This is a genomic window from Metallosphaera yellowstonensis MK1, assembly GCF_000243315.1.
Classification (GTDB): Archaea; Thermoproteota; Thermoprotei_A; order Sulfolobales; family Sulfolobaceae; genus Metallosphaera; species Metallosphaera yellowstonensis.
This window is the reverse complement of sequence record NZ_JH597770.1, coordinates 133,530-188,141: the sequence shown is the minus strand read 5'-3', so window position 1 is coordinate 188,141 and position 54,612 is coordinate 133,530. Positions and strand designations below refer to the sequence as shown.

The following is a 54,612-nucleotide window of genomic DNA, read 5'->3' as shown; positions in this document are numbered from 1 at the left end:
TACCACGAGTCCTGGCTATTATCCAGTTAGGGTGACCGTGACCTACGCGGTAAATATAGCCGCTTACACTTGCGTGGAAGGGAAGACCTTCACCCTCCAGGTCCCGGTCTATGGCGTTAACTTCCCCACTCCTGTAGGCGTGCAATGGGGAGTCTCTACGGTTCAGCAGGCCTTCGTTGGCGAGGGGTTAGTTCCACTGACTATCCAGGTAGCTAATCCCTCAGATCACGTTGAGGACAACGTGGTCATAAACGTGTCTTTACCCAAGGGGGTTTACAGCCAGGGAGGACAAAGATACGCTCTCTTCACAGCTTCCTCTATTCCGGCACAAGGAATCCAAGAGGTGACTCAGTTAGTCAACGTGAGCCAGCTTTCTTCACCAGGTAGCTATACCCTCAATTACACTGTCAGTTTCATGAACTACTTGGGATACCACTATTATGCCACTAATTTCAACATAACCTCTGGTAACGCCAATGTGACCTTTAGCTCCAAGGTTCCCCTGGAGATTTCCATCTACCCTAAGTCGCCTCTCCAGGTTTACGCCACTCAAGGTAGGGGAACACCCTCCTCGGTTGTCTCTGTGATACTGAGGTTGAACTCCTCGGTTAACTATTTCGTTGATTCCATCGTCACGCAATCCAGCCTCTCCTTAGCCTTCACCAATTTCACTCCCTCCTCTGGTTATGGTCAGTCCACATATAACTTCACTTTCGATGTCTCACCCACGACTGCCCCAGGGGTCTACCCGATCAATTTCCAGGTGAGCTATCAGGAGTTGGGTCAAACTTTCCAAGCGTCGGTTACCACTTACATTTATGTCAATTACTTTAACGTTAGTCCCACGCTCTCTGATCCCACTTGGGGGAGCCCACAGGATCAACTGATTCCTACCCCAGGGATGACAGGCGTACCACTGAGCTTCATCCTCGCCAACCCCTTCCCATATCCCATAAGCGGGGTCAATGTTAGCCTGAAGTTGCCGTCAGGCATCTCGTCTCCCTACACCAACTTTCTGGTTCCATCCATACAATCATTCGGCTCTTACCAGGTGTCCTTCAACCTCAATTTAGCTAGCAATCTCACTCCAGGTTACGTTACCATACCCTATACGATCTCCTTCTCATCCTATTACGGGACTTCGGTTTATCACTCCAAGGTAGCTATCTATGTGTACCCATCAGAGGAGATCTCTCTCCAATATGGTAATACAACCATCTACCAGGGTTCTCAACAGTCCTTCCCCCTTGTGCTCATTAACCAAGGTTCCACCCCAGTGTCGTCAGTTTCCGTGAGGTTGACCGGACAGGGGATTTCACTGGTGGGCATGAGTAACCAGACCGTTAACTATCTTGCCGCCGGTGAGAACGTAACTCTCCTATACCAGCTCTACGCCCCTCAGGGTCTGGGGGTAGGGACATATCCCCTGAGTTTGATAGTGTCCTATAACTATCAGGGAGTCACTAAGACCTTAGAGTACACAATTCCGTTCAACGTAATACCTTCGCAACAACTCGTATCGGTTTCGGTCTTACCTTCAGTCGTATACTACGGAGTTCCCAATAACATCACTGTTAGAGTACTAGATACGGCAGAAGTTCCCCTCTATAACGTTCAGCTCCGTCTTTTCTCCCAACCATCACTCTATTCGATATCTCAGAACTCGGTGGATCTAGGGACGCTATATCCGGGGAGGGCCGAGAACATCGGTCTAGTGATGCTCCCCACAGTTACCAGCACCTCCTCCCTCCCTCTGGGCCTAACCGTGGAGTACCTCCTCCCAGGAGGTTCATCCCAGGAAGAGGTATACAACTTTTCCTTGATCTCTACGGGGTTGGTGAAGTTGGTTCTACAACAACCCAGTGCCCTAGTAAGTAACGGGACCGTCACCGTGAACGGCATCCTTAATAATTTCGGCACCGCCTCGGCTAACTTCGTTACCGTCTACGTCAATGGAAGTCCTACGTACATAGGTAGCGTCCCACCCAACAGCCCAACCCCCTTCTCCTATACGTTCACTCCCTCCCAAGGAGGAGTTCAACATGTTAACATAGTCGTGTCCTACGAGGACTCGCTGTATCAACCACACAACATCACCTATCAACTCGCGTACACTTTAACTCAAACCAACTTGAATCAGACTCACTTCTTGCATCACTCTAGGCAGAATGTACTTCCTATCCTGATCTATATCGTGGTAGTCTTAGTAATAACATCGGCCATAATCTATGTGTTAAGGAGGGGGAAGAAATGAGGATGGGAGACGTTTTGAGCCTGTCCTTCCAGGCCCTTAGGTCAAAGAAACTTAGGACTAGTCTCACTATTCTCGGGATCCTGATAGGGCCAGCCATAGTGGTAGGTCTCACGGGTTTGACCCTAGGTTTCTCTAACCTTATCTACCACAATCTCTTCTCTAGCACCTCTCCAAACGACGTGTTTGTGAGTCCAGGGAACTCAAACCTGAACGCTTACGTCATCCAAGAGATACAACAACTGAAGGGAGTGAAGGAGGTCGTACCCTATTATCTCATTCCAGCCACCATACAAACACCTAGCGGACCTACGGGAACCGAGATCCTTTCCATAGACATGTCAAAGGCACAGGCGGCGTTCCCAGGTCTCACACTCCAAACTGGACAGTATCCATCTCCTTACTCAGCCTTCGGGGCCGTGGTGGGATATTACATCGCTCATCCCCAATATCCCCTTCAACCAACATATCAGACGGGGCAAACTATCCAGGTAGTGATGAACACCCCAGAGGGAAAGGTGACAAAAACCTTCCTAGTCACGGGCAATTTCAACGAGTTCAGTAGCGCCTTCGCCGACGTAGATCAATCCCTAATAGTGCAATCCATAGTCGGTAGACAATATTATGGGGATCAATATTCTGGGGCAATAGTGGTTGTAGACAGCGTGTCTCAAGTCAACCAAGTGGCCTCAGAGATCCAGAACACATTAGGCAAAGGCGTGAGGGTAGTCTCAGTGGAGCAGTTCGTCACCCTAATAAATCAGACCACTGCCTCTATTGACGGCCTACTATTCGTGGCTGGGGCATCATCATTCATAGTAGCCTTCGTGGGTATATTGAGCACGATGTTCACCACTGTAGTGGAGAGGACTAGAGAGATAGGTGTTCTGAGGGCAATAGGTTTCACAAGGAGAAGTATAATGATACTCTTCATGGCAGAGTCCATAATGATGGGACTCATAGGTGGGATCGCTGGTGTGGGAGCTGGTGTAGGTATGGGGTACCTTCTCACCTCTTTGTCCAACTCGGGAGGAGGGAGGTTTGGTGGAGGAGGACCCGGAGGAGCTAATTCTTTCGGTGGAGGAGGATCTGGAGGAGCTAATCCTTTCGGAGGACACGTTACTCCAGTTTTCGAACCTGTATTTATGCTGGAGGTTATAGGAATAACGGCGGTATTCAGCCTCCTAGCCGGAATTATTCCAGCCTATAGGGCGTCCAGAATAGAACCGGCTGTTGCACTAAGATATGAGGTCTAAAACCTTTCAGTGCAGTGGGATGTACCTTCAGAAACGTCAGAGATTTTTAAATAACAGCAGTCATGGAAATCCTAGGTTCTCGAGTCCGTTCAGGCGGATCTCCGGGACTGATGAAAACTTCAGCAACGTTAAAGTTCCATAACTGCTGTAGAGTATATTATTTTGTCAGGTGTTTAGTGTTTACCCGTGGCGTAACTTACCTTCTTTAATTACTTCTAATTCCACCACGGGCACCCCTCTTAAGGGATCATACAGGGTCACCCTTAACTCATTGGGGCTAGTCGAGGGAAACTTCAATACCCTCCCATCCACACCTTTATCACTCCCCAAACCTCGTGAGCAGTGCCCGTCATCAGTTAGGGGATCATCAATAAAAACTACTTCGGTGATACTATGTAAACACAACTTGTCAAAACGATATTTAGAAGTGATTAAAAATAACCAGTAGTTACGTAGAAGCGTTACAGTCTGTACTATGGATAACAAGCTAGTAGAGATTCCTCCAATTAATGAAACGGATAACCTGGAACTGGACTCTAGAAGCTCAGGAGTATTAGTAGTGGACATGCAGAACGATCTCGTCAGGGAGGTAAGGTAAGCTCTACGCCCAGCGGCGGAGGCGACTATAGAACCCCATATCTAAACTCTTGGATAGAGCCAGAAGGGCAGGAGTGAGGGTGATCTACACCCAGGATTGGCATATGAAGCAAGATCCTGAGTTCAATATTTGGGGTGAGCACGCAGTTGCAGGAACCTGGGGAGCTGAAATTGTGGATGAGCTAAAACCTACCGAGGAGGACTTTGTTGTCAAGAAGTTGAGATACGACGCCTTCTTCGGCACGTCGTTGGATTATTATCTTGACGTAAAAGGCATCAGGACTCTCGTGATCATCGGAACGGTAGCTAACATATGCGTCCTCCACACAGCTGGTAGTGCGGCCTTGAGATGGTATAGCATCGTTGTTCCTAAGGACTCAGTATCCGCACTCAATGAGTTCGACTACTACGCGTTTCTCAGGCAAGTGGATTTCCTCTACAGGGGAGTGGTCACTCCCTCTGACGGAATCATTTTTAAGTAAAGCGGGACTCTAGACATGGAAATGAGTTACTACGCCATAGTCCACAACGACTTCGACGGTACGGCTTCTGCCTCCGTTTATGCCAGGGCAGTGGGCTCTCTCCCAAAATCCATATGGTTCACAGAACCCACGAGGGTTCATGAGCTCCTCTCCAAGTTAGAGTTGAGAGGAGTTAATACCGTAATCTTGGCCGATCTAGGCCTAAACGAGTCCACCTTCTCCTCAGTACTGAAGGCCGTGAGGAGACTCAAGGCTGAGGGGGCTACCATAAAGTGGTTTGACCATCACGTGTGGAAAGAGGAGTGGAAGAGGCAACTTCAAGAGGCCGGCGTAGAGGTACATCATGACGTCACGACGTGTGGAGCAGGAGTGATAAATAAGGTCATGAACCCAGAGGACGAAATCTCTAGGAAGCTAGCCTCAGCTGACTGTTCTGTGGACATTTGGCTTCACAACGACCCGTTAGGGGAGAAACTCAGGAGGGTAGTGGAGAACAACAGGGACTTCCAGTGGAAGAAGAAGTTGATTGAGACTTTCTATCAGGGAACTCTTTGGAACGACGAGTTTCAAAGGATCTTAGAGGAGCAGGTAGACAGGGAGCTGAGAGGATATAAGGAGTTGGAAAAATACGCGAAGGTAGTTGAGGTCAACGGAATAAGGGTAGTTATTGCCATAAGGTGGAAGGGACCCCCAGACATAAGTTATGCCTCACAATATCTCATGACCAGGAACAGAGCAGACGTCTTCGTCTCGGCAAACGGGAAGTCCATATCTTTCAGGAGTAATAATGTGGACATAAGAAGGTTCGCGGTAAGTCTTGGAGGAGGGGGTCATCCACTGGCGGCAGGTGCTGCCTTAAGGATACCCTTCTTCCTCAGAATGTTGAGGAGATTTGGAATAAGGGGCCCGGCCCTTAACTGGGTCACGAACGTTGTGATTGACGTGATTCAAAGAGAAGGAGTAGTGAGGTATGAGAATAAAAGTATGCACTGAAGAATTTATAGTCATCCGATCCAGCCATTGATGCAAACTAATTTTACTTAAGAGCTCTTTTAACTTTCAGGTGATAAAGTTTGGTGAAAACGTATCAGAAGTTCCCCGACGTTCAGGTAATGACCACTGCAGGGCCGATAGATTTTTACAAGGACATCTTCGGAAAGGGCAAATGGTTATTCCTATTCGCTCATCCAGCAGATTTTACTCCAGTTTGTACTACTGAGTTCGTGGAGTTCGCTAAAGCTTATCCTGAGTTTGAGAAACTGGGAGTTCAGCTGGTGGGGCTCAGCGTGGATAGCATATACTCCCACATAGCGTGGTTAACGGACATTGAGCAAAGGTATGGGATAAAGATACCGTTCCCCGTGATAGCGGATCCAGACAAAAAGTTAGCGAGGTTATTGGATCTTGTGGAGGAGAACTCTGGGCTTACTGTGAGAGGAGTCTTCATAGTGGATCCTCAGGGGACCATAAGATTCATGGCTCAATATCCCATAGAGGCAGGGAGAAACATGGCAGAACTCATAAGGATCACCAAGGCCCTAATAGTATCATATAAGGCCAAGGTATCTACACCGGTCAACTGGGAACCAGGTAAGGAAGTAGTTATAGGTGCACCGACCACTCTCATGGAAGCTGAGATGAGGATGAAGCTACCCAACGCTAAGGCATGGTACCTAATGTTCAAGAAATACGAGGAGCTTCCCCCAGAACAGAGGGTGTGAGTGTCAAGAAACTCATTTTCTTTTCTTTTCATTTAAATCTACGTTAATAGAAACTATCTGTTTATTCGCTGGGAGGGCTACGTTGTACACCTTTACGTTCCCGACTACGGCCCTCAAGACTGTAGCCTTGTGAGCGTGACCGTGAACGGCCAAATCCGGTTTACACTCGACGTTTTCGACGAGTGGGTAACCCAGTTCTGGGTAGGCCCATCTCCTCTCTCCTGTGACGGTGACGTACGAGGAGGCATAATGCGTTAATAAGATCAGGTAGTCAGCCTTACTATCACAGAGTAGTTTATTTATCTTTTCAAATCTTTTCATATAAATTTCCTCGCTAATTCCTAATTCCCTTTGCCACTTTGTCGGCCTGGATATTATCCCCTCACTTCCCACCACCTCGATGGTCATATGGTCAAGGGTTACGGTGTGAGATTCATCTTCCAGCCATATCACCTTGGGATACATCCTCCTGAACTCGTCCCTGACTTCCCTGAAGTCCTCGTTTCCGAAAACAGCTATTACGCTCGTCGAACTTAGGGCTCTGTAAATAGGATCAAAGTGTATCACTCTCCCCTTATCTACGAGATCTCCAGCCAGGAGGATCAGATTGGATGGAGGGAGATTTCTCCTAGATGAGAAGAATACGTCCAGATAACGAGGAGAATGGATGTCCGAGGTGGCCCAGAATATCACGTCCTTTATATATTATGGCGAGCTAAATAAACACGTGGAGATAACAGGAGTAGCCGACCTTCCCCTGCATAACGGTAAGGTTCCCAATTGGTTGATCCCAATAATGAAGCGCATGTCTAGGGCCTTATTGGACGTCATGCTCCTGGAGTGGGGTCCAGATAAGGTCGTACAAAGGTTCTCTAATCCGCTTTGGTTTCAGGGATTCAACAACGTTATTGGAATGGATTGGGACTCCTCAGGTTCGACCACTGTAACCCTAGGGATAGTGAAGGAGTCCGTGAACCCTAAGGAGGACGGATTGGCTGTCCTTGGAGGTAAGGGAAGGGCATCGTTACAAGTTCAGGAGGAATTGGAGAAGATCTCGAGTGTCTTAAACGTGGACGCAACAAAGCTGGGGAGAATCAGTAGGCTCGTTGCCAAGGTCGACACCACTCTCCTCCAAGACGGGCACGAACTCTATCATCACTCACTCCTGGTCACTGAGAGCGAGTGGGCTGTGATTCAGCAGGGCATGAATGTGGATACCAAGTTCGCGAGAAGATATCATTGGAGGTCAGTGAGCGATCCAGTTGATCAGCCTCATGAGGGTATATCTGGAGCCAGAGTTGACGCTGTACTCAACGTCCTTCCCAAGGAAGGTGCTAAGAGAGCTCTCCTTGATCTTCTCCGGGAGAACCCGAGGAAAATAGTCCAAGAGTATCTACGTCTTCAATCAGTAATCAGGGGTACCAGCCTGGACACTTGGTTGAACTTAGGGACTATCGGGGCCATATCTAGGGAGGCTAGGATCGTTTATATGAGGCCTGTCGACGTAACGAGAGTTGAATCCATCCTGGAGAGACTTAGGGAAGCAAATCCTGGAAATTTAGAGGAGGCTCTGCTCTTGGGCCTAGGTCCTTCAACTGCGAGGGCTCTCAGTCTGATCTCCGACTTGATTTATAGGGAGCCGCCTTCCTATCAAGATCCCGTGGACACACCCTATGATCCCTTTAAATATGCCTTTGCAATTGGTGGTAAGGACGGCGTCCCTTTTCCAGTTAATAGGAAAGTCGCATATGAGGTAATTATTACCTTGGAGGATGTGGTTAGTAGGGCCAAATTGGAGAAAAAAGATAAGGAACGGGCATTAAATAAATTGAGGGAGTTGTCAGTTGGAGTTAAAGAAGGGACTTGAGGACGTAGCAATCAAGGAGACCTCAATAACTTTCATAGATGGTGAGTTGGGAAGACTTTACTACAGGGGATACTCCGTATATGATTTGGCTAGTTTCTCCAACTTCGAGGAGGTAGCATATCTAATCTGGTACGGAAAGTTGCCTACGAGGAAGGAACTAGAGGACTTCAGGAAATTAATGGCCGAGGAGAGGAAAGTGCCAGATCATATTTCTAGCTTCGTCAGGCAGGTGTCTAGGAACGCCAATCCCATGGACGTGCTTAGAACAGCGGTCAGCATGATGGGACTAGAAGACTCAAGAGATGGGGACACTATTCAGAAGGCCATCAAGATAACATCAAAAATGCCAACTATAGTTGCTCAAATACAGAGGACCAGGAGAGGACAGGACCTTGTGGAACCTGACCCTAATCTGAGCCACGCGGAAAACTTCCTTTTCATGCTTCACGGAGAGAAGCCGTCCTCCACCGATGTGAGATCCATGGATGTATCCCTTACCCTACACGTCGATCATGAAATGAATGCGTCCACGTTCGCTTGTCTAGTAGTGGCGTCGACGCTCTCGGACATCTATTCCTCCGTGGTGGCTGGAATATCTGCACTTAAAGGTCCGCTTCATGGGGGAGCAAATTCTGAGGCATTAAAACAGTTCCTTGAGATTGGATCCCCAGATAACGTGGAGAAATACGTCCTGAGTAGGTTAAGCTCTGGCCAAAGACTCATGGGGTTTGGACACAGGGTCTACAAGACCATGGATCCCAGAGCAAAGATTCTACGGGAGTATGCCAAACAGTTATCGACTGAGAAGGGGTTAGGGGAACTGTTTGAGATTGCCCAACGTGTAGAGGAGATAGGTATCAAGATACTTGGGAACAGAGGAATATATCCCAACGTAGACTTCTACTCAGGTCTAGTGTTTTACGCCCTGGGATTCGACCCAGATGTATTCCCTACGATCTTTGCCTCAGCCAGGGTCGTAGGTTGGACCGCTCACGTAGACGAATACCTCAAGGATAACAAACTCATCAGACCTAAGGCAATATATGTAGGGGATTTAGGAAGAAGATATGTCCCCATAGACGAAAGGTAAACTACCCCGCCCTCACGGACGGGGCTTTGGGGTTTCCAGTGGTCTTCACGACACACCTTCATCTCCCCTTCGGGGTGTTTACGTATCCCCGACCCGTACCTCTCGTTAAGGCACGGGCTACGTTAATAGCCGCGTTCAGGTCACGGTTGTACTTGAGACCGCACTTAGGACAGCGATATTCCCTTCCTTCAACGTGGGTAACGTACCCACACCTGTGGCAAGTCTTGGACGTATTCTTAGGGTCTATGTATACCACCTTGATTCCTTGTATCTTAGCCTTGTACTCCACCATCTTCTGTAGCTTCCTGAAGGGTAAGGAGTGAAACCTCCTGTTGAGTTTCTTACCCCTCCTGAAGTTCTCTCTAATACCCGTGAGCTTCTCCATCACTATCACAGGAGAAGGGAACTGTTTAGCGTATTCCACAATCTCCTTGGAGATAACGTGAAGCTCATGGTTCACGATCCTTCTCTCTCTACCTCTCAGCCTCTTGAACACGTCCAACCTTCTCTTTTCCTGTAGTTTCCTCCTAATGTTGAAGTGCCTGTGCCTGACTTCCTTGATTCTAGATCCCTTGAAGAAGGTGCCCTTTGTCGGTTTGTCGTCAACTAGTGCCACTACTGTGGCTAAGTTCCTTTCACCCAGGTCTATCCCTATAGGTGTTTGTGGTTCAAAATCCTTGAATGGTTTTTCAAGGGTGAAGTAGGCGTACCACTCTCCGTCTCTCTTTACGAGTTCAACCTGTTGCAAAGACCACTCGCCATCGTCAGAGAGGGCGTCAACTATCATCTGTCTTTGTCTTTCCCCCAACTGTACTGGATACCACACACCATCACCGTCCAGCTGAAGATATAACCAATAAGGTGTTAACTTAGTGTCCCTCCTCACGAGCTTGAAAGCACGGTAGTTCACTCGCATTGATACTTCATGCACGTGAAATTCTCTTCCCTCATTAGCCTTAACCAGTTCTACTGCTTTGTCCCTAGCAGTCTGCGTGAGAGTGGAAGATAGACCGAACCTCCTTCTAGCCTCCTCGTACGCTTTCTGTTGGAGAAGATTCTTATCCTTGATCTTAAAGGAAGCGAAGAACTTCACAGCTTTTAGATACTTCTCCAGAACGACGTTCAGTTTATGCCTCTTCTCTTTGTTAGGGTTCAGAATCTTCCCCTGTACTGCTACTTTAACTTCTGCTTTCAGGGAACGTCCCAATCTTTTTTATATTTTGATTCACATTTATACTTAGCTCCCCGCCCTTACCGGTAGACCCAAAATCATATTATGAAAAATATTTCTGGTAGGATAATATCGAATTTATAAAAGATAAAGAAATTTATAAGAGTATTAAGAATTCAGTTGAAGAAAGGTTTAAGGTGAGGGAGATGTGGTATTACCACGTGAGTAAGTGAGATGGTAACACCGGTACTCCCTCACCAAAACAACCTTCAACAAATAGGATATAAATTACTTTCCGTGCTGAACTTCAAGGGAAAGAAAGGGGAAGAGGTGGCGAGAACCCTCATCTCAGCGTGTTTATGGAACGATTCAGTAGAGAACAAGTCGAGGGCGTACGGCGTGTCCCCACAGACCGTGAGGAATTACGTGGAGGAGCAGGGGGTGGAAGTTATTGAGAAACTCTTGGAACAAGTGAGGAAGATATCCTTGGAGGTACTGAAGGGAGTCAAGGAGATAGACCTCTCAATAGACTGGACGACCAAGACCTGGTACGGGAGACCGGTGGAGGGGCTCGGGAGTTCGGAGGAGGGAAACTCTTGGAACTACGCAACTGCGACGACTAAGTTTGACGGGAAAGTGCTCCTACTAGCTTTCATTACTCAAGTGAACGGGATGACTAAGGATGAGGTCGTGAAGGCCCTCGTGGAGCAAGTCGTCGCCATGGGGTTCAAGGTAAGGTTGATGACTCTCGACGCTGGTTTCTACACGGTTGACGTGCTCAACTTCGTTTCGCAGTTCAAGTACATAATTGCCGTCCCTGTTGGGGACGTGAAGGTCTACCAGGAGTTCGACGGCGAGTACGAGACGAACAGTAAGAGGCACAGGAGGGACGAGCAGGTCAAGTTCAGGCTCCTCGTGTACAGCAAGGAGAAGGTCAGGAGAAAGAAGAGGACTCTAGTTTACTTCGCTAGGGCTACGAACCTCGACCTACCGAAGGGGGAGGTGTTGAAGTTGTACAACAAGGTGAGGGGTCCCATAGAGACCTCTTACCGGAACATCAAGGCTTTTCTCCCCTTCACCAGTTCCACCAAGTTCGTCTTCCGCACGTTGATCTTCGTGCTGGCCGTGGTCCTCTACTCCCTGTACACCGTGTTCAAGGGGGAGGTGAGGAGGGAGGAGTTCAGGTTACTCCTAATACTCTTGTTTTCTGATGATTTATTCTATCTAAGAGATTTTCTACTTAAATCAATAGGACCGCTTATTAATAATATAGATTTATTTTCAAGGAGGTGATTTTGGGTCTACCGTTACGGACGGGGTCTCAGGTGTCAAAAGATGAAGAACTTTTTAAATTTGTATAGAGTATTATCCTTGTGCTTAAGTTTTCAATAAATAAGGAAGAGGTAATCTTCTCTAAAACCTTTGAGATAGCCAAGAGTATAGACGAGTCTATCCTGAAACTTCAAGATCTTGTGAAGAAAGTCCTAGAAGGAGATAGAGGGTCGTTATCAGCTGACCTCGTGAAGATAAAGGCGATCTACGAGAGGGTAGCGATGACTAGGGAAGAAGTCGTATCGTTGCTTTATGGCGAGGCCTTTCTTCCAGACTTCAAGGAATCCATGATGATGCTCAACCAGGCACTTTATAATACGATAAAGGCCGTCAAGGATTCGGCTAGGGCCATCTCTTCCAGAAGACCTGATGGGGAGTTACTGAAGGCCTTAGGTGAAGGCCTCCAAACCTACCTCTCTACAATATTAGAGGCAGGGGAAAAGTTAGTTACAATGGTGTCACTCATGAAGTCTGACATGAGAGAGGCCATTAGGGTAGGGAAAGAAATCCAATTACTTGAGAGGAACGGAGATGACATAAAGGACGTCCTGATGGAGAAGCTATATGAGGCTGAGAAGAGCACAGATATAATCAGTCTCCTCCAGCTCAAGGACGTCGTGATCTTCATGGATGATATACTGGATTACATGGAGGAAGCTTCTCTGAGTATAGAAACACTTTATGCAACGCTCAAGGCTTAAAGGTATTGACTGCATAACAAACTCTCTTATATTACTTACCCAAAATCAATAAGAAAGACAGTAGCTCATTGGCTCAGAACAGTTATTTTCTTCACGAACCTACACTTTCTCAGCAACATTAACTTGTTCACGTTGGGCGGTATCGCTACTTCATCCACCGATATTATGGAGTCGATAAATTTGTCTGCTGTATCTTGATCCATATCCGGGAAGACCAATTTCGTTATATTCCTAAAGGAGACAGGCCTCCCAGCCGAATTCAGTTCAGCCTTAGTTATCACTACCTCACCTAAGTTGGATATTATTATGACGTCCTTCTTAGTCTCATTAAAACCGTCAAGGAACGCCTTTCCAGTGCTCTTTACCCCATCCTTAATGTTGTAAGCCAACATCTCAGCTTCTGATAGTGTGCTCAGGAACTGGCTCATGGCTTGGTTAGTCAGTTCACCTACTGTCCTTCCAGTATCTCTAGCCATCTTGACCAACTTCTCATACAGCCTGGAGTCGACTCCTCTTATTGTGACCGTTTGCTTTTCGTTTGTTTTCTGATCATCTGGTGAAGACATGATTTCTCACTATACACGAAAACAAATAAAGCTAACTTTATGGTTTTACGAGATTTCTCGCAACCAGAAGTTATAAAGGAATGGGGTTCAAAGGGGCAGAAAACCTCGCCTCCCTGAAGCGATGACGGATAGCCTCACTGTATTAAGGTTTTAAGCTTCGAATCCCTCTTCCTCTCAGGATGCCTTCCTCTGGTCAAATTCTTGGGGAGCGGGAGCCGACCTCTCTCGCAATGCCGGAAGAGAGCATCTAGGAGGTTGAGTACTCGAACAGGAGAACGGACGTCGTACGTCTGTTACCGAACGGTTTTCAGGAGAGGAAACTCAGGAGGCTCGCGAACCTCTAGGCCAAGCTGTCAATGAGATAAACTACGAGAGGAGAGAGTTCTTCCAAAAATGTCACGTGGACTTAGACACAACGTGGGACAAGCACTACGAGAAGTACAAGGAGGGACTTGGTAGTGCTAACGCATAGACCGTGATGCGGAAGATCAACGAGGCCTGGTCGTCGTTCTTCTCTCTTTTAAAGCTGAGGAAGGAAGGGAAACTTCTGCCCCATATTAACCACGTCGGCCCACCCAAGTAATGGAAGGATAGGGACACAAGGAAGTTACTACTCGTGGTGAGGCAGGACAGGAAGGTCGTGGACGAGCAGGACCAGCTGGTCCTGAAGGACTTCGACGTGGATGTCGAGTTCGCTGGGAGGTTGAGGTGGTACGGGAAACAGGGGAGGCTAGAGATACACTACGACGACGTGGAGAACGCCCGATACGCCTCTATCCCGGTCGAGGTAGGTGTAGAGACGACGAGGAAGGGCAACAGGTCGAAACACATTGTGAAGGGTGAGAGGAAGAGTATATAGATCGAATCACCCAAGGGGAATAAGGTCGCGTCCATCGTTGGGAATAAACGTGTTGGCGAGCGTTGAGGTAGACGACACCTGGATCTTGTACAGGGGCATAAGGACAAAGGAGGACTACTTCCACTTGGAGAAGAGGATCTCCTGGGTACAATCGTTGACAGACAAGACGAGAGACATCGCGGAACTTGTTGCATACGAGGAGTTGCTAGGGGAGTTGAGGAGACTACACGGGAAATTAACCAGAAGGCTTCATCTCTACAGGAACTTCGCGTCCCACCTAATCAAGACACTTCACGCTCAGTGTGTCCACGATCTACTTGGGCTACCCGTTCAACGTCGCTCGAGACAAGGGCAACAAGTTCACTGTGAACTTGTGCTCTTACCGCAAGTTGACGGACGTCATAGAACCGAAGGCCCAGGAACACGGCATTAAGGTGCACGAGGTCGTCGAGTACAACACGTCAAGAAGGTGTGCCTACCACGACGTCCATGTTGAAAGGAGTCTGAGGGGAGTAGTCCACTGCCCCTGGGATCCAGACTGCACAGCAACCTGAACGGTGCACTGAACGTCCTCAGGAGGGCCACCAACTCACTCGTGTCAACAACTAAGAAACCTATCTCCTTTCTTGTGGACCACAACAGAGTAGCACCTTAAGGGGGTGTAACCCTCAACTCGGGGAACCCTCGCCTTTATGGCGAGGAGGTCATATAAGATCTCCTGAAAGCACCAGAGTGCGTAAGGAAAGATACAAAGGAGGAGATTTGGATAGAAAATAGACAAACCATTTTCTAGTATTTTATTCATTATAGAAAGAGAAGTTTATAAGTGAGAGTAAGAAAGATATATCAGTGAGACCTTGTCAAAAGTGACACATGAGGATTTCATAACGCGAACTCTGACGAAGTCTGGTTTCTCGAAAAATGTGTCTATTCCTTTAAAGGTCATTTCGAACGTACAAGCCACGTTACAAATGGTTTTACCTAAGGATGTGAAAGGTGTGGCTGTGATTTACAATCCAGAGGACGAACAGGTCGATCTCTTTAAGAATACTATAGCAAAGATAAGGCCTAACTCCTTTGTAATGTGTATGATGGATAGTTCTTCACCTAGAGGATTCGTGACACTCTTTTACAAATGAAATGGTCCCTTGTTCAATTAACATACAGCAGTTGTGGGATTTTTCCTTAGTTAGCGCCCTGTAATCAAAGTAAAATCTGACAACTGCTGTAACATATTAAGACGCATGCACTGTGCGGTACCTAACTCTTAATAGCTAAACCCGTAACCCTCTGAACGTGTTGGGCCGGTTATAAAAGAGGGGTTTGGGAAGAAAACCTCGCCATTTATACCGGAGATAGATAGCCTCCAGGATTTAAACAATAATTTGATATATATTCTATCACTAACGGCCAACGATGGGTCAAACGTCACCGAGACACCTGGGCGAGGATCTGAGGGGCCACACCTAGCTCACCTACTGCCAGTACTGGCAATGGCATAGTATCCGTGCCTTCGGGCTGGGACAGTCCGTAATACCCGTGGACCTCGCCCTCCACCATTTGGATAGAGTAGAGCCAAGAACCAGATAACGTCGCTCCGACCCTGATGTGCTATGGGATATCCCATTGGAGGAAGTTCCCTCCTTTAGGGGTGGGTAGCTCACAATACTATTGCTTTATTAGAAGTTGGGCTCGATGCGACGTAACACCACTTATGCATCCTAGTTAATTCACCACTCTTCCTTAAAACCCATTCAACACACATTCCCGGTCTATCATTTTATGAACGATTTTAATTGATTTATGAAAAATCTACATATATTATCAAACATCTATAGTGGCAATATCGTATTATATTGATCATTTTTCTTCCAACGCACTTCTGTATTAAATACTTTAAATCTTAACTTGGTAGCTCCTGTAATTTAAAAGATTCAATAGCGTTTCATACAGAAAGGTTTATCTAGTCTGCGTGAGGAAGGACATCAGGGTAGCCAGATGGCAAATGATTTCTCTGATGAGGGAGGGTTCATTGAAGTCGATCTCATGCCCTCAACAAAAACTGTAACTCTTAAAGTTCCCGTAGAACTGATAGCGAAGATGGATGAAGTGTATAAGCAACTAAATTACGCAAATAGGAGTGAACTCATAAGGGCCGCTATCCAGGAATTTTTAAAACATATAAATGAAACAAAGCGGAAGGCATAAGAAATGGATTATTTAAGTATGGGACTATTTTTAATAGGTCTGATATCTTCTTTTGTAGTTGGAGGTAACAACGCGGCTACTGCCTTGGGAATATTGATCTCCACTAATGCCCTCAAGAGGAAGTACTCCTACCTCCTCAGTTCCATAAGTATGTTCCTTGGAGTTAGCCTAGGGGGTCTGTCCATGGAAAAGAGTATCTACGGGACAGTCAATGGTCAAGGGATATATCTTCAGCTTGCAGTGTTCTCGGTATTCTTCGCATCAGTTATCTCCTTCTACTATCTCAATAAGATGGGGATACCTTCATCTCTGAGCCAGATGATATATCCGTCCTTGGCTGTGTTAGTCTTGCTCTCCAGACAACTCCAGTTAGACTGGAGCAAATTTTGGTTCACCGTGGCATCTTGGTCTTTCTCTCCTCTCCTTGCCATACTTTGCTCCCTTGGTCTCTACCTCCTGCTGGCAAGACTCACTAGGAGAGAGAAGGAAGTGCTAAGAGAGATGAGAGTGTACAAGTTCTTAATACTGGCTTCCTCCGTTTTTACGTCCTTCGTGACAGGGGCAAACGCGGTAGGGATAATTGTTTCCGAGGGTCTTCTGGCTGGACCTCCCTTTCTGATCTTTCCCACTTACGGTTTAGCTGCAGCCCTGGGAATATACTTTAGTTCCAAGAAGGCATCCATAGTTGTGGGCTTCAGATTGACCAGAATGGGATATTTGAGCGCAACTTCAGCTCTTCTTGGGAGCGACATCATATCTGAGCTCTTCACCTTAGCTGGAGTTCCAATTTCGATTACCCAAACCATAATGGGCGGTATTATGGGGTTGAGCTTAAGGAGTTATGGCCAGGATGTAGGAAAGCAGCTCAGGCAAGTAGCTAGAGGATGGATGACTTCACCTGTCATAGCTATAGTCTCATCGTTGGCAGCATACGGTGTGATGAAAAGCTTGTTCGGGCTCTAGTGGAACTATGTCCTACGGTCTATTCCTAGCCATATGGAACTCACTAGGATCAGTATCGCTCCAAGAATTTCTGGTGGCGTGAGATATTGGCCAAGGATCGGATAGGCCAGAAGGGTAGTGAAGACTGGTTCTAGAGCAGATATTATGGTAGCTATGGTGGAATCCATCACCCTGACACCTCTATAGAAAAAATAGTAAGGAAGTATGGTACCAATAATGCAAAGGAAAGCTCCTCCCCAGATTGAACCAAGGCTAAACAATCCCTCCCTGAAGAAGGGAACCGCTAAACCGACGGGTATCAGAGACCATAGGGATTGTGCACCCACTAAGTCCCAGTCGGTCACTTGTTTCGTTTGAAGATATTTGGAAACAGAGATTAATGCAGCGTAAGAGGCACCGGAGGCCACACCCCACAGTACCTGAAGAATAGATGGTGTACCCAGGTAAGAGAGATACAGACTACCCACCACCAGTAATGAAGCCAGGAGCTTGGTCACCGTTATTTTCTCGCCAAATAGAGAAAAGGCGAAAATCGAGACGAAGAGTGGGGCCGTGTACAAAAGAAACGATGAGAGAGGAGCCCCGTCGTAAATGATTGTGAAGGCATATATCTCGTAAAAGATCCCCGCTATCACACCCAAAGCTACCGCCTTAACTGTGAGCAGTTTACTCTTATCTGTAATAAAGATGGAGAGGATCGCGGAGAAAAGAGACCTGTAAAAAACTATGCCGTATGAGGATCCACCGTCTCTGTAGGCTAACTGCACTGCTATCCCTATTGTGCCCCATAGGAGCGACGCTATCATCAGGTCGCGGAACCCACTGGTCAGCCTCATGCGGGCCTACACCTTTATTATAAGGTAGTTCACAGCCAAGAATAAGAGGAGCAGAGGCAGGAACAAGACTTCAGAAACTCCTAAGAGAACTTCCAATGCCCAAAGGGAGGCCAAGGAAAAAAGGAGGGATGAGAGAAAGAATTTGAGATGTGGTAGCCTGATCCTAGCTATCCTACTTTTCAGGGCTCCCGTCAAACCCAGGACTAAGACCGCAGCCAGCCCAGTACCCACAAGGGCTGAAGAGTAGCTTTGAGGAATCAGTGCCAAAATGACGAGGACATCCTCTAGAGCTTCCGTAATGGCCACGGTCAACACGACTCCCATCCCTTCTCTCTCCTCATGAGCTCTCTTTATTCCTTTGAAGGACCTCCTAGCACTCCTCAGGAGTTTGAAGCCAAAGTAAGCAAGCAAAATAGCTCCTACTATCAGGACGTAATTTATAGGCAGAAGGGCTATCAACTTTCCCAAAGTGAAAGTTGGAACGAGCACCAAACATACTCCTATTAGGGCATAGCCGTAGGGTTTCCAGGATTCGTAAGCTGCCGCGTAAATTGCCGATACCGCTCCTGCTTCAGAGAGCTCCAATGTCCCCATGAGAAGAGACGCTAATAGTACTCCTACGTCCATACCTTTACCTACACGAAGAGAAAGGTTTAAAATTAATCTTTGAGGTCTTGGCTCCCCATATAATATTCTTAAGAAGATGTTAGATTTCACGTGATCTCGTGAGAATAACTATAGCCTATATAGTACCATATAGATTCCGTAGAATATATGGGTAAAAGTTTTAAGAAAGCCCAATGATTCAAGCTTGAACACCAATGGAACCTTTCAAAGGATTGGACAGCACCAGATTGAACTTCAATCACATAAAGATCTGGTACACCTCTGGTATGGGATTTTTCACTGATGCCTACGATTTATTCATTATAGGGGCTATACTTGATATTTTCTCAGCATATAAGCTACCAGGGTTCGTCCTGAACCCCCTGTACACTGGTTTGCTGACGTCGTCGGCCATATTCTCCGCCGTAGTTGGTCAACTGTTCTTTGGGGTACTGGGGGACTTGATAGGGAGAAAGAAAGTCTACGGGGTTGAGGCGTCTTTACTAACAGCTGGGGCGATCCTGTCTGCCCTCTCTCCCAACATTCTGTGGCTGATCATCTTTAGAACAATAGTCGGATTCGGAATCGGGGGAGATTATCCCATATCTGCTACGATAATGAGTGAGTACGCTAACGTCAAGGATAGGGGAAAACTCGTAGCGTTAGTCTTCGCTAATCAAGGGGTAGGTAGTGTAGTAGCTGTTGCAGTCGGTGCTATATCGGCGTTTACTCTCCCTCCAGATCTCGCGTGGAGAGTTATGGCTTTAGTGGGTGCAATACCAGCAGCCACCGTGATATATCTGAGGAGAAAGGTGCCCGAGACTCCCAGATATGCAGCACTCAAGGGCGACACTGAACAGTTAACTAAGGCGGTGTCCTTTGTATTGTCAGAGTCCGTAACTGCGCCCGCTAAAGTGAAAGTGGAAAGGATGAGCATAGGCGAATTCTTCTCCAAGTATTGGGCCCTCCTCATTGGTACTGCAGGCTCATGGTTTCTGGTGGATGCGGCGTTATATGGTACAGGAATATACTCAGGTCCCATAGTGAGCTCTCTTCTAGGAAAACCAAGTTCGGTAGGAACAGAGATAATCTATGCCGGAATCCCATTCATGGTAGGATTCTTTGGTTATTTCACAGCGGTTGCTTTGATGGATAGACTGGGCAGAAAACTAATACAGACCCAAGGCTTCATAGTTATGGCTATCTTATATGCCATCGTAGCCTTTGTCATGATCACTAGTGGCACAAAGGTTACTGGTTTCCTCATCCCTACTCAGATGGCCTTTGCCCTGTACGTTCTGTCCTACTTCTTCATAGACTTTGGTCCCAACACCACAACATTCGTGATACCCTCAGAGGTTTACCCCACTAGCTATAGGACCACCGGCCACGGAATATCCGCAGCTGCAGGAAAGACCGGCGCCGCTATATCAACGTTCTTCTTCGGTGAATTGCTTTATAGCATAGGGATAAAGGGGGTTCTAGAGATGCTCGCCGTGTTGAGTGTGATAGGGGCAGTACTAACGATAGTAGCCATAAAGGAACCCAAGCTGAAGAGCCTAGAGGAGGCCTCCCAGGATAAGGTAGTAGTAGAAGAAGCTAAATAATCTATATAGTTAATCGTTGTCAATACTTAAATCTAAATAGCTCTTTTTTGATACATGACTTCAAATGTTCTCCTAGATGTCGGTGAGACCCTAGTCGGCTTCAGACCTCTAGCCTACGAGAGGATTAGGGAAATACTCAAGGACTGGGGCTACGATAGGACTCCCAAGGAGGTTTTCAGGGCTCTCGTGAAATCCATGGGGAAATCTAATTTTCCAAATGAGATCGGGCTAAATCCCGTTGATCTAAGGGAAGTCCTATACGAACTAGGCCTGCCTCCTCGAGGCGAGATATTGAAGGATCTTCAAGGAAATTACTTTCCCTCAGAGTGGTACCTGTACGATGACGCTGTGGATTTTTTGGAGAGGTGTAAATCAGAAGGGATACGTGTAGTTCTAGTCACTAATGCGACCAGAAGAATGGTTAAAGTTGTCGAAGAATTGGGCATATTAAAGTACGTCGATGCAGTGGTAGCATCATATAGCGTAGGAATAGTCAAACCACATCCCAAAATATTTTGGTACGCTACTAGATATAGTGGATTCCCCGTAATCCACATTGGGGATATATACGAACTGGATTACTTGGGTGCCAAGAGGGCATATGTGGACGGAGTACTCCTGGATAGGTTCAACTTCTACGACGATATAAAGGTAAGGAAAGTGAGGAGTCTCAAGGAAGTTGAAATGATTGAATGAGGGAAAAGTTTTTCTCTCGTGAGGAGAAGATCTCTGGATGGAGCTCGATCTTACCGGTCTCTGTTGCGCAGTCCCACAACTCACCCTTCACTCCGCCCTACGCAAATTGGGATATGGGGAGGAACTAAAAATAAGGACAGATGACCGAACGATAATAGAAAGAGATATCATACCACTCTTGATTAATTTCAATGTCGAATATAAGATTATAATTGAAGGGGACTCCTATCTAGTCACTGGGATTAAACGGATTCCACCAATTTGATAGCCCTATAGATTCCGTATCTCTTGGCCAGTTCCGCCAAGGATCCCTTAACGAACTTCCCCATGAAATCACCAAAATATTCCCTCCCGACCCTTAGGATCACAGCCATTTGTCTATACTGGAACTTCTCCTCCCTGCCCATCGCGTTGAGCATAGCTGTCCTTCCAGATTGCACGGCTACCTGGGCAGACATTGGGACGAAACTCTTAGTCGTCATGCAATCGCCTGCACCATAGACGTCATCAAAATCGATCGACCTCAAATAATCGTCAACTAACATCCTCCAGTTCTTGTTTGTTAGTCCCCATTCTTCTATGATCTTGGGACCTCTGAAGCCTGCCGCAGCTATGATTAGGTCGGCATCTATTTCCCCCCTATTGGTTATGACCTTCCCCTCCTCAACTCCCTCAACCTTAGTTCCTAACATTACCTCAACTCCCATTCCCCTTAATTTTGAGAACGCGAAATCGGAAGATTCCTTACTCATGAAGGATAGAAGTCTGTTCTGATACTCCACCAAAGTAACCTTCTTCCCCATCTCCTGAATCACTCCAGCTAGTTCTACACCTAAAGTCCCTCCTCCTAAAATCGCGACTCTCTTAGCCTTAGTAAGCTTAGCCCTGATGGAGATGGCATCCTCGAGAGTCTCCAATTTTTGTACAGATTTGCCGAACCTCAGATCCTGTTCGTACCCCATGGATATAATCAGTTTATCATAACTAAGACTCCCCTTATCAGTGACCACAACCTTCTCCTTGAAGTTTACCTTTAGCACCTTTGTCCTCAATACCTTGCTTGAGTAAGGCACGGCAGCGATAGAAGGATTTCCCGTCTCTATTACGTCAGCCAATCTGTGAGTTAGGAGGAAATACTCTTTGGAGTCCAGGACTATCGCTTCCCTGTTCTCAGCTAACGATGATAGTCCAGCGAATCCTCCCCCTAAGACTAGTACTCTCATATTTCCTCGTTTACAGTCATGCTGGACTTTTTAAGCAAGCCCTAGTTTAAGTTTAAACATTTCTAATAAGATATTAGTGAGGGAAATTTAAAATCACCTTCTGGCATATTCCATTGTGGAGGTCCTATTATCGTCTGGAACGTATTATGCGATAACTAAGGGTTCCATTTACTCAAGGACAGCCTACGCCCTAATGTTGGGGGGTTGTAAGAGCTTTTGCAAGTTCTGCTCTCAGTCTCTATGGAATAGTGCAGACAAAAGGTATTTATCGAGGGTGAAGTGGTTCCCTGTGAATCTGGAGGAAATAAAGGACAAGTTGACTCCGTTTTACAGGTTTTGCCTGCAGACAGTCGTTAAGGATCGCTTCGAAGAGGAGGCACTACAGATATTGAGGATCGTCAACGTCAAAGGGAAATCTCTGACCGTTGTACCTATAGACGTTGAGTATTTGAACCAGTTTAGAAAGATCGGTGTGGATTACCTAGGCGTAGGATTGGATACCACTGAAAGTAATTGGGAAAAAGTTTCAAAACCCTTCAGCTTTCAGGAGTACGTGAGGTTCATAAAGGAGGCCATTCAAATCTTTGGGAAAAGGAGGGTTTACGTTCACCTAGTTTATGGTATGGGGGAGAAGAGGGAGGAGTTCGTCGAGTTAATGAAGCAAATCTATTCCTGGGGAGCAGAAGTGGCCCTCTTCGCCTTCACGCCAGTTAAGGGAACCCCTATGGAGCATTGGCCTAGACCCTCACTCAAGGAGTACAGAGAGATCCAGGACATCAGGTTTAGGCTATCCCATGGAAGGGAAGGTAAAGAGGAGGCCTATTTTACTTCAGGTTGTCCTTCCTGTGACAGACCTTTCTATAACGAAGATCCCTTAAAGGAGCCTTACAATGTGCCCGCACTGGTGAGGAGAAGTGATTAAGGGGTTTACCACCAGGCAATTATTCGCAACCCTCAGTATAACTGGAGGTCACTGCTCTCTGAACTGTTTCTATTGCGGGTCAAAGTACATAGCCTCCATGACTGAGGCCATGACTCCAGAGTCGTTTGAGAAGGCTGTCAGGAGGATGTACAGGGACGGAGCCAGAGGATTCCTGGTCAGTGGTGGTTTCGACGCTCAAGGAAGACTTCCCTTGGCGAGATACCTCAGTGTGATGAAAGCTCTGAAAAGGGAGCTGGGAGTCATATTCAACGTCCATCCAGGCCTTCTGGATAGGTACACAATAACCCTCATGAGAGATGCTGTGGACATGGTGGACTACGAGTTTGCCTATACGAAGGCTGCGTTCTCCGCCAAGGGCGTTAGGGCTGAGAGAGAGGACTACATCAGAGTTCTAGAGTACCTGATTGAGGAGGGACCAGAATATATCGTCCCTCACATAATTACAGGTATGCCTGGGGACTCAAAAGAGGACCTCAAAGAAGCCATAACTCTTGCGTCATCCTTAAAACCTTATCTCCTGAACTTCCTCGTGTTGGTGCCGACTCCTGGTACCCCTTCGTTCAAGCTCTCTGTAAACTTCGATGAAGTTCTGGAGGATATAACTTTAGGCTCAAAACTGATGGCTGGGAAGGTAAGTTTAGGATGTATGCGACCCTACCACCTTAAGGAAAAGCTGGATAGGGCAGTGATTGAGAGGAATCTTGTAGACAGAATAGCTAATCCTCATCACAAGGTTCAAAGGGAATTTAGATTACCTATGTATGATGCGTGTTGTAGTCTTCCCGAAAAGTACTTGGAGGGATTCAAAATTGAGGTTGATAATTGAGGAAGGTTCTCCTGGTTCTAGACAGATGGCCTTGGATGAGGTGATGCTAGTACTCGTCTCCAGAGGAATAAGTGAAGAGACATTAAGGCTCTGGAACTTCTCTCCCACCACGTTAAGCTTAGGCAGATTTTTGGCTGTCAATGATTGGGTGAATACCGAGAAATTAAGGGAACTAAAGTTACCTCTAATTCGGAGGTTCACTGGGGGAGGTCCGGCACTTCACGACGAGAGAGGAGAGATAACCTGGACCATTGCGCTGAGAAATGCGGACATGATGAAGGCATATGAGTTAGCAGGAAAAGCTCTAGTGAGGGCGATAGGGGAGTTCGGACTCAGGGGAGAATTTACGCCAATAAACGACGTAGTAGTGGAGGGGAAGAAGGTTGTGGGAATGGCTGGAGCCCAGAGCGGAAACGGGGTTATAGTGCACGGCACTTTCATGTTTTCCACAGACCTTTCGCTCATGTCTGTGATTAAGGTTCCCAAGCCTAAAGAGTTGGCCAGGGGGTCCCCAACCTCCAGGGTCTCCACGATCTCCCTAATTTTGGGCAGAGAGGTCACGAGAGATGAGGTCTTAGAGGCGTTGCTTAAAGGTTTCTCCTCGGTGTTCTCGCTGAAAGATGGGGAACTCAGCGACTTGGAGATAGATCTAGCGAAACGGTTCGAATATAAATATACTAACGATAAGTGGACCTACGTGAGGTAAATGATTTGTGAGAGAATATTTAGATCGAGGGCTGGGAAGACTGTGATATTGAGAGTTTACATAGAAAATGAGATAAAAAGGGTGGAAGTGACAGGGGACTTCTTTGGTGAAGAAGAAGAAGTCGTGGAGGCTGAGAGGGATTTAGCGAATCTGAAGCTTCCATCTTCCCGTTTAATCGGTGTGGATCCTCAGGAGCTTTTGAAAGAAGTAGAAGAGTGTCTTTTGATAGGTTCAAAAAGAAGTTAACAATTAAGCTTTATTGCTTTATTATTCTTGTCATTTATTTGTTAAGTTTTTGTTACCATGTCAGATTACGTGTCGCTGGAGAGGAGAACTCCACTATATTCTTGACGTCCCAGTGGAATGTGTTGATACCTAACCTGGTTGCGAGAGATCTATCCAGTAAAGAGTTAAGCACTACAAACCCAGGAAACTTCGACTTCTGATCGTCTCTCGACTAATCATACATGGTTTGTCTTAAGCACTCCTCAATGATCTTGGCGTCAAAGTCTGGGATAGGTCTCCCCAAATTGGCTGGGGCGTTTCTGAGATATTTCGGGAGTTGGACTACGTCCTCCACAAATTTGACCTTACCTATGAGGGACTTAACGTCACACGCCCCAGTTATCCAGACTTCAACTTTAACCCTGTGAGGGAATAAAGCCCTGTTCCTCACCTTCTCCTCAGGGTACAACGGTGTATCGTCATAGTACCACTCCGAGACCACCTTACCGATGCCAACGATTTTTCCACCATATCTCGTGGCATAATATTTACTTACGTAAAAGATGAGATCATCCCCCTGTTTGATATACTTGCTTAGATTACTTTTGTAACCGTAAACGCCATCATACTGGATATTATCCCACATGTCCTCTTGAATTGGTACTAGCCAGAAGGTCATAATCGTTTAGAAACTTCTAAGGTAAAAAACCTTTCCAGACTTGATCTCACACCTGATCAAAAGTGTTGAGGATAACATGCTTAAAAGAGGGAGGTGTATTCTATCTCGATGAAGTTACTCACCCACTACATCTTCACTACTGGTTTTCTCACTTTACTCTCAACTCCTTACTTGGGGTTCTACGTTTCTCTACTGCTTTCCTCAGTGATATCCTCACTCTCCAATACTCTCATAGACAGGCTTGGTCACGAAGTGAGAGGAGGTTTCGTCAGGAGAACCCCCACAACTCACACCCTGCCCCGGTCCGTAATATGGGGACTGCTCCCTTCCCTACCACTCTTCTACTTCTTTCACGTTCTACCCATCCTCCTCCTAGGAGTCCTCTCTGGACCCTCCCATATGCTCCTAGACATCTTCACGGAGAGGGGAATTTACGTGAAGAGGGGAGGGAGATGGAGGAGATTTGCCTTAGCTCATTTCTCATATGACAATCCGGTGATTAACGGAACTGCGATCCTGGCAGGGGCGTTGTTGCTTTATCTCGCCCTCTCCTTTAGCAATCATCAGGCTGACTTTACTTGGCCAAGTAAATTTCCATAGTTTTAAGATGGTACTTTCTTACATGGGCTAGTAAATGTTTTAAACCTTTAACTCTCAGCTATATTGTGAGTAGTAAGAGGAATATCTTCATAAGGGAAAGTTCAGGACTACTAAAGCAAGTGAACCTCCTAGACGCAGTCATGTTAAATATTGGTAATATGTCAGTAGGGGTAACTTTATTCGAATCAATATCACCATATATCAACAACTATCCAGGCGGAGTCCTCTGGATAGCCTCACTGATAGGACTGGCTTTTGCGTTCCCTCAGCTCTTCGTTTATACCTTCATGACAAGGAAGATATCGAGAACAGGTGGAGATTACGTCTGGATAAGCAGGAGTCTGAACGGTGGGATCGGGTCAACTATGGCCATAGCCCTCATGCTGGAATCCGTGGCCTACTTTGCCCTCATAGCTTTCTTCTCTGCTTCCAGCATAAACGCCGTTCTCTACACCATCGGAACTGTTGACAACTCACCTTCGCTGGTAGAACTTTCCAATAATCTCTTCGTAAATCCTTACGCTGGTGGGCTAACCTTGGAACAGAAGGCTCTATTTTACGGGATCGCGGCTGGTTTCTTCGTGATCGTGATATTACTCAACATCTTTAGGGCAAGATGGGGGTACTCAATAGTGAGTGGATTAGGTATTTTCTCCATGGCTACACTGATTTTGGCTATAATAGTGATAGGGGCAACGGCTCCTCACTTCGGAACATCAATAAGTCCATTCCTGACCTCCATAAATTCCAGCCTGATCAACGTTTATCGTAGCTCTACCTCACCCCTACCTCCCAACTTCAGTCTGCTATCTACCTTACTCTTACTTCCGCTCTTCGCTCTCTATACATATCCGTGGATGCAGGCAGGTCCAGCGGTCTCGGCCGAGTTCAGACAAACTGATAGGGTTGCCAAGTTGAACCTACTTCTTGCAGTCCTCCTTACAGGAATATTAGTGACTGGCGGTTTCCTGGAGATGGATTTAGTGGCAGGGTACCAACTTAATTTCAACGCCTATCCCACTTTCATCTATAACTTCTGGACCGTCGCCATGGCCGTTTCAGGCAACCCTATACTACAATGGCTGATAGGGCTTGGCAGTATCACCTGGAACTTCTTCGTGCTGGCCTACGGAGTGATAGTCTTCTCCAGGTACGTTTTTGCCCTTTCATTTGATAGGGTACTCCCAGAGAAGTTCGCGGAGGTCAACAGATACGGATCTCCGGTTTATGCTCACGTGCTAGACCTGACCATTACTCTCCTCTTTCTACTGGTGCCAGTCTTCTCATTGAGTGCTGCCCTATCCCTCTACGGTGCTACCATATTAGGCTCCCTTTACTTCCTAGTTGCCAGCGTAGCTGGAGCAATGTACGGCCTGAGGAACAGAGTGACTTCTCTACTGGTTGCAGGCATTATATCAGCAGGCTATTTCGCTTTTCTCACTTACGAGGCAGCAGCGAACCCACTCTTTGGTTTCATGACGTCTAACGGGACTCCTAATCCTATAACGCTCACGTTCGTAATAGGAGTGATACTGGTAGGTGTACTGGTCTACATTATTTCAAAGTATAGAAACTCCAAGAAGGGAATAGACATTTCCATGGTATTTAAGGAGATCCCACCAGAATAAAACTAATTTTTTGAAATTAATATCTTTTTATTCATTCTATCGAAGAGTGTTCCTCCAACTACCGTGGTCAGGAGGGACATTAGGACAACCTCTGACAACTCAGTTTGTGAAAATATACCGCTCGAGAAGGCTATGGAGGATATGACCAGTCCCATCTCACCTCTGGGGATCATTCCCAAGGACGCCGCTATTGATCTCCTTACATCCTTCGTATAGAGATAGTTAAACGGAATGACCCCCAAGAATTTCATGGTTATTGCTATCAGCGTAATTATAATTCCTTGAAGTAGAACTACAGGAGAAACGAAAGTAAATACGTCAGTCTCTGCTCCTATTGTGATGAAGAAGATTGAGCCGAACACTCCTAGTAGGGTCCTCACCATACCCCTTATTCTCTCTGCCTTCCTGCTCTCTGAGATACTCACACCAGCTATGAAGGCAGCGATTACTGGGGAGAAGCCTAGGGATATCATTACGGTCACGAGCACGAAAAGTACCAACAGGGAAACATCTATTACTAGAGAATCGGAGACTAAGGATATTATTCTAGGGATTATTAATACGGAGAAGAACAAGATGATTAACCACGACAGGAGTACAAGGAGGCTGGTTCTGAATACCCCCAATACACTTAGCTGGTTATCTGAGATCAAGGAAAGAGATACCGAGAGAATGATGAACGCCACTACGTCATCTATTGCGGCAGCTGATAAGAGGATTTTTATGTAACGTTCGGTCTCCAACTTGCCTCCCTCTATGAGGGAAGCCACCGCAGCGAGGCTGGTGGCAGCGCTTGCTGCACCCATAAGTAATGCAGTGTTAAAGGGAAAGTACCTGGAGGAATAGAGGTATACTCCCAAGAAGGGTAGGGCTGCTCCCATGCTTGCTGAGAGGAACGCTGAGACACCGGAGGAACGGAGCGATTTGAATCCGTGCTCCAGTCCCGCCGCAAATATGAGGAGAACGACTGCAAATTCTGAGAAAAGTGTGAGGTAGTTATTGAAGGTGAAGATCTGAAGACCAGTGATAGAATTGATTATGGTTCCTAATGCGTAGGGCCCTAGGATCAATCCAGTCAGGAGTTCCCCGAATAGTGAGGGTATCCTAGCCTTACCCATGACTATTTTAATCGATTGTGCGGCTGTAACTAAGATGAATATCTCGAGAAGAGCTAGGTAAATCTCGTCAGAACTCATTGGGGCATGATAGATTTTTATAACTAAAAACGTTAGGTTGGATCATGTCGTTCTTCAGGAAGAGGGAGGAGAAGAATGTCCTCCACATAGATCATCTAAATCCTATGATGAAGAGAGCTATCAAGACATTAATTGACTCTGGAGTTCCTGAGGTTGCAAGGTTATACGGGTTCAGGTACTTAATACCCAGGCTCGGGGAACCAATGTTTGTTCCCCTCGGGAGATTAGACGATGATTTTAAGGACGTGTTTGAAGCCTTCAATAGAATACTTGAGGAGGTCAATGAGGTCAAATTCAGGGGGATGGAGACTTATAGGCTGTGGTATCCTACAGCAGAGGAGATAGAACACTTCAGGTTCACGTTTTATTCAATTGTATCTCAAGAAGGTGGAATGAAGGTAGGTATAGGGGCGAACCCCCTGGCCTCTCTGGATCAAGATCTGTTTAAACTGGGAGGAGTGGAAGAGTACGTTGTGAACAAGAAGGTCCTGATCCTCACACCTGCTCTGGTAGGGCAGGCAGTGAACTCCCAATCAGTCCTGTCCAAAGCCAAGAACGTTAATCTCTTGGATATTGTAAGTGAGAGGAGGGGGGAGATCATCGAATCGTTCTTATGGCTCAACAAGTCTTTTCACGATAAGTACGACAAGGATAGGGACTACGACGTGGAGCTGAGTAGGATGTACATGCAGAGGTTGTTTGACGTTATATCTAAGATTGCTTCTGGAAAGCTAGTTAAGTCCCCCTCAGAGTATGAAACTGTCCTCTTACCACTCTTCATCTTTCCGAAAAGGAGAATTGTGGGGAACGTCTCTGTGATGGAGGCCTGGAACTTCAATGAAGAATTTGCGGAGATGCTGAGACAGGCAAGGTTTCACGATGTGGAAGTAACTCCAGTGATTTACAACTATGAAGTCATCAATGAGTTAGTGGACAACTATGCACCTAGGGCCGAGAATTTGGTCATACTCACCGACCAGAAGTCTCCTCTCCTGGAGAGATTAGATTTCCTGTCTTGGACGAAGGGATATAAGGTTATAAAGGACGGAGAGTTCACTAAGATCCTTCAGCCTGCGAAATGATAGACTCTATAGTGCTAGCTGCACTCTGTATGGGAGCAGGAACGTTGCCGCTCTGTATTTGACTTAGTAGTGTAGTGGAGTTAGTGTCAATTATCTGTTGTGGTTCTAGGTTGCTAGGATAACCGAGCATCAACCACGTCCCTCCAGGTCCTGTAATTATCAATGTGGTTACAATGTGCGGAATCGGCGATGCGTAGGCTATTGGCGTGACCGTGCCGTTGGGTGCCGGTACACGAGTGAGGTTAAGTTGATATTGTTCAACGTATTGACTTACCCAAGGTGGAAGATCATTCTGAATCTCCTGTAGGCCGATCTGTACCGCCTCTCCGTTTAGAGGCTTCCCGTCTGGAGTCGCGTTAAGATATTGATTATAAATGTAAAGAAAGTGAAAATCAACTGATGAGTTGGGTTCGAACCCTTGAAATAGTAGCCCTGGTACGGCTCCGCCTAGTTCTTCTTCACTTAGTGAGTAGTGGGGAATAACCTGAACCTGACCATAGTGATCTAAGGCAAGGTAGAGGGGCCATGATAAGGTAGCCCCATAAGGACAACCATACCAACTTACGAAGTAAACATCCACTTTTCCTGGAGGAGCGTAGTCGTTGGAAGACACCTTTACGAAATGAGTGAAGGCATCGGTCGAGGCTGAGGCAGTTTGATGGAAGCTAAGTCCTATAAATAAAACAATAACCAAGAGTAGCGCTACAAACGGAATATAGATCATTTTACTCTCTTTTTGTTGTTTTCCTCTCTTGGATCGTGCCATATTGTTTACAACTTTCATGAGCATATAAACATTTTTCATAAAAGGTACACTGTTTGACGAAGCTGTTCAATTCCTTAGGTAGCATATCCTACCGTTTCCTATCCTTAGGAGTTCATCACACTCCATGCGTACTACGTGTAGAGTCTTCTCGATTGCCTTCCTAAGGTGAACGTCTATGTGCACAGGTTTGTAAGCCGTGACCAGAAACCAGAGATTTCCTCTAGTTTCCACAACAATTAACCTAGGTTCCAACTCTGATAACCTCTCCACTACTCCATTACTATTGCCCACTCCAGTTACTCTGAACTCCTTCACAACAACGTTACCCGAGATCTCGTCCAAATCTATTCCATCGACGTAAATTGTTAATAGAGAACCAGTCTTGAGAATAGACGTGAATTCCCTTGGCTCTATCTCTATCTTATACTTGGCCAGATAGCTGTTCCATCTCTCCCTTTTCCTCCCTCTCAGTTTAGTCCTTACAAGACCTGCAACACTCATGTTCATGACCATATCTGAGGCAGTCGCTGTGATGAAGTCCTGATCCCTGAAGATCGAGATTCCAGAACATCTGGATTCTGTCAATCTACCATCACATATGTAACTGAGTTCTGGCAGAGGGGGTATTAACAAGTCTTCAGGGATTTCAGTCCTTAACTCCACAAGGAGATATTTGTCAGGAGTAATTAATACCTCTTTCATTGGTTTCATCAAATAAAAACTAAGAAAATTCTCAGCTCCGTGTTGAGACTCTGCCCGGACGATTCAGGGCTCCATTGTGAATTATAATATTCAGCTCCAGGCTAGTGTTTACCCGTGGCGTAACTTACCTTCTTTAATTACTTTTAATTCCGCCATGGGCACCCCTCTTAAGGGATCATACACGGTCACCCTCAAGTCATTGGGGCTAGTCGAGGGAAACTTCAATACCCTCCCATCCACTTTTATCACTCCCATCCTCGTGGGCAGTGCACGTCATCGGTCGGGAGATCATTAAAAGAAAGCTCTTGGGTAATACTACATGAACATAACCCACATCAAAACGATATTTATAAAATTGAAAATAACGAGTAGTTACGTAAAAGAGTTACAGTCTAATTCCATGAACCCCCTATCGACGCTCAGCCTAAAGTTTTAGATCTCTCGTTTAATACTTATTAAACAAAATGAATTCGCAACGGATCTGTGAATTTCCGTTTGTCCCTACACTTTCATTTCAATCATTTTATGTTCAATCATGATCGAGTGCAGGGACTTAGCCCTCAACCACCCACTTAAGGTAGGTGGGTCACGGGACTCCTTCGAGCCCAACGGCACGGGGCTCACATCTCTGCAATCACTCCCACCCTTTTGGGCATAGCCCACATCGGTGTGGGGGGTCATTATTCATCAACAAAAGTTTGTTATAAACAAATATAAAAAGATTTCTATCAACGTGAAAAAGGATTCAGCCCTCTGCTCTACCGTTTAGCTTTGGAAGGAAAAACGTAGTGTCGAAATTTCAAATTCTGAAATTAACTTGATATAAGTTAGAAAACATAAGTAAGAAAAATTTACATTTCTTTTGTAATCTCTTCTTCTTTTATCTTAGTTTCGGGCCTCCAACCTGCCATGGAAGCTATCGCCGAGCCAACAACAGATACAGCTAAGTTTATCGCCAGTGCTATTATGGCAATGTATATGGGACCTAAGGGAGTTGAGAAGAGGGAGGTCTTAATCACACCGAACTTGGCGTTGGCCTCCACTATCAATGCGATCGCGGACAGTATTCCAGCCCCCCAGCCTGCAAACGTAGCGTAACCGTTGAGCCTCTTGGTATAAAGGCCTAAGAACACCGGCGGCAGAGTCTGAGAAATAAGTATGCCTCCAAGTAACTGGAGTTGGATCGCGTAAGTTGCGGGCACAACAAAGACGAAACCTAGAGCCACGAATTTGAAAATTGTGGAGATGATCTTAGCTAATGTAGACTCAGTCCTGGGATCTAAGTCCTTCTTAAACTCCTTTATAACGTTTCTCACTAATAGGTTAGCCACTCCTATTGCCATTATTGCCGCTGGAACCAGACCTCCTATGAATATGGCCAAGAAGGCCAAACCTACAAACCAATCGGGCATGGTGAAAGCTACGAGAGCTGGTACGGTGACAGCTCCATTGGCCAACTTAACTACGAGGGCTAGGGCGGAAGGGACTGCATATATCAAGATTCCGAATAGTGCTAATAACGCTAAACCCACTCCGTAGACTGGAAGGATGGAAGTACCGAGCTTAAGTTTGTTCTTATCCTCAGAGCTGAGAGATCCGTTAATAGCGTGCGGGTAGAGGTAGAGCGCCAGTGCACTTCCCAAGGCCGTACTAAAGTATGCCGGAATTAGCGTAGGTGGTAAGAACGAATAGGGAATCGGTTTCTTAACGTGATTTATGGCGTAGTTGACTGTCACAGAGTTATGTAGCGCGTTATTGAAGGCAGCGGCGAATCCCCCGTAGGCTAAAGGTACGTAGACTATAACCGTGAGTACTGTAATCCAAATCAGTATATCCTTCATTACCCCAGTAAGTGCAGCTCCCCTGAGTCCGCTGGTAAACGTAAATAGAGCGAGTACTATGAACGCAAGTACAAGGGCCACGTCTAGAACGGTCTTCGAAGCTACTCCAGTTAGCCCCACCAGAAGCACTGCCAATACTGCCTGCATACCTATGATCTGCAGGGCTATATATGGGAGCTCAGCAACAACTCCAGTTAATGCGACAGCGATTGCGAGGGATTTACTGTTAAATCTGTCCTTGACGAAATCCGAGGCTGTAACATAACCTTTATTCTTGGAGACTGTCCATAGCCTAGGCATTGTCAGTAGGGCAATAGCGAAGCCCCACGCCACATACGGTACAGCGAAGAAATAGAAGGCGCCGTTTGCCAGCATTCCTGAGGGTACAGCAATGAATGTGTAAGCGGTGAACAGGTCAGCACCCATTAGGAACCACACCAGTAACCATCCCAGTCTCCTACCCCCAAGTCCCCACTCGTCTATCTTGGATAAGTCACCTTTCCTCCACCTGGAGGCCCAGAAGCCCAAGAAAGCGAAAATAGCGAAGAGAACTACGAATACTGCTACAGAAACGGTATCTATATTACCTAGGGCCAACCTTGCTTCACCTCTTGCTACCGTTCTCCCTTACGACTAGCACCACAGCTGCAAACAGGATAGTTGAGACCAAGAGTAGGATTATTTGATAGCTGTAGAATAAGGTCAGTCCTCCTATGGATGGCGTTGCAGTGTTGAAGTAGGGGAAAATCGAGTAAATGATTATATCTATCAGGAACGCTATTCCCATGGCTATGTAGAACTTTCCGTTCATGTGTATCAGAAATTTATATGTATGATGCCACTTATAAATTTTATAATCGATCTAGCAATAATCATGTAAAACTTTTCTCGCGAGTGTTTGGAGAATTAAGTACACATGATTTTCAGATCTTCAAATCAATAAACATTATTTTAGATTTTTTTTTTTAAGATAAAAATTAGCTACTGTTTAGTTGTACGGACTTCACCATGACCCTGATCTTATCTACGATTTCCTTATCCCTTCCAGTGTAGTAGGAGATCGCCTTCCCCTTCCTTCCCATCCTTCCCGTCCTTCCTACCCTGTGTATATAGGTCTCCACATCCTTGGGCATATCAAAGTTTATCACTGTGTCCACATCTATTACGTCTATCCCGCGAGACGCTAGGTCGGTAGAGACTAACACGTCTGTGTAGCCTCTCCTGAACCTGAGGAGACTTCTTTGTCTAGCTCCCTGTGACATGTCGCCGTGCAGGAGAGACGCTCTCATCCTCCCATCTAAGGACTCGTACAATGCCTCCGCCCTAGCTTTAGTGTTGGCGAAAATTATAGTCTTTCCGTCAGTGTGTTTCGACAGCATCGATACCTTTTCTCTCCAGTTGTCCCTAACTTGATAGAAGAGGTGTTCTATCTCAACAGGTTTATACTCATCCAACTTAAGGAACTCAGCGTAGGGGGCAAACTCTCTAGCTAACCTTCTCACCTCCTCAGGTACCGTAGCTGAAAAGAAACCGAACGTTCTGGCAGAGGTCTTTGAAAGTATCATCCGTACGTCATCTATGAATCCCATGTCTAGCATCCTATCGACCTCATCTACCACAGCAGTGGTGAACCTCGACAGATCAAGTGTGCCTCTACCCCACAGATCCAGGGTTCTACCTGGAGTAGCCACGACTATCTTGGCCAATGCTTCCCTCTCCTGCCTTTCATATCCCACTCCTCCAATTATGACACCTACACTCGTCCCTTTGTATTTACCAAGTCTCCTGGCCTCAAAGGCTACCTGCTCCGCCAGCTCTCTGGTAGGAGTGACGATTATCGTGTCCTCACCCCTCTCTAACACCGGAAGGAGATAGGATGCAGTTTTACCAGATCCAGTCTTAGCCTGTACGATCACACTTCTCCCCTGAATGAGGATTGGGATCGTAATCTCCTGTACCTTGGTGGGTCTCACGTAATTTGCATCAGACAATGCTCTCCTGAGTTCATTGCTGAGTTTGTCGAACATGGGCTGTAGAGAGCGTCGAGGTTAATAAATTCGCTTGAAGAGATATTCAACAATGAATCTTGTTATATTCAGTATATTTCTCTATTTATATAAATCTCCACTTTAAACTGTTTGATAAAATACCGTCTTTTCTTTTAAAATCCCCTTTTTAGGCCTCACTTAATTAAATACTTTTCTAAAAGTCATTATGGATTTCCTCAGATATATAAGGCAATGTTTAAACATGAGAGAAAGTAAAATTATAGATAGGACAGATTTAAGTACAATTTAGACGAATAGAGATTAACTTCCGCGTAAATTATTCTCACATGAAGTTATTTGGGGTAAACGTTGATTCCCTGCTCACTCCTGAAGTCAGATATCTCATGACTTCCACTTCCTTCCTGCCTTCTCTTGATGAAGAGAGACCTTCCATCTATTCCCTGGATGAAGGGGGAAGGATAATAAGAGAACTAATAATCCTCAGGGAGTCTAAGCTTCCCGGAAGGAGGCCCCAGCCAGGATATAAGGTTAAGGTTGAAGTCAAGGGCGATGGGAGACTGAGCTCTTTGGGGGGAACGAACTCGTTATCTGTAAGCCTTAGGGCCAAGAATATAAGGGAATGGTTATCCGCAGACTTAATCTTCCAGGCAGGTTACATAAATCCCTCGGTCACACTGATAGTGAGAGACGTACCGGTACTAGCTAATGACGAGGGAGAGCTACAAACACAAGTTATTAACTTCTTAAGGGAATGGGGCATTAAAGCTGAAAAATTACCAGTAACTCTAAATTACGTTCCACCAGGAAAGAAGGTCAAGTCAAGGCTGATAGACATCGATTACCTTTCCTTAGCCTTCTCCCCTAAGTTTTCTAGTGACCTCGCTAGAGACCTCTTTGGATAACTTCCTCGTTTGCTCTGTAGTACCTCCAGCTCTCTTCGTGGTCTCCAGGCTATCAGATAACCGCCTAGTCGTCTCCATGAGTTCTATCCTCCTCGTCTGACCAGCTATCTCTTCCATCCTCTTCAAAGTCCTCGTGGCTTCCACGAGGTTCCCTGCCTCAACCTCTGAAGAGATTTTCTGTAGGTTGTTGAAGTATTCGTACTCGAGCAGCACGTCCTTATTCACACCCGAAATGAATGTGGACTGATCGGGGGCTGGATTGACAGCGACTACGTTCATTAGTGCCTGTGGTCTGCCGTCAATGGGTTCCTCGTAATTTACCTTAACTGTCATAAAGTTTCCCCTGAAGTTTGGGGGTAGGAGCGTCTCGCCTAAAATCTTAATGACCCCCTCTACTGCGTTTATCTTGACTGGAGGCCCTGCATAATTCAACAACCTTACGTTGGATTCTGACACTATGTCCACACTTACGTTCTTAGCAGCTATCTTAGTTTTTGCAGCCTTGGGTAGTTTCTCTGGGATCTCCATGGCATCATTCACGTGGTAGAACACACCGCTGGACTTGTCCGAGAGTGCTTTCAGTATAGACTCGTTATAGTCCTCCCCGATTCCAAACGAGACCACCTGCAGGTTGCCCGGTATCTGGAGCCTCTTATACGTCTCAGGATTAGTATCGTCCGTGGGGTTACCGTCAGTGAGGAGAATAACGTAGCTGGGAAGCCCGTGTTTATTGTGAAGATTGAACGCTGTAAGGAGTGCAGTGAAGAAGGCCGTCTGTCCTCCTGCGGACAGGTTTTCTATCTCCTGGGTTAGGTCCACCGGATCTACGAACTGTCTCACAATGTTAACCCTGGTGGAGAAAGTGACGAAGCTGACCTTATTTCCAGGGGGTATTCGTTTCAGGAGTTCTACAGCCCCCTTCTTGGCATTCTCGAGTTTTAAACCTTCCATAGATCCGCTGGTGTCCAGGAGGACTATGTAGTGGAAGCCAGTTGCGGTAGTAATCTTCTCAGGGACCAATAATACCTTGAAAACCATCTTGACCTCGTTTCCGAACGAGTACCTATGGCTAGTCTCGATCTTCATTGAAAGGGTCATAGTCCATCACCTTCATAGAGGAACCTTTCATCCAAATACTCTTGAGTTAAGTTCTCATCCTCGATCCTTAGGATTCCAGCTCTCATCTTGTGATATCTACTGGAGAACACTGTTATAACCCTATTATCCATCTCGAACCTAAAGCCATCTGCAACCTCGTGTCCCCTTATTATTCCCTTGAGAGAGTTTTGCTCAAGGAACCTCAACGTAACGTCCTTCCCGTAGAAGAAGGTTCCTTCGCCTCGTACGTTAGGGATGAATCCGTCCAGTTCCTCTCTGGGATCGTTCCAGAGGAGTTCCATGGCAATCTGGTCCTCTGGGAGCAAATCTGGCTTCTTTAATCCCTCTACTTGGTCTACTGACTCCAGTCCCCTAGCTATTCCCCCGTGAACGCAGAAATATCCATTTACAATGGCTACGTAAGGCATCACCGAGAACATTGAGGCGAATTCTTCATAGTATTCCGCTCCCATTTTCTCCCTCACCTCGCTCTTAAAACCATAGTATTCATTGGTCATAGGGCTTTCATGATTACCTCTAAGTACGATTATCTTCTCTGGGTTCTCCAAGAACTTGGGAAGTATGAGCTCTAGATTCTCTAGACCGTACGGCTCCCTATCCACGTAGTCACCTAAGAATACTATTGAGTCATACTCCCAATACTTCTCAAGGACGTACTTGGTGACGTTAATCGCACCGTGAGTATCCCCTACAACTACTACTCTCTTCCTCTCTCCCAGCCTCAAGAGCGGCCTCATCGAGGAGAATTTATCCCTCGCCTTTGCCACCACATCGAGGAGGGCCTCTCTCCTCTCTTGGGGCCATGGACTCATTCTCTCACAATCTTGATTATGGTACTGTTGCCTAGCTTGACCACTGCGTTCTTGGGCAGGAGCATCTTTCCCTTGACTGCCTGAAATACCTTCCCGTCATAAACGTAAGTTCCGTTTGTGCTATTTAGATCCTCTATATATAGATTGTCCCCCTCCCGATAAAGGAGAGCATGTCTCCTCGATATCTCGTTATCGGGGATCATAAGGACGTTCTCTGGACTCCTACCTAGGGATATCGTCTCAAACACCTCGAAGTCCAAGGGCACCTTGGTCTTATTAAGCGATGATACGGGAGTCGCTATGAACTGGATGTAATATTTCCCCACCGGTTGAGGTTGCTGAACCTGTGTAGTTTGAGGTTGCTGAACTGGTGTGGCCTCGGCTTGCGTAGGTTGTGCAGGCATTTGTTCCGCTTGAGGCGTTGGAACAGACTGCTCTACGGGTGGAGTTTCTGGAGATGCCGTTTGTGGCTGCTGTTCTTGTTGGGTTGTCAACGGTTCTCCCTGGACTTGAGGGACTGACTCGGTCTGTTGTGAGGGCTGAGATTCCTCTGGTTTCTTAAGTCCGCATGTGGTACAATATATAGCATCGTCTGGGTTTTCCGTTCCACATCCACTACATTTCCATGGCATAGACTATTACTCTATAGAAAAACCTATTAAGTATTTCCGCAGAACTTCTCCCCTCAGAACTTATGGAAGTTTGGCTCCTATCTCCCGCTTTAATACTTGGACTGACGGGCCAAAGGGATACGTGTTTACCCGTGGCGTAACTTTTCCTTACTTTTAATTACTTCTAATTCCGCCACGGGCACCCCTCTTAAGGGATCATACAGGGTCACCCTTAACTCATTGGGGCTAGTCGAGGGAAACACCGCTACCCTCCCATCCACACTTTTATCACTCCCCAAACCTCGTGAGCAGTGCCCGTCATCAGTTAGGGAGATCATCAATAAAAACTACTTCGGTGATACTATATAAACACAACTTGTCAAAACGATATTTAGAAGTGATTAAAAATAACGAGTAGTTACGTAGAAGCGTTACAGTCTCAATCCTTATTGATTACGCAACGAGAATGTCGCATGTGTTGAAGGATAGTTAGGGAGTATCTGAGCTCCTTCCCGCCCTGACAGTAGACCCAAAATCATTCTTCTAAAAATATTTGATCTGAGATTTAAATTGTGAGTAGAGGGGAGAGTTAAGGCGAGGGAGTCGCATATTGCTCATGAGCAAAATGAAGGGTGCAATACGATCGATACCCCACCGAGAACTTCGGCGAACTGCAGGCAAGATAGAGTCTTACCTGAACTTTCGGGGAAGGAAGGCGAGGGAGGTGGCTAAGGCTCTGGTCTTGTCCCAGACCGTGAGGAACTACGCGGGGAAGGTTATGGTCCAAGAGATGCTGAGGAAGGCGAGGGAGGTTGAGGTCGTGAATTAGCTCGTGGAACAGGTCCTCTCCCTGGGGGTCAAGCTCTGGTCCTCGACGCCGGATTCCACGACGTCGAGGTACTTCGCCACGTCTTAGTTAACTACGTCCTCGCAGTCCCGGTAGGGAACGTGAAGGTCTACCGTGAGACGGGGAGGAGGTCAGTGTAGCTCTCACGATTTCAAAGAATTTTCGCTATTTTTCTGAAGAAATCTAGATCAGCCGGTGCAGATAATAGGACAGATCTAACTCCTATTACATCTAAGTCCTGGATTAATAGGGGCACTTCTCGCTCTTCAAAGGAGGGTTGTGAGATCCCCTTAATCAATTCTGTGTTCTTGTCAGTTTTAACTATGATGTAGGGGATTATCCTTTCCTTCTCTAGGCCTTCTAGTGAACTCAAACTATTGAAATGTAGGGCTAGGAAGAAATCAGCCTGCGTATCGAGTCTCCTGAATATTTCTTCCTTCGTTTTCCTTAGACTCACCATAGCTCCGGACCTAACTCCGTACCCCTTTGCGATTTCAACGGCCTTCTCCGACGTCAGATGAGTCACCTCTTTCCCGAACCTGGGCTTATCACCCTTAGTGAAGGCTACGTCAAAGCTGAACAGTTTAGCCGTTATGGCCAAAGACCTCACAAACAATTCGTTAACATCCGCGAGCCTCTGGTTCACTATTATCCTCTTGCTCTCTCCCAACCTCTCCCTTATTTTGACTCCCAAGGCAGAGGGTAACACGGAAGGCTCTCCTAAGGCCGCGTCTGGTATATCGTACCCGTCAAAGGGGCTTATGATCTCTATCATCTTCTCTACCTTTTCCATCTTCTGCTTTGGATGGACCTCAACCAGAACTTCCATTCTAGGCACCTTTTTATATTTCAGATATATATTTTTCTAAGTGCAGTGTACCAAGTGTGGCAACAAGGCTATAATAAGGATATCATATGCAAACCTCCTTCTATGTTCAATACACTTTTGGGAGTGGTTCGAACAGAGGGTGGAGCGTACCGTAAAGAAGTACAGGATGCTTGAGGGTTCCAGAGTGGTAGCTGTAGCTGTTTCCGGAGGTAAGGATAGCACTACGCTGCTCCACGTCCTTCATAAGCTCTCTTCAACCCACGGCTTCGAAGTTATAGGAATAAACATCGACCTAGGAATAGACGTCGGTACTAGATACTCTTCTTTAAGCACGGAGTTCGCAATCAAGAACTTTGAAGCTTTGGGCGTCAAGTATAGGGTGGTCAAGCTTCAAGAGGAATACGGCTTCACAATAGACGAGGCCAAGGTGAAGGTGAGGAGACCAGTCTGTAGTACGTGTGGATTGGTCAAGAGGTACGTTATGGAAAGGGCAGGCAAGGAGGTGGGAGCGGATACACTCGCAACTGGGCACAATCTCAACGATGTGGCTCAGTTCGTCATGAGCGGTTACCATTCAGGAGACGTCTCTAACTTGGCTAGATTGAGGGCAGTATCCCCTGCTGAAAACGGCTATCTGAAGAAGATTAAGCCTTTATTCCTCTCTTATGAGAGGGAAATAACTACTTATGCCCTCACTAAGGGAATCCCGTTCATCATGGACTCCTGCCCCCATAACCTGAGGGTAGGAGGACCAACCGGGGATAAGTTGAGAAGGATACTTGAGGAGACAGAGGATCAGATACCGGGCTTCATGTTCAGGCTTGTGGAGAACTTTGAGGACAGGGTGAGACCCTTCTTCGAGGACCTACCTAAGTTCAACCTAGGGAAGTGTAAAGTCTGTGGCATGCCCACCAACATGGATAGGGAGATCTGTTCCTTCTGTGCGGTGAGAAGTAGGCTGCTTGAGGGGAAGAGAGGTGCCGTCGCAAAATAAGAAATTCGAGATCACTCTCCATTATCCAGACGAGACACCAGCAGGCAAGGTTGAATACATCGATGGGATCTCCAGAGTATTTAATGAAAAAGGGGAGTTTCTCTTTGAGGTAGAAGGGATCTTCCCTCCTAGGCCCAGAACTTCCTCCATGGAGTGGATAGACAAGGTCCTGGAGAAGGGGCTTAAGGATGGGAGGAAGAGGTTCATACTTTACGTAGCTTCAAGGTATTTGCTCAACGTGAAGGGACTCACAGAGGAGGAAACTGTGGAGAGACTCAAGGAATTTTACTATAAAGGGGGAGGAAGGGTGTACGACACTTGGCTGAGGTCCGTAGTGAGGGGAGTAAAGACCAAGGGCTTGAGACCACCCTCACTGAGGACTCTAGAGCTTAAGGACAAGGAGTTGTACTTAGAGATAAAGAAAGTTTTGGAAGAAAATAGTTAACAAACTTTTTAAACGTCTAAGTCACTAAATCTTTCATGCAGGATAGGTGGGACAGATTCATATGGCTTATTGTGATGTTGCCCCTCCTGGTCTTCTTCCTCATGACAGTGTTGATCTCCCTTTACCTCGAGCAGTTTACCCCTTGGAGAGGTGTAGTTCCAGTGATATTGGGTTTCGGGGTGTTCTTCCTAGTCCTTGGATATTTCCTGAGGTCTAGGTTTGGGAGGATGGCACTCTAGTCTTCCAGCCTGTCCAAGAGTGAGTCCACGAGGGTCTTTTCCCCATATATTATTAAGTCGTCAGTCTCCTTCTGGTAGTAACGGTTTACGGTCCTCACTATGTGATCTAAAGTTCCGGGAAACACATCCAGAACCTCCCCTCCTTGCAGCTTGTCGTCCTCGTAGACGGCCACAGCCATGTTTCTATAGACGTTTATTCTAAAGGCAGATACCACCTTACCGTCCTCGACTTTCTTATAAACATAGATCATCAGTATGGGTTCCGTCATGGAATGCCTCACGTATTCGGCGTATTTTATCATGGGTATATTTTAAGGAGGGTCTGAAAATAAAAAACCCGTGACCCAGCTTCAGGATTTAATGGAGTTCGTGAAGATCGACACTACTTCAGCGCATGGCCGAGGAGAGGAGGGGGCCAAGTTCATAAAGGATTACATGGAGGCTCACGGTATTCAGGCTCAGCTGATCAAGGATGCATCCACGAATCCCTATGTCTACGGTGAAATAGATGTGAGGGCTAAACGTACGCTCCTGGTCTACAACCATTATGATGTGCAACCGGCCGAGCCCTTAGAGAAGTGGAACACCGATCCTTTTAACCCGGTGGAAAGGGACGGTAGGATTTTCGGTCGTGGCGTCGGTGACGATAAGGGATCCCTCATGGCTAGACTTCAGGCAGTCGTGGAGATGGGAAAGCCGCCACTGAATGTGAAGTTCATCTATGAGGGGGAGGAAGAGATCGGAAGTCCAAATATGGACGCTTTTCTCCAGAGACACAAGGACTTGCTCAAGGCCGACTATGTTCTCTGGGAAGGTGCTGGGAGAGGATCGTCTGGCGCTCCAGAGATTGTGCTCGGAGTGAAGGGACTCCTATACGTGGAACTCTTGCTGAAGACTGAGAAGGATCTACACTCCATGTACGCTCCAGTAGCTAGGAATCCAGCGTGGGAGTTGGTCAGGACACTCAACTCACTCAAAAGTGAGGATGGGAAGATAAGGATACCTGGCTTCTACGATGATGTACGATGGTTAAGCGAAGAAGATGTCAAATACCTCAAGGGCGATCTAAAATCCATGGAGAGGGCCCTTGGGCAGAACCTAACACCTGACTTTCAGAGGAGGTTGGTTGAGGAGCCAACGTGCAACATCGCTGGTCTCTACTCAGGCTATATAGGTGAAGGGTCTAAGACGATAATCCCATCGATAGCCTTCGCGAAACTGGACTTCAGGTTAGTGCCGGACCAGGATCCAGAGAGGGTGCTGAGTTCCTTGCAGAGGTTCCTTGAAGGAAAGGGGGTCGAAATCAAGGTTTGGGGAAAGGTAAGACCTTACAGGACATCCATCAAAAGTGAAGTGGCCCAGGGCCTCATCGCCTCTGCCAGGGAGGTATACGGCATGGATCCTGAGGTACTTCCAAACAGTTACGGGACGGGGCCTATGGAATCCTTCGCCAGAATTCTTGGGAATAACCAGATCGCCGACGGAGTGGGGGTGGAGCACCCTGGCTCTAACATACATTCCTTCAACGAAAACATCTTCGTGCAGGACTACCTTAAGGCTAAGGAGTGGATGAAGGCCTTCTTAAAGCATCTAGCTTCACGATCAGCCTAATCTTCTCTTCATCGTTCATGACTCGGCAAAATCATCATCTTGAAGTTCTCTTTACGAGTAGTTATTTCACGGGGATATAATATTAACACTCTAAATTATTATCTCTTGGTAGCCGGACATCAAGTGTCCTTCAGCTAACTTAAGACCCAGTTTCGCAGAAGTCCTGTGTGAGACCTGTACTAAAGATAGAGGGAGAGGTGTGGGAGGAGAGAGTAGCTGGAAGACCCAATAGGTTCGTGGTGTTGACCGAGGGGGGTAGGCCTTGTCACCTCCACGATCCCGGACGGTTGAAGGAATTGATCTATCCAGGCAACAGGATCCTTGTCAGGGAATCCGTGGGGAAGAAGACTGATTGCTCAGTTTTGGCCGCTTGGAACGGATTATGGGTGGTTGTGGACAGTAGATTTCATAACCCAATCGCCAGGACTTTTCTACCTGACAACGTAGAGGCAGAGGTCAGGATAGGTAAGAGTAGAATAGACTTCAGGGTTAAGGATATCTACGTGGAGGTCAAGGGCTGTTCCCTAGTCAGAGATGGAGTAGCCCTCTTCCCTGACGCACCGACTACCAGAGGGGAGAAACATCTCAGGGAATTGATAGAGGTGATGAGGGAAGGGTTTAGGGCACTACTCATGGTTTTAGTCATGCGACCTGACGCGAAATGTTTCTTACCCAACGAGGTAACAGATCCCAAGTTCTCTAGGACATTCTGGAAGGCCCTAGACGCTGGTATGAAACTTAGGGTAATGACCTTCAGCTTGATTGGAAAAGAGATCTTTTACGTCCAGGACATAGGTTTATGCCAAGAGGTGAGATAGAGCCTCAACTAGTCCCATTTGAAAGAGGTGACCAGCGTGATCAGGATAGTCAGATGATCCGAATTTGCTTAAAGCCCTCTCTGTAGGTAGCTTTCCCACGAGTTCTTGCTCAGTTAAGGGAAGCACTAGGGCAGAGACTGGAGTGCATAATTCTTTCAAGTGGTCGACATGCCACCTCTTCCTTTTAACCTGTGGTGCAAGGTGTCTACTCAATCTACCTGTACAAGACTTCTCACAGGAGCCCACGTAAAGGTAGGAACCCTCCTCTATTTTCCACTCTCTCTTCCCTGCTCTGACTATTCCGCTCTCGCACTCGTATTCCACGACGTATCCTTTCCTGAGAGTATTCATTGATTTCATCTAATCTATAGGAAAGATTTTTAGTATAGTTTATTCTCAATATCGAGTTAAGTGATAACATGGTAGTCGAGTCGAATTGTGAGATACCCGAGAACCTTCTCTACTATATAGAGGGCAAAAACACGGTGTGGGCTAAACAGGAGGGTCCTGACACCATAGTTGTTGGTATAACGGATCTGGCCCAGACCATGGCTGGCAAGGTAGTGAAGGTTAGGATAAAGAAGAAGGGGACGAAGGTAGAGAAGGGGAAGCCTGTGGCGACCATGGAGAGCGGCAAGTGGGCCGGTCCGGTGCCGGCACCAGCTTCGGGGGAGATAATAGACGTCAACGGAGAAGTGGAGAAGAGTCCCGTCTTGGTGAACAGGGATCCATACGGTAACGGTTGGCTAGTGAGGATGAAAGTTTCCAATCCTGAGGAGTTGAAACAGCTTCATACTGGAGCTCAGGCAGTACAGAAGCTAAAGGAGCTAATTGCGGCTGAGAAGATCTCCTGCAAGAGGCTCTGAGATGTCCTGGAGGTTCGTCTCTCTTCCGCCTCAAGACGGCTATCATATGGTCACATCTTTTGTCAGTGTGGCCGATTATGTCTCAAGGGGCGGAAGGAATACACTACTGGTTTTTTCTGTTAAGGAACCATTTGTGAACGTGGGAGTCCATCAGGAGGTCTGGCTAGAAGTAGATTTAGACTATACTTCAAAGGCAGGAATCCCTGTGGTGAGGAGGGACCTGGGTGGAGGAACGGTAGTTATCACACGGGGAGAACACGATTACTTCGTTGTGGTCAATCAAGATGAAGCGCCCTCAGACCCCAAGGCACTTTACGCAAAGTACCTCAGTCCAGTAGTTGAGGTACTGAGAGATTACGGTCTCAACGCTCAGTTGAAGGATCAGGACATAGTGGTGAACGGGAAGAAAATAAGCGGCAACGGGGCCATGACCCACGGGAAGGCTGTAGTGTTAGCAGGAAACATCCTGATGAAGCTGGATGTAGATCTCATGAGTAAGTGTATCAGGGTTCCCACCGAGAAGTTCAGGGATAAGATGGCTAAGGACATGTCCGAGTGGCTCACGTCTCTAGAGCGAGAGTTAGGATACGTACCCCCCAGGGAGGAGTTAGATAAGAAACTCAAGGCTAGTTTTGAACGAAACCTGGGAATCAAATTTGAGGACTCGTCCCTAACCTCTGAGGAGATAGAGGAGTGGGAGCGTCTAGCAAGGGAGAAGATGGAGGAAGAATGGATTTACTACAAGGACAGGAGACATCCTGAACTAAGGACGGAAAGATGCGTCAAGATATCCTCATCTGTGGCCATATGTCACGTGGACTATAAGGCCAGAAAGCTCCTGAGGATAACAGCGAAATTCCTGGGAGGAAAGCTGGCCGAGGTCTCGATTTCTGGGGACTTCTTCGTGATGTCCCCTAAAGGTTTCATAGAGCTGTTGGAGGAGAGACTGACCAACCTGAGTCCAGAGGATATACCCAAGGAGATCGATAGGGTCTTTGAGGAGAAGAAACCGACAATCTTCGGGTTCACTGCGGACGATCTGAAAAAAGCTTTCTTGGAGATCGTGAATAAGCCAGAAGTACGAGAAGTGATCTAGTCAGGGCTTCGTTATCTTAACGGTCTTGCACTGAGATATGCATTCACTGATATCTGTGTACCTCCACTCCGACTTAGGCTTGAAGCACTCCTCCAGACAAGGATCTTCCACTACTGCCTGCATTTTTTCACCGTTTACTATTTTTAGGTAATAGGAAAAAACCTTTACGGGGGCATTAATCAAATAAGTGTGTGGTAAGTTGATAGAGAAGGTAGGCAATTTAGAACTTGAAGTAGAAGCCATCGTGGAATTGGAGGGGGACGATTACAAGGTAGTTAACGTCCCTACACCGGATGAATTCACGGGATTTCCTCCATCGTGGGAATTCGTGAAGTCAAATATGCTCACCTGGAGGCCTTACTTCAAGGCTAAGATGGTGGACTTCAACGGTCAACTCATTCCTGCAGTTGGACAATATCTCCTAAACATGGACGAGGAGATGTACAAGTTCCTCATGGACATATACACGATCTTCAAGGTAAATAGACCTTCAATTGAGACCAACATAAGCGTGGTCATCACCAAGCAGATAGACGACCTCGAGAGGGAGAGGGGTTTTCCATTCACTGGGGAGGAGAGGACTAGACTTCACATAAGGTATGCCATTGAGGCTGCCATCTTAAGAGACGTAGGAGTCATAAACTGAAGGTGAGCCCATGATAACTTTCACTGTTGAGGGGAGGTTGAATCAAGACGAGGTAGTCACTGAAGTTAAGGGGATGGAGTACAGAATAGGTCTCTTGGGTTCGGACCTTCCTACCCCTGAGGAGATGTTGCTAGCATCAGCGCTCTCCTGTATGATCCTGACAATCTATTACATCTCGAAGGAGATGAAGATAGACCTCAAGGGAGTCGAGGGTTACATAGAAGGAACTCTGGATCCAAAGGGATTTCAAGGGGATCCCAACATACCCCCCGGAATACTTGAGGTAAGGTATGATTTGACCGTATTCTCTAACGACGAGAGGATACATGATGTAATGCAGCTCTCCATGAGGAGGTGCCCATTGAAGGACACCCTCACTAGGAACGTTAAAGTTGACGTGACCTGGAATGTAAGAAAGGCTTAAAAACTATTAATTAAAGTTTTTTTGAGATATAATGAGCGAACATCTGATGAAACCCGCAGAGAGGGAGTTGGAAGAGGCGAGAGGCTATCTCTTCGACTTATTAGATCAGCTCAACGAGCTCATGGTTAGAGAGGAGGCTCTTCTGTCATCTAAGGGAATTCTCCCTAGACTCTCTTTAATAGTCTCTTTAGTGACAATGCACAGGTACCAGATGGATCTGGTAGCCAAGAATTACTGGCCTCAGTTGGATGTGTTGATATCACAGCTGTCTCAAATTCCAGAACTAAAGGACAAGCTTAGAGAGATACTTGCAGACGCAGAGGCCATAAGAGCTCTCATAGGAGTCTCCAAGCGAGTCAGTTGATTTTTTCTATATTAAGTAACGATTAATTTAAAAAGGTTTGAAGGGAAAGAGGTGAGAAGTTCCTTGATTCAGATAACTTTCTTTCACGACGTGCTATGCCCTTTTTGCTATGTGACCAACAAGAGACTTAGGAAGGTTCTCCAAGGCAGAGACGACGTTAGGGTGAAACACAAGGCGTTCATGATAATCTCCTCCTTAGATGATCTCTTGGCAGCAGCTCCTACAGAGGAGGATGCCAGGGAACTCTTCAGGAGCGAATTTTCTATACTCACAAGGTACTTCCCAGACTACAATCCAGACAAGGTGCTATCGAAGGGAAAGATCGGTCACGTGTGGTCCATGCCCCCTCTCATGGCCTGCAAAGCGGCGGAATTTCAAAGGGGGGATGAAGGACATTGGGATTACTTCACGTTAGCTCAGGAAAAGTTCTTTATGGAGGGGGAGAACATCAACGACGATAAAGTGCTGATATCTATTGCAGAGGAAGTGGGACTAGACGTCGAGAGGTTCAAAAAAGACTTCAAATCTAAGGAGGCTAAGCTGGGAGTCATACAGGACGAAGAGGAGGCAAAGGCCATGGGGATAAGAGGGGTTCCTGCTCTTCTCATCAATGACAAATGGTTAATACGCGGAGTGCAGAGCGAGGAGTTCTTGAAACAGGCCATAGAGGAGGTAGCTAAATACGGCGAGCCCAGGAAGGTAGAACTGAAGGCCTACTGGGAACACACTAGCTAACTCCTTTTAAAATACACGTGCTTTATCTTCTCAAGTACCCTTGGAATGTTTATCTTCATGGGGCACACCTCCTTGCACCCACCTGAATGAGTACATAACGTTGCAGGCTTAGGATCCTTATGAGTCACGTAAGACCACATGGCCCCCATGGGGCCCGTGAAGGGTGGAATTCCCCATCTACCGCCCATGACCCTATAAACTGGACAATGGAGGTGACATCTCCCACACCTTATGCAGAGTAAGGCTTCCATTAAGTCTGGGTTCTTAGAGGCGTCTAACCTACCGTTATCCAATAGAATTAGGTGAAACTCCTTGGGTCCATGAGCTGGACTTACCCTCTTCATCTCAATGTCCCCCGTGGAGCTAGGACCTGAGGTGAGGTTGATGTAGGTGGGTGGGTAAAGTCCAGCGTAGGCTGCTTGAACTAAGGCCTCTATCATCGCATGATAGAGTGTGGGCACTATCTTCTCGAAACCTGCCACTGCTATGTGAATTGGAGGAGATACTGTTGTGAACCTTATGTTTCCCTCGTTCTCTACGAGGATTATCGAACCAGTGTCCGCTGCTACTGCGTTTGCTCCAGTTATCCCTATGTCGGCTTTGAGGAACTTCTCCCTGAGGAACTCCCTGACCTTGTTGACTATCTCCTCATGGGTTGCACCTTTTCTCAGGTCACCCAGCTTGTCCCTCACCAGGTGTTCCGCTCTCTCCTTTGACATGTGAACAGCAGGTGCTATAATGTGAGACGGTGGTTCGTTGGCAAGCTGGATTAGGAACTCGCCTAAGTCAGTCTCCCACACCTCGTTGTTCCTCTCCTTCAGAAAGTCTCTCAGGCCCATCTCATATGCGACCATGGATTTACCGAAGATCACGGTCTTCCCCGTTCCCACGATCTTTCCTACCACATCTCTGGCCTCATCGACGGTGTTGACCACGTGAGGTATTCCCCCTATCCTCTTGACTGATTCCACAGTCATCTCAACGTACTTTTCCATGTTTCTGATTACCTCCATCTTAGCTTCCCTGAGTTGTCTGGCCAAGTCCAGAACGTAGGGGAAGTTTTCTAAGTTCTTGTATACCCTAGGCAGGTTGTTCTGGACTGCTCTACTTATGGCAACGTCCCAGCTCATAATATCACCTCAGCCACGTCCTTAACTTCACCCTTGAAGTGAGGCGAGAGGGTTACATAACAGATGGGACATACTACAAGAAGTTTGTCAGAGAGCCTGTTAAGCTCTGAAGCTCTCCTCTTAGCTATCTCTTCGCTAAGCTTTGGATCCACTCCTCCGATAGGTCCACCGCAACAGGTTGACGTCTCCCTCCCAGTTACGAAGAAGTCTTCTTTCAGGCTTATCCCGGAGTTCAGAATTAGAGACCTATACTTTTCCCTCAGGTTCAAGAACCTGGAGTAAAGGCATGAGTCGTGGATGGTGAACCCTCCCTCAACTTTCTTTGACGGATCTATTACCTCTAAATAACTCACCACCTCTACGTCAAATTTCACGAACTCTTCATACCTCTTCAGTGCGTTATGTGTGTGGGGATCCACTGTGATTACCCTCGTTATCCCTCTCTCCTTTAGCATCTCTGATACCTTCCGCGCATGTTCAGCGAATTCGTCCAGCATACCCATCTCCAGCAGCACCGCACCGCTATACGGCTCCTCCTCGTAGAGATAGGCCAGGTCTACTCCCTTCCTCTTTATGGCTTTTACAATATTGTTCAATATCCTGTATGCCCTCTCAAGTTCCTCCTTGGGGGGCTTGACCATCTTCGCAAGTGAGGCCACACCCCTCAGGATTCCAGTGTAGGGACCGAACTTGGAGAGGATTGGGACCACAGGTTCGATCTGGTACATGCACGAAGTGAATATGATGGTACTTCCATTCCTGGGGAGTTCGTTGGTCCAGGAAGAGCAAACTTTCTTGTCAACAGGAAAGGGCATCCCGTACCGGCTCAGACTTTCAAGGAGAAGACTCCTCAGGCCCTCCATGCGTAATAGAGGACAAGGACAATAATAAACTATGATATGAGTAGTAGAAGAACAGCTTTCCTGGCCAGTTTAACGCTGTTAGGCTCGATCTTCTTCAACACATTTCTTTCTGGGGCTTACTTAAAGATCGCTCATCTGAAAAACTTTCCACAGTTCAAAACCAGCGAATCTCTTTTTACCTCTACGTGTGAAGTTTAAGCATGAAAATCGAGAAATCTAGGATCGGAGACGCATATTATTATCCCCTTTCTAAGCTCTCGGAATTAGGTTTCAACATAGACGAACTCCCTTACTCTATCAAGGTCTTGGTCGAGAACACACTGAGAAATATGGATGGGGACAAAATAACGGAGGATGACCTGGAGGCGATAGCTGGTTGGAAGACAGGGAAGGATTTTGCATTCATGCCGACTAGGGTCGTGATGCAAGATTACACTGGAGTCCCCCTATTAGTCGACCTAGCTGCAATGAGATCTGAGCTTCAACGCTTAGGGTTAGATCCGACGAGGGTTAATCCCAGGATTCCATCAGACCTAGTCATAGATCACTCAATCCAGGTGGATTACTTCGGTACTGGGTACTCCCTGGCAATGAACATGAGGACTGAGTTCGAAAGGAACCAGGAGAGGTATAAATTTCTCAAGTGGGCACAAGGTGCCTTCACTAATCTCAGAATAGTTCCACCAGGAAACGGTATAATACATCAGGTCAATTTGGAGTTCTTGAGTAAGGTAATAGATGTCAGGGAGCACGGCGGCGTCCTCACGGCCTTTCCCGAGGTTGTCATAGGCACTGACTCCCACACTACGATGGTAGACGGTTTAGGGGTCCTAGCTTGGGGAGTGGGAGGCTTAGAAGCGGAGTCTGTGATGCTAGGTGAACCGTATTACATGAGCGTCCCTGAGGTAGTGGGGGTCAAGCTTAAGGGAGAGGTTCGAGATGGCGTTACTCCAACAGATGTAGTGCTCTATTTAACCGAACTTCTGAGGAAAAAGGGAGTAGTTGGAAAGTTTGTTGAGTTCTTCGGTCCCTCTCTCTCACTACTCTCAGTTCCGGACAGAGCTACAATCGCCAATATGGCTCCAGAGTACGGAGCCACTGTGGGTTACTTCCCCATTGACGAGGTAACCCTCTCTTATTTGAGGGCCACAGATAGGGACGCTGAATTCGTGAGGGAATACTCTAAGGCGCAAGGCCTGATGTACGGAAGAGAGCCCAGATATTCTGAGGTAGTGGAGGTGGACTTGGGCCACGTGGAACCTGCCCTTGCTGGACCTAGGAACCCAGACGAAAGGGTTCCCCTGAGGAAAATGGCCGAATTGAAAGTAGGAAACAAGGTGGGGAAGAAGGTCAAGGACGGAAGCGTTGTAATAGCATCCATCACTAGCTGTACTAATACCTCCAATCCCACAGTCATGCTCGGAGCAGGAATACTGGCCAGAAAGGCTGTGAGTCTGGGACTTAGGGTGCCAGACTTCGTCAAGACTAGCACGGCTCCAGGTTCACCCATAGTCGTGAAGTACCTCGAGGAGGCTGGTCTCCTTCCATACCTTGAGGCGTTGAGGTTCCATATTGTGGGCTTCGGCTGTACCACCTGTATAGGTAATTCTGGTCCTCTCCCCAAGGAAGTGGAAGACGACCTCAGGCAAGGGATAGAGGCCTATGCAGTGATCAGCGGAAACAGGAACTTCGAAGGAAGGATATACCCTCTCCTCAAGGGAACCTACTTGGCCTCTCCCATCCTTGTTGTTGCCTACGCTTTGGCTGGAAGGATCAACATTAACTTTGAGACTGAACCCATAGGGATAGATCCTAACGGCAGGCCGGTATTCCTTAAGGATGTATGGCCCTCCCTCAAGGAGATATCGAAGTATATGGAGATTGCCCTCAATCCCCAGTTCTTCAGGGAACAGAAGAGCAAAATATTCGAGGGAGACGAGAATTGGAAAAAACTCCCTGTATCTCAGGGAGTGACATTCTCTTGGGATCCCTCCTCCACGTACATAGTGGAGCCTCCGTGGTTTAGGGGGGAATCAAAACCCTTCCAGGAGATCAGGGATGCGAGGATCCTAATGATCTTAGGCGATAAGATAACTACGGATCATATATCTCCAGCGGGCCCCATAGCCCCAGACTCTGACGCAGGGAGGTACCTTAAGGAAAGGGGAGCAAAGGAGCTCAACACTTTCGGGGCCAGGAGAGGTAATCATGAGGTCATGCTCAGGGGAGGCTTCTCCAACCCCAAGGTGAAGAACCTCATGGTACAGAGGGAGGGAGGATTTACGATCCACTATCCTGACGGGAAGATTGACACCATATTTAACGTAGCCGCTATGTATAAGAAAGAGGGCGTGCCCTTGGTGATATTTGCAGGAAAGCAATACGGTACTGGGAGCTCAAGGGACTGGGCAGCCAAGGTTACATCTCTCTTGGGGATAAGGGTAGTTGTAGCCGAGAGCTTCGAAAGGATACACAGGAGTAACTTAGTTGCCATGGGTGTTCTCCCTGTGGAGGCGAACTGGAGCGGGGCGAACTTAAGGGGTGATGAGCTGGTAGACGTTATCTTGAGCGACTTAAAGCCTAGAGCCGAGGTTACTGTGAGGATTAAAGGAGGAAAGGGAGAACGAGAGATAAGGGGAATAGCAAGGGTAGAGACTAAGGCAGAAGTGGAATATTTAAGACACGGTGGCATTCTGAATTACGTCTTCACAAAGATTAAGAGCAACTCCTTTGTATAATTTTTTTTAAAGATAGTTCATTTTTGAAAGTGTCGCAAGAGTAGGACAAGTTCACGTGTTTACCCGTGGCGTAACTTTTCCTTACTTTTAATTACTTCTAATTCCACCACGGGCACCCCTCTTAAGGGATCATACACGGTCACCCTTAACTCATTGGGGCTAGTCGAGGGAAACACCGCTACCCTCCCATCCACACTTTTATCACTCCCCAAACCTCGTGAGCAGTGCCCGTCATCAGTTAGGGGGATCATCAATAAAAACTACTTCGGTGATACTATATAAACACAACTTGTCAAGACGATATTTAGATGATTAAAAATAACTAGTAGTTACGTAGAAGCGTTACAGTCTTAAGCCAGGAATAATCTAGGGAATCAAGCCCCATTAGTCCAAATGAAGCCTGCTTCGAATAGGAAATCTTTGAAAAAGGGGAAAAATCACTGTTTCATAGGTAAAATCTTCACTGCGTTCTCGTTTTCGTCGTAAATTACCCTCACTAGATCCCCTTCTTTGATCTGGAACTTCTGCCTTATCCTGGCAGGTATGGTCACCTGATAGTTCCTACTTACCTTTACTATATCTTCAACAGCCATTTTTATCCATAACCATTACTTACTATATACTTTTAATATTTTCCATATACTTTGAGGCGGAAGGGATGAGCTAGAGTGCTAACCTTTAATAGAACGTTTCCCTTCATTCAGGTTGAGGGGGGTAAAGGATAGAATTAACATTGGCGAAGGAGCTCGCAAAGGCCCTATTAGATATGGATGTGGACACCATATACGCCAAGGGAATAGAGAGACCTTTCCTTCAAAGGATAGCCCTAAAGTTCCTCCTATATGGCTGGGGGTTAGAGAGGGGAGTGTACAGGGGCTCGACTCTTGGCGAAGAGCTCGGAGTCAAGATAATTTCGGGTAGAGGCCAAGAATTGGCTACACATAGGTTGAGTCCAGGAGGAAGTAAGGTCATCTTCAGCTATCCGGAGTACCCTCTCTTCATCGTAGATCTAACCATGTGGGACAGGCACTCAGATAAGGAAAAAAGAAAACTCGTCAATCAGTTGGGCAGTGTCATATCCCTCCTGAGGGACCACCTTTGGGATTACAATCTTTCACTCAATCACGCTAATGATGAGTTTAGGAGGACGTTCAGCACTATTTTCTTCAATAAGGTTAGGTTCGACGTGGAGCCCTCCAAGAACTCGATTGTGTTGGATCCTTACGGTGACGTGGAGGCCAATGAGGAAATGCTACGGAGCGTGGACTGTTTCATCATAGGAGGAATA

At 46.7% G+C, this 54,612-nt stretch carries 67 protein-coding genes and 1 pseudogene (2 of these 68 running past the window's edge); 40 read left to right on the top strand and 28 right to left on the bottom strand.

From position 1 onward, the window contains the following. Together METMK1DRAFT_RS11670 and METMK1DRAFT_RS11665 are read left to right on the top strand one after the other, a co-directional pair. Positions 1–2,254, top strand: the 3' portion of a protein-coding gene (locus METMK1DRAFT_RS11670; protein ID WP_009074413.1) for a COG1361 S-layer family protein. 326 nt of this gene lie to the left of the window's left edge; 2,254 of the gene's 2,580 nt are visible here — the last part of the coding sequence; its start codon lies beyond the left edge, outside the window; the stop codon is at positions 2,252–2,254. After that, positions 2,251–3,507: an ABC transporter permease gene (locus METMK1DRAFT_RS11665; RefSeq protein WP_009074411.1), complete on the top strand. Its 1,257-nt coding sequence runs from the start codon at positions 2,251–2,253 to the stop codon at positions 3,505–3,507. Before METMK1DRAFT_RS11670 ends, METMK1DRAFT_RS11665 begins: the two co-directional genes overlap by 4 nt. A 180-nt stretch (positions 3,508–3,687) precedes the next feature. Here the strand turns inward: METMK1DRAFT_RS11665 and METMK1DRAFT_RS16725 are convergent, their stop codons facing one another. Further along, complete coding sequence (locus tag METMK1DRAFT_RS16725; protein ID WP_009074408.1) at positions 3,688–3,912, bottom strand: hypothetical protein; 225 nt, start codon at positions 3,910–3,912, stop codon at positions 3,688–3,690. 70 nt (positions 3,913–3,982) lie between these two features. Here METMK1DRAFT_RS16725 and METMK1DRAFT_RS11660 point away from each other — a divergent pair. From METMK1DRAFT_RS11660 to METMK1DRAFT_RS11650, 3 genes and pseudogenes are all read left to right on the top strand, one after another. After that, positions 3,983–4,586, top strand: a pseudogene (locus METMK1DRAFT_RS11660) (cysteine hydrolase family protein). Positions 4,587–4,607: 21 nt separating this feature from the next. After that, positions 4,608–5,579, top strand: coding sequence for a DHH family phosphoesterase (locus METMK1DRAFT_RS11655; RefSeq protein ID WP_048087987.1), 972 nt, complete (start codon positions 4,608–4,610; stop codon positions 5,577–5,579). 83 nt (positions 5,580–5,662) lie between these two features. Continuing rightward, positions 5,663–6,307 (top strand): peroxiredoxin, encoded by a 645-nt coding sequence (locus METMK1DRAFT_RS11650; RefSeq protein ID WP_245544641.1) that lies wholly within the window; start codon positions 5,663–5,665, stop codon positions 6,305–6,307. Positions 6,308–6,319: 12 nt separating this feature from the next. Here the strand turns inward: METMK1DRAFT_RS11650 and METMK1DRAFT_RS11645 are convergent, their stop codons facing one another. Next, positions 6,320–7,000, bottom strand: a complete 681-nt coding sequence (locus tag METMK1DRAFT_RS11645; protein WP_009074399.1) for a metallophosphoesterase family protein — start codon at positions 6,998–7,000, stop codon at positions 6,320–6,322. A gap of 34 nt (positions 7,001–7,034) precedes the next feature. Here METMK1DRAFT_RS11645 and METMK1DRAFT_RS11640 point away from each other — a divergent pair, with 34 nt between their 5' ends. Continuing rightward, positions 7,035–8,174 carry a DUF763 domain-containing protein gene (locus METMK1DRAFT_RS11640; protein WP_009074397.1) on the top strand — a complete coding sequence of 380 codons (1,140 nt, stop codon included), beginning with the start codon at positions 7,035–7,037 and terminating at the stop codon, positions 8,172–8,174. Beyond that, positions 8,152–9,264 carry a citrate synthase/methylcitrate synthase gene (locus tag METMK1DRAFT_RS11635; RefSeq protein WP_009074395.1) on the top strand — a complete coding sequence of 371 codons (1,113 nt, stop codon included), beginning with the start codon at positions 8,152–8,154 and terminating at the stop codon, positions 9,262–9,264. The genes METMK1DRAFT_RS11640 and METMK1DRAFT_RS11635 overlap by 23 nt, the downstream gene beginning before the upstream one ends. Positions 9,265–9,322: 58 nt before the next feature. Here the strand turns inward: METMK1DRAFT_RS11635 and METMK1DRAFT_RS11630 are convergent, their stop codons facing one another. After that, positions 9,323–10,471: an RNA-guided endonuclease InsQ/TnpB family protein gene (locus tag METMK1DRAFT_RS11630; protein ID WP_009074394.1), complete on the bottom strand. Its 1,149-nt coding sequence runs from the start codon at positions 10,469–10,471 to the stop codon at positions 9,323–9,325. Between the two features lie 198 nt (positions 10,472–10,669). On the opposite strand from METMK1DRAFT_RS11630, the gene METMK1DRAFT_RS11625 reads away from it, so the two are divergent. Together METMK1DRAFT_RS11625 and METMK1DRAFT_RS11620 are read left to right on the top strand one after the other, a co-directional pair. Continuing rightward, the gene (locus METMK1DRAFT_RS11625; protein ID WP_009074392.1) at positions 10,670–11,728 is read left to right on the top strand and encodes an ISH3 family transposase; all 1,059 of its coding nucleotides are present in this window, start codon (positions 10,670–10,672) and stop codon (positions 11,726–11,728) included. 80 nt (positions 11,729–11,808) lie between these two features. Next, the gene (locus tag METMK1DRAFT_RS11620) at positions 11,809–12,468 is read left to right on the top strand and encodes a DUF47 domain-containing protein (RefSeq protein WP_009074390.1); all 660 of its coding nucleotides are present in this window, start codon (positions 11,809–11,811) and stop codon (positions 12,466–12,468) included. Positions 12,469–12,533: 65 nt separating this feature from the next. Here the strand turns inward: METMK1DRAFT_RS11620 and METMK1DRAFT_RS11615 are convergent, their stop codons facing one another. Further along, positions 12,534–13,034 (bottom strand): ribbon-helix-helix domain-containing protein, encoded by a 501-nt coding sequence (locus METMK1DRAFT_RS11615; RefSeq protein ID WP_009074388.1) that lies wholly within the window; start codon positions 13,032–13,034, stop codon positions 12,534–12,536. A 616-nt stretch (positions 13,035–13,650) separates the two neighbouring features. Here METMK1DRAFT_RS11615 and METMK1DRAFT_RS19230 point away from each other — a divergent pair. From METMK1DRAFT_RS19230 to METMK1DRAFT_RS11600, 6 genes are all read left to right on the top strand, one after another. After that, positions 13,651–13,893, top strand: a complete 243-nt coding sequence (locus METMK1DRAFT_RS19230; RefSeq protein ID WP_009074386.1) for a transposase — start codon at positions 13,651–13,653, stop codon at positions 13,891–13,893. Between the two features lie 37 nt (positions 13,894–13,930). Beyond that, entirely contained in the window at positions 13,931–14,326 is a 396-nt protein-coding gene (locus METMK1DRAFT_RS19225) for a transposase (RefSeq protein ID WP_009074384.1), read from the top strand. Further along, complete coding sequence (locus METMK1DRAFT_RS19745; RefSeq protein WP_342632966.1) at positions 14,259–14,447, top strand: zinc ribbon domain-containing protein; 189 nt, start codon at positions 14,259–14,261, stop codon at positions 14,445–14,447. The genes METMK1DRAFT_RS19225 and METMK1DRAFT_RS19745 overlap by 68 nt, the downstream gene beginning before the upstream one ends. Positions 14,448–14,759: 312 nt before the next feature. Then, positions 14,760–15,032, top strand: coding sequence for a DUF4898 domain-containing protein (locus METMK1DRAFT_RS17865; protein WP_281034126.1), 273 nt, complete (start codon positions 14,760–14,762; stop codon positions 15,030–15,032). An 859-nt stretch (positions 15,033–15,891) separates the two neighbouring features. Next, positions 15,892–16,101 (top strand): ribbon-helix-helix domain-containing protein, encoded by a 210-nt coding sequence (locus tag METMK1DRAFT_RS11605; protein ID WP_009074377.1) that lies wholly within the window; start codon positions 15,892–15,894, stop codon positions 16,099–16,101. A 3-nt stretch (positions 16,102–16,104) separates the two neighbouring features. After that, positions 16,105–17,064 (top strand): inorganic phosphate transporter, encoded by a 960-nt coding sequence (locus METMK1DRAFT_RS11600; RefSeq protein ID WP_009074375.1) that lies wholly within the window; start codon positions 16,105–16,107, stop codon positions 17,062–17,064. 5 nt (positions 17,065–17,069) lie between these two features. On the opposite strand, the gene METMK1DRAFT_RS11595 is transcribed toward METMK1DRAFT_RS11600, so the two are convergent. After that, on the bottom strand, positions 17,070–17,900 hold the full coding sequence (locus METMK1DRAFT_RS11595) for a DMT family transporter (RefSeq protein WP_009074373.1): 831 nt from the start codon (positions 17,898–17,900) through the stop codon (positions 17,070–17,072). A 6-nt stretch (positions 17,901–17,906) separates the two neighbouring features. After that, the gene (locus METMK1DRAFT_RS11590; protein WP_009074370.1) at positions 17,907–18,527 is read right to left on the bottom strand and encodes a membrane protein; all 621 of its coding nucleotides are present in this window, start codon (positions 18,525–18,527) and stop codon (positions 17,907–17,909) included. A gap of 194 nt (positions 18,528–18,721) precedes the next feature. On the opposite strand from METMK1DRAFT_RS11590, the gene METMK1DRAFT_RS11585 reads away from it, so the two are divergent. From METMK1DRAFT_RS11585 to METMK1DRAFT_RS11575, 3 genes are read left to right on the top strand one after another with little or no spacing between them, the layout of a single operon-like run. Continuing rightward, positions 18,722–20,113: an MFS transporter gene (locus METMK1DRAFT_RS11585; RefSeq protein ID WP_009074369.1), complete on the top strand. Its 1,392-nt coding sequence runs from the start codon at positions 18,722–18,724 to the stop codon at positions 20,111–20,113. A gap of 54 nt (positions 20,114–20,167) precedes the next feature. Then, a complete protein-coding gene (locus METMK1DRAFT_RS11580) occupies positions 20,168–20,809 on the top strand; it encodes an HAD family hydrolase (protein ID WP_009074367.1) in 642 nt (213 codons plus the stop codon). A gap of 37 nt (positions 20,810–20,846) precedes the next feature. Next, the gene (locus METMK1DRAFT_RS11575) at positions 20,847–21,074 is read left to right on the top strand and encodes a sulfurtransferase TusA family protein (protein WP_009074365.1); all 228 of its coding nucleotides are present in this window, start codon (positions 20,847–20,849) and stop codon (positions 21,072–21,074) included. Here the strand turns inward: METMK1DRAFT_RS11575 and METMK1DRAFT_RS11570 are convergent. Then, positions 21,052–22,032, bottom strand: a complete 981-nt coding sequence (locus METMK1DRAFT_RS11570) for an NAD(P)/FAD-dependent oxidoreductase (protein ID WP_009074363.1) — start codon at positions 22,030–22,032, stop codon at positions 21,052–21,054. The genes METMK1DRAFT_RS11575 and METMK1DRAFT_RS11570 overlap by 23 nt on opposite strands. A gap of 115 nt (positions 22,033–22,147) precedes the next feature. Between METMK1DRAFT_RS11570 and METMK1DRAFT_RS11565 the strand changes: the two genes are divergently transcribed. The 4 genes from METMK1DRAFT_RS11565 to METMK1DRAFT_RS11550 are packed head-to-tail and all read left to right on the top strand — an operon-like array spanning position 22,148 to position 24,753. Beyond that, positions 22,148–22,954 carry a radical SAM protein gene (locus METMK1DRAFT_RS11565; protein WP_009074361.1) on the top strand — a complete coding sequence of 269 codons (807 nt, stop codon included), beginning with the start codon at positions 22,148–22,150 and terminating at the stop codon, positions 22,952–22,954. After that, positions 22,947–23,801, top strand: coding sequence for a LipS1 family lipoyl synthase (gene lipS1, locus METMK1DRAFT_RS11560; protein WP_009074359.1), 855 nt, complete (start codon positions 22,947–22,949; stop codon positions 23,799–23,801). Before METMK1DRAFT_RS11565 ends, lipS1 begins: the two co-directional genes overlap by 8 nt. Then, a complete protein-coding gene (locus tag METMK1DRAFT_RS11555; protein ID WP_048087985.1) occupies positions 23,785–24,507 on the top strand; it encodes a lipoate--protein ligase family protein in 723 nt (240 codons plus the stop codon). The genes lipS1 and METMK1DRAFT_RS11555 overlap by 17 nt, the downstream gene beginning before the upstream one ends. Next, entirely contained in the window at positions 24,508–24,753 is a 246-nt protein-coding gene (locus tag METMK1DRAFT_RS11550; protein WP_009074355.1) for a hypothetical protein, read from the top strand. A 211-nt stretch (positions 24,754–24,964) separates the two neighbouring features. On the opposite strand, the gene METMK1DRAFT_RS11545 is transcribed toward METMK1DRAFT_RS11550, so the two are convergent. Beyond that, positions 24,965–25,411, bottom strand: coding sequence for an EVE domain-containing protein (locus METMK1DRAFT_RS11545; RefSeq protein ID WP_009074353.1), 447 nt, complete (start codon positions 25,409–25,411; stop codon positions 24,965–24,967). A gap of 108 nt (positions 25,412–25,519) precedes the next feature. Between METMK1DRAFT_RS11545 and METMK1DRAFT_RS11540 the strand changes: the two genes are divergently transcribed. Next, positions 25,520–26,011, top strand: coding sequence for a DUF1286 domain-containing protein (locus METMK1DRAFT_RS11540; protein WP_009074351.1), 492 nt, complete (start codon positions 25,520–25,522; stop codon positions 26,009–26,011). A gap of 65 nt (positions 26,012–26,076) precedes the next feature. Continuing rightward, entirely contained in the window at positions 26,077–27,639 is a 1,563-nt protein-coding gene (locus tag METMK1DRAFT_RS11535) for an APC family permease (RefSeq protein WP_009074349.1), read from the top strand. Between the two features lie 2 nt (positions 27,640–27,641). Here METMK1DRAFT_RS11535 and METMK1DRAFT_RS11530 read toward each other — a convergent pair whose 3' ends face one another. Continuing rightward, positions 27,642–28,835: a cation:proton antiporter gene (locus METMK1DRAFT_RS11530; RefSeq protein ID WP_009074347.1), complete on the bottom strand. Its 1,194-nt coding sequence runs from the start codon at positions 28,833–28,835 to the stop codon at positions 27,642–27,644. 44 nt (positions 28,836–28,879) lie between these two features. Between METMK1DRAFT_RS11530 and METMK1DRAFT_RS11525 the strand changes: the two genes are divergently transcribed. Further along, on the top strand, positions 28,880–29,917 hold the full coding sequence (locus METMK1DRAFT_RS11525) for a hypothetical protein (protein ID WP_009074346.1): 1,038 nt from the start codon (positions 28,880–28,882) through the stop codon (positions 29,915–29,917). Here METMK1DRAFT_RS11525 and METMK1DRAFT_RS11520 read toward each other — a convergent pair. The 7 genes from METMK1DRAFT_RS11520 to METMK1DRAFT_RS11495 all read right to left on the bottom strand — a co-directional run bounded on the left by METMK1DRAFT_RS11520 (position 29,892) and on the right by METMK1DRAFT_RS11495 (position 35,253). Further along, positions 29,892–30,701, bottom strand: a complete 810-nt coding sequence (locus METMK1DRAFT_RS11520) for a DUF929 domain-containing protein (protein ID WP_245544638.1) — start codon at positions 30,699–30,701, stop codon at positions 29,892–29,894. The two genes, METMK1DRAFT_RS11525 and METMK1DRAFT_RS11520, sit on opposite strands and share 26 nt — an antisense overlap. A gap of 48 nt (positions 30,702–30,749) precedes the next feature. After that, positions 30,750–31,394, bottom strand: coding sequence for a hypothetical protein (locus METMK1DRAFT_RS11515; RefSeq protein WP_245544637.1), 645 nt, complete (start codon positions 31,392–31,394; stop codon positions 30,750–30,752). A 99-nt stretch (positions 31,395–31,493) separates the two neighbouring features. Then, on the bottom strand, positions 31,494–31,625 hold the full coding sequence (locus METMK1DRAFT_RS19580) for a hypothetical protein (protein WP_281034129.1): 132 nt from the start codon (positions 31,623–31,625) through the stop codon (positions 31,494–31,496). Between the two features lie 261 nt (positions 31,626–31,886). Beyond that, positions 31,887–32,066 (bottom strand): hypothetical protein, encoded by a 180-nt coding sequence (locus METMK1DRAFT_RS11510; protein WP_009074335.1) that lies wholly within the window; start codon positions 32,064–32,066, stop codon positions 31,887–31,889. A 170-nt stretch (positions 32,067–32,236) separates the two neighbouring features. After that, the gene (locus METMK1DRAFT_RS11505; protein ID WP_009074333.1) at positions 32,237–33,823 is read right to left on the bottom strand and encodes a sodium:solute symporter family protein; all 1,587 of its coding nucleotides are present in this window, start codon (positions 33,821–33,823) and stop codon (positions 32,237–32,239) included. Positions 33,824–33,830: 7 nt separating this feature from the next. Further along, positions 33,831–34,037, bottom strand: coding sequence for a hypothetical protein (locus tag METMK1DRAFT_RS11500; protein WP_009074331.1), 207 nt, complete (start codon positions 34,035–34,037; stop codon positions 33,831–33,833). Positions 34,038–34,203: 166 nt separating this feature from the next. Further along, positions 34,204–35,253 carry a DEAD/DEAH box helicase gene (locus tag METMK1DRAFT_RS11495; protein ID WP_009074329.1) on the bottom strand — a complete coding sequence of 350 codons (1,050 nt, stop codon included), beginning with the start codon at positions 35,251–35,253 and terminating at the stop codon, positions 34,204–34,206. A gap of 308 nt (positions 35,254–35,561) precedes the next feature. Here METMK1DRAFT_RS11495 and METMK1DRAFT_RS11490 point away from each other — a divergent pair, with 308 nt between their 5' ends. Further along, complete coding sequence (locus tag METMK1DRAFT_RS11490; RefSeq protein ID WP_009074327.1) at positions 35,562–36,137, top strand: hypothetical protein; 576 nt, start codon at positions 35,562–35,564, stop codon at positions 36,135–36,137. Here METMK1DRAFT_RS11490 and METMK1DRAFT_RS11485 read toward each other — a convergent pair. From METMK1DRAFT_RS11485 to METMK1DRAFT_RS11470, 4 genes are all read right to left on the bottom strand, one after another. Continuing rightward, positions 36,084–37,235 carry a VWA domain-containing protein gene (locus METMK1DRAFT_RS11485; protein ID WP_009074325.1) on the bottom strand — a complete coding sequence of 384 codons (1,152 nt, stop codon included), beginning with the start codon at positions 37,233–37,235 and terminating at the stop codon, positions 36,084–36,086. The two genes, METMK1DRAFT_RS11490 and METMK1DRAFT_RS11485, sit on opposite strands and share 54 nt — an antisense overlap. Then, positions 37,232–38,068 (bottom strand): metallophosphoesterase, encoded by an 837-nt coding sequence (locus METMK1DRAFT_RS11480; RefSeq protein ID WP_009074323.1) that lies wholly within the window; start codon positions 38,066–38,068, stop codon positions 37,232–37,234. Before METMK1DRAFT_RS11480 ends, METMK1DRAFT_RS11485 begins: the two co-directional genes overlap by 4 nt. Further along, entirely contained in the window at positions 38,065–38,700 is a 636-nt protein-coding gene (locus tag METMK1DRAFT_RS11475; protein ID WP_048087983.1) for an FHA domain-containing protein, read from the bottom strand. The genes METMK1DRAFT_RS11480 and METMK1DRAFT_RS11475 overlap by 4 nt, the downstream gene beginning before the upstream one ends. 125 nt (positions 38,701–38,825) lie before the next feature. Continuing rightward, positions 38,826–39,017: a hypothetical protein gene (locus tag METMK1DRAFT_RS11470; RefSeq protein ID WP_009074319.1), complete on the bottom strand. Its 192-nt coding sequence runs from the start codon at positions 39,015–39,017 to the stop codon at positions 38,826–38,828. A 278-nt stretch (positions 39,018–39,295) separates the two neighbouring features. Between METMK1DRAFT_RS11470 and METMK1DRAFT_RS11465 the strand changes: the two genes are divergently transcribed. Further along, positions 39,296–39,508: a hypothetical protein gene (locus METMK1DRAFT_RS11465; RefSeq protein ID WP_009074318.1), complete on the top strand. Its 213-nt coding sequence runs from the start codon at positions 39,296–39,298 to the stop codon at positions 39,506–39,508. Between the two features lie 169 nt (positions 39,509–39,677). On the opposite strand, the gene METMK1DRAFT_RS11460 is transcribed toward METMK1DRAFT_RS11465, so the two are convergent. Beyond that, positions 39,678–40,355, bottom strand: coding sequence for a hypothetical protein (locus tag METMK1DRAFT_RS11460; RefSeq protein WP_009074316.1), 678 nt, complete (start codon positions 40,353–40,355; stop codon positions 39,678–39,680). A gap of 40 nt (positions 40,356–40,395) precedes the next feature. On the opposite strand from METMK1DRAFT_RS11460, the gene METMK1DRAFT_RS11455 reads away from it, so the two are divergent. The 3 genes from METMK1DRAFT_RS11455 to METMK1DRAFT_RS11445 are packed head-to-tail and all read left to right on the top strand — an operon-like array spanning position 40,396 to position 42,033. Next, the gene (locus METMK1DRAFT_RS11455) at positions 40,396–41,349 is read left to right on the top strand and encodes a PP-loop family protein (protein ID WP_009074314.1); all 954 of its coding nucleotides are present in this window, start codon (positions 40,396–40,398) and stop codon (positions 41,347–41,349) included. Then, positions 41,333–41,794, top strand: coding sequence for a DNA primase noncatalytic subunit PriX (priX, locus tag METMK1DRAFT_RS11450; protein WP_048088081.1), 462 nt, complete (start codon positions 41,333–41,335; stop codon positions 41,792–41,794). The genes METMK1DRAFT_RS11455 and priX overlap by 17 nt, the downstream gene beginning before the upstream one ends. Positions 41,795–41,829: 35 nt before the next feature. Next, a complete protein-coding gene (locus METMK1DRAFT_RS11445) occupies positions 41,830–42,033 on the top strand; it encodes a hypothetical protein (RefSeq protein WP_009074310.1) in 204 nt (67 codons plus the stop codon). Here METMK1DRAFT_RS11445 and METMK1DRAFT_RS11440 read toward each other — a convergent pair. Further along, complete coding sequence (locus tag METMK1DRAFT_RS11440; protein ID WP_009074308.1) at positions 42,030–42,335, bottom strand: hypothetical protein; 306 nt, start codon at positions 42,333–42,335, stop codon at positions 42,030–42,032. The genes METMK1DRAFT_RS11445 and METMK1DRAFT_RS11440 overlap by 4 nt on opposite strands. A gap of 37 nt (positions 42,336–42,372) precedes the next feature. Here METMK1DRAFT_RS11440 and METMK1DRAFT_RS11435 point away from each other — a divergent pair, with 37 nt between their 5' ends. Then, complete coding sequence (locus tag METMK1DRAFT_RS11435) at positions 42,373–43,644, top strand: M20/M25/M40 family metallo-hydrolase (protein ID WP_155812435.1); 1,272 nt, start codon at positions 42,373–42,375, stop codon at positions 43,642–43,644. 167 nt (positions 43,645–43,811) lie between these two features. Then, the gene (gene sfsA, locus METMK1DRAFT_RS11430; protein ID WP_009074304.1) at positions 43,812–44,462 is read left to right on the top strand and encodes a DNA/RNA nuclease SfsA; all 651 of its coding nucleotides are present in this window, start codon (positions 43,812–43,814) and stop codon (positions 44,460–44,462) included. Here the strand turns inward: sfsA and METMK1DRAFT_RS11425 are convergent. Continuing rightward, positions 44,442–44,813: a DUF123 domain-containing protein gene (locus METMK1DRAFT_RS11425; RefSeq protein ID WP_048087982.1), complete on the bottom strand. Its 372-nt coding sequence runs from the start codon at positions 44,811–44,813 to the stop codon at positions 44,442–44,444. The two genes, sfsA and METMK1DRAFT_RS11425, sit on opposite strands and share 21 nt — an antisense overlap. A gap of 68 nt (positions 44,814–44,881) precedes the next feature. On the opposite strand from METMK1DRAFT_RS11425, the gene gcvH reads away from it, so the two are divergent. Together gcvH and METMK1DRAFT_RS11415 are read left to right on the top strand one after the other, a co-directional pair. Continuing rightward, complete coding sequence (gcvH, locus tag METMK1DRAFT_RS11420) at positions 44,882–45,328, top strand: glycine cleavage system protein H (protein WP_009074300.1); 447 nt, start codon at positions 44,882–44,884, stop codon at positions 45,326–45,328. Between the two features lies 1 nt (position 45,329). Beyond that, entirely contained in the window at positions 45,330–46,424 is a 1,095-nt protein-coding gene (locus tag METMK1DRAFT_RS11415; RefSeq protein ID WP_009074298.1) for a lipoate--protein ligase family protein, read from the top strand. On the opposite strand, the gene METMK1DRAFT_RS19575 is transcribed toward METMK1DRAFT_RS11415, so the two are convergent. Beyond that, positions 46,425–46,547 carry a hypothetical protein gene (locus METMK1DRAFT_RS19575; protein ID WP_281034119.1) on the bottom strand — a complete coding sequence of 41 codons (123 nt, stop codon included), beginning with the start codon at positions 46,545–46,547 and terminating at the stop codon, positions 46,425–46,427. A 76-nt stretch (positions 46,548–46,623) separates the two neighbouring features. On the opposite strand from METMK1DRAFT_RS19575, the gene METMK1DRAFT_RS11410 reads away from it, so the two are divergent. From METMK1DRAFT_RS11410 to METMK1DRAFT_RS11395, 4 genes are all read left to right on the top strand, one after another. Then, positions 46,624–47,070, top strand: coding sequence for a hypothetical protein (locus tag METMK1DRAFT_RS11410; RefSeq protein ID WP_009074296.1), 447 nt, complete (start codon positions 46,624–46,626; stop codon positions 47,068–47,070). 10 nt (positions 47,071–47,080) lie between these two features. Continuing rightward, positions 47,081–47,494, top strand: a complete 414-nt coding sequence (locus METMK1DRAFT_RS11405; RefSeq protein ID WP_009074294.1) for an OsmC family protein — start codon at positions 47,081–47,083, stop codon at positions 47,492–47,494. A gap of 31 nt (positions 47,495–47,525) precedes the next feature. After that, positions 47,526–47,858 (top strand): hypothetical protein, encoded by a 333-nt coding sequence (locus METMK1DRAFT_RS11400; RefSeq protein ID WP_048087981.1) that lies wholly within the window; start codon positions 47,526–47,528, stop codon positions 47,856–47,858. 63 nt (positions 47,859–47,921) lie between these two features. Beyond that, the gene (locus METMK1DRAFT_RS11395; RefSeq protein WP_009074290.1) at positions 47,922–48,593 is read left to right on the top strand and encodes a DsbA family oxidoreductase; all 672 of its coding nucleotides are present in this window, start codon (positions 47,922–47,924) and stop codon (positions 48,591–48,593) included. On the opposite strand, the gene METMK1DRAFT_RS11390 is transcribed toward METMK1DRAFT_RS11395, so the two are convergent. Then, positions 48,590–49,726 carry an LUD domain-containing protein gene (locus METMK1DRAFT_RS11390; protein WP_155812434.1) on the bottom strand — a complete coding sequence of 379 codons (1,137 nt, stop codon included), beginning with the start codon at positions 49,724–49,726 and terminating at the stop codon, positions 48,590–48,592. The genes METMK1DRAFT_RS11395 and METMK1DRAFT_RS11390 overlap by 4 nt on opposite strands. Then, positions 49,720–50,586 (bottom strand): heterodisulfide reductase-related iron-sulfur binding cluster, encoded by an 867-nt coding sequence (locus METMK1DRAFT_RS11385; protein ID WP_009074288.1) that lies wholly within the window; start codon positions 50,584–50,586, stop codon positions 49,720–49,722. The genes METMK1DRAFT_RS11390 and METMK1DRAFT_RS11385 overlap by 7 nt, the downstream gene beginning before the upstream one ends. A 200-nt stretch (positions 50,587–50,786) precedes the next feature. Here METMK1DRAFT_RS11385 and acnA point away from each other — a divergent pair, with 200 nt between their 5' ends. Then, positions 50,787–53,324, top strand: coding sequence for an aconitate hydratase AcnA (gene acnA, locus METMK1DRAFT_RS11380; RefSeq protein ID WP_009074286.1), 2,538 nt, complete (start codon positions 50,787–50,789; stop codon positions 53,322–53,324). Positions 53,325–53,383: 59 nt separating this feature from the next. Here the strand turns inward: acnA and METMK1DRAFT_RS11375 are convergent, their stop codons facing one another. Continuing rightward, entirely contained in the window at positions 53,384–53,575 is a 192-nt protein-coding gene (locus tag METMK1DRAFT_RS11375; RefSeq protein ID WP_009071570.1) for a hypothetical protein, read from the bottom strand. 186 nt (positions 53,576–53,761) lie between these two features. After that, positions 53,762–53,917: an AbrB/MazE/SpoVT family DNA-binding domain-containing protein gene (locus METMK1DRAFT_RS11370; RefSeq protein ID WP_009074284.1), complete on the bottom strand. Its 156-nt coding sequence runs from the start codon at positions 53,915–53,917 to the stop codon at positions 53,762–53,764. A 140-nt stretch (positions 53,918–54,057) separates the two neighbouring features. Here METMK1DRAFT_RS11370 and trm10 point away from each other — a divergent pair, with 140 nt between their 5' ends. Next, positions 54,058–54,612, top strand: the 5' portion of a protein-coding gene (trm10, locus tag METMK1DRAFT_RS11365) for a tRNA (adenine(9)-N1)-methyltransferase Trm10 (protein ID WP_009074281.1). It continues 348 nt past the right edge of the window; only the first 555 of its 903 coding nucleotides appear in the window; its start codon is at positions 54,058–54,060; the stop codon falls past the right edge of the window.

Bases quoted from the DNA above. Each gene is read 5' to 3' on its own strand.
- METMK1DRAFT_RS11665 (WP_009074411.1), top strand. From the start codon at position 2,251: ATGAGGATGGGAGACGTTTTGAGCCTGTCCTTCCAGGCCCTTAGGTCA.
- METMK1DRAFT_RS11655 (WP_048087987.1), top strand. From the start codon at position 4,608: ATGAGTTACTACGCCATAGTCCACAACGACTTCGACGGTACGGCTTCT.
- METMK1DRAFT_RS11625 (WP_009074392.1), top strand. From the start codon at position 10,670: ATGGTAACACCGGTACTCCCTCACCAAAACAACCTTCAACAAATAGGA.
- METMK1DRAFT_RS11615 (WP_009074388.1), bottom strand. From the start codon at position 13,034: ATGTCTTCACCAGATGATCAGAAAACAAACGAAAAGCAAACGGTCACA.
- METMK1DRAFT_RS11605 (WP_009074377.1), top strand. From the start codon at position 15,892: ATGGCAAATGATTTCTCTGATGAGGGAGGGTTCATTGAAGTCGATCTC.
- METMK1DRAFT_RS11600 (WP_009074375.1), top strand. From the start codon at position 16,105: ATGGATTATTTAAGTATGGGACTATTTTTAATAGGTCTGATATCTTCT.
- METMK1DRAFT_RS11595 (WP_009074373.1), bottom strand. From the start codon at position 17,900: ATGAGGCTGACCAGTGGGTTCCGCGACCTGATGATAGCGTCGCTCCTA.
- METMK1DRAFT_RS11590 (WP_009074370.1), bottom strand. From the start codon at position 18,527: ATGGACGTAGGAGTACTATTAGCGTCTCTTCTCATGGGGACATTGGAG.
- METMK1DRAFT_RS11585 (WP_009074369.1), top strand. From the start codon at position 18,722: ATGGAACCTTTCAAAGGATTGGACAGCACCAGATTGAACTTCAATCAC.
- METMK1DRAFT_RS11580 (WP_009074367.1), top strand. From the start codon at position 20,168: ATGACTTCAAATGTTCTCCTAGATGTCGGTGAGACCCTAGTCGGCTTC.
- METMK1DRAFT_RS11575 (WP_009074365.1), top strand. From the start codon at position 20,847: ATGGAGCTCGATCTTACCGGTCTCTGTTGCGCAGTCCCACAACTCACC.
- METMK1DRAFT_RS11570 (WP_009074363.1), bottom strand. From the start codon at position 22,032: ATGAGAGTACTAGTCTTAGGGGGAGGATTCGCTGGACTATCATCGTTA.
- METMK1DRAFT_RS11550 (WP_009074355.1), top strand. From the start codon at position 24,508: ATGATTTGTGAGAGAATATTTAGATCGAGGGCTGGGAAGACTGTGATA.
- METMK1DRAFT_RS11545 (WP_009074353.1), bottom strand. From the start codon at position 25,411: ATGACCTTCTGGCTAGTACCAATTCAAGAGGACATGTGGGATAATATC.
- METMK1DRAFT_RS11540 (WP_009074351.1), top strand. From the start codon at position 25,520: ATGAAGTTACTCACCCACTACATCTTCACTACTGGTTTTCTCACTTTA.
- METMK1DRAFT_RS11530 (WP_009074347.1), bottom strand. From the start codon at position 28,835: ATGAGTTCTGACGAGATTTACCTAGCTCTTCTCGAGATATTCATCTTA.
- METMK1DRAFT_RS11525 (WP_009074346.1), top strand. From the start codon at position 28,880: ATGTCGTTCTTCAGGAAGAGGGAGGAGAAGAATGTCCTCCACATAGAT.
- METMK1DRAFT_RS11520 (WP_245544638.1), bottom strand. From the start codon at position 30,701: ATGAAAGTTGTAAACAATATGGCACGATCCAAGAGAGGAAAACAACAA.
- METMK1DRAFT_RS11515 (WP_245544637.1), bottom strand. From the start codon at position 31,394: ATGAAACCAATGAAAGAGGTATTAATTACTCCTGACAAATATCTCCTT.
- METMK1DRAFT_RS11510 (WP_009074335.1), bottom strand. From the start codon at position 32,066: ATGACCCCCCACACCGATGTGGGCTATGCCCAAAAGGGTGGGAGTGAT.
- METMK1DRAFT_RS11500 (WP_009074331.1), bottom strand. From the start codon at position 34,037: ATGAACGGAAAGTTCTACATAGCCATGGGAATAGCGTTCCTGATAGAT.
- METMK1DRAFT_RS11495 (WP_009074329.1), bottom strand. From the start codon at position 35,253: ATGTTCGACAAACTCAGCAATGAACTCAGGAGAGCATTGTCTGATGCA.
- METMK1DRAFT_RS11490 (WP_009074327.1), top strand. From the start codon at position 35,562: ATGAAGTTATTTGGGGTAAACGTTGATTCCCTGCTCACTCCTGAAGTC.
- METMK1DRAFT_RS11485 (WP_009074325.1), bottom strand. From the start codon at position 37,235: ATGACCCTTTCAATGAAGATCGAGACTAGCCATAGGTACTCGTTCGGA.
- METMK1DRAFT_RS11480 (WP_009074323.1), bottom strand. From the start codon at position 38,068: ATGAGTCCATGGCCCCAAGAGAGGAGAGAGGCCCTCCTCGATGTGGTG.
- METMK1DRAFT_RS11475 (WP_048087983.1), bottom strand. From the start codon at position 38,700: ATGCCATGGAAATGTAGTGGATGTGGAACGGAAAACCCAGACGATGCT.
- METMK1DRAFT_RS11470 (WP_009074319.1), bottom strand. From the start codon at position 39,017: ATGATCTCCCTAACTGATGACGGGCACTGCTCACGAGGTTTGGGGAGT.
- METMK1DRAFT_RS11465 (WP_009074318.1), top strand. From the start codon at position 39,296: ATGAGCAAAATGAAGGGTGCAATACGATCGATACCCCACCGAGAACTT.
- METMK1DRAFT_RS11460 (WP_009074316.1), bottom strand. From the start codon at position 40,355: ATGGAAGTTCTGGTTGAGGTCCATCCAAAGCAGAAGATGGAAAAGGTA.
- METMK1DRAFT_RS11445 (WP_009074310.1), top strand. From the start codon at position 41,830: ATGCAGGATAGGTGGGACAGATTCATATGGCTTATTGTGATGTTGCCC.
- METMK1DRAFT_RS11440 (WP_009074308.1), bottom strand. From the start codon at position 42,335: ATGATAAAATACGCCGAATACGTGAGGCATTCCATGACGGAACCCATA.
- METMK1DRAFT_RS11425 (WP_048087982.1), bottom strand. From the start codon at position 44,813: ATGAATACTCTCAGGAAAGGATACGTCGTGGAATACGAGTGCGAGAGC.
- gcvH (WP_009074300.1), top strand. From the start codon at position 44,882: ATGGTAGTCGAGTCGAATTGTGAGATACCCGAGAACCTTCTCTACTAT.
- METMK1DRAFT_RS11415 (WP_009074298.1), top strand. From the start codon at position 45,330: ATGTCCTGGAGGTTCGTCTCTCTTCCGCCTCAAGACGGCTATCATATG.
- METMK1DRAFT_RS19575 (WP_281034119.1), bottom strand. From the start codon at position 46,547: ATGCAGGCAGTAGTGGAAGATCCTTGTCTGGAGGAGTGCTTCAAGCCT.
- METMK1DRAFT_RS11405 (WP_009074294.1), top strand. From the start codon at position 47,081: ATGATAACTTTCACTGTTGAGGGGAGGTTGAATCAAGACGAGGTAGTC.
- METMK1DRAFT_RS11400 (WP_048087981.1), top strand. From the start codon at position 47,526: ATGAGCGAACATCTGATGAAACCCGCAGAGAGGGAGTTGGAAGAGGCG.
- METMK1DRAFT_RS11385 (WP_009074288.1), bottom strand. From the start codon at position 50,586: ATGGAGGGCCTGAGGAGTCTTCTCCTTGAAAGTCTGAGCCGGTACGGG.
- acnA (WP_009074286.1), top strand. From the start codon at position 50,787: ATGAAAATCGAGAAATCTAGGATCGGAGACGCATATTATTATCCCCTT.
- METMK1DRAFT_RS11375 (WP_009071570.1), bottom strand. From the start codon at position 53,575: ATGATCCCCCTAACTGATGACGGGCACTGCTCACGAGGTTTGGGGAGT.
- METMK1DRAFT_RS11370 (WP_009074284.1), bottom strand. From the start codon at position 53,917: ATGGCTGTTGAAGATATAGTAAAGGTAAGTAGGAACTATCAGGTGACC.